This window comes from Pseudomonas sp. D5(2026) (assembly GCF_057766845.1).
Window position 1 is genome coordinate 803,037 of the sequence record NZ_CM173421.1, and the last position, 57,671, is coordinate 860,707.

Sequence of the window (57,671 nt, forward strand, 5' to 3'; positions counted from 1 at the left end):
GGGGCTTTTTACTGGGCAGATTATCGAGTAACGTGGCCGCCTGGTCAGATTAAACGTTTCAGCTGCCGATTTTTCTGCCTCGGCTGCCACCCGTGCAAGGCTGCTGAACTGGCCCTTTATGTGAATTTCACAACAATACTCCAGTACCCGAACGGGAACTGCAAAAGGAGAAGGTCATGCTCGAGCTCGCCAATGAGCAGATAGCCATGGGCCAGAAGGCCGCCGACAAGGACGAGGCATTGCGCCTTCTGGCGGATCGGCTGGTTGCGGACGGCCTGGTCGCCGAGGGTTACCTGCAAGGGCTGCAGGCCCGGGAGGCACAAGGCTCCACGTTCCTTGGCCAGGGCATCGCCATTCCCCATGGTACGCCGCAAACACGCGATCTGGTGTATGCCACCGGCGTGCGGCTGCTGCAGTTTCCCGAGGGGGTAGACTGGGGTGACGGGCAAATGGTCTACCTGGCCATTGGTATTGCCGCCCGCTCCGACGAACACCTGCGCCTGCTGCAGCTGTTGACCCGTGCGCTGGGCGAGACCGACCTGGCCGAAGCCTTGCGCCGGGCCAGCTCAGCCGAAGTGCTGCTCAAGCTGCTGCAGGGCGCGCCACAAGCGTTGGCGCTGGATGCGCAGCTGGTGGGGCTGAACTTGCCGGCTGAAGACTTCGACGAACTGGCCTGGCGCGGTGCCCGCCTGTTGCAACGTGCCGACTGTGTCGACAGTGGCTTTGCCGCCGTGCTCCAGCAGGCCGAACCGCTGCCGCTGGGCGAGGGCCTGTGGTGGCTGCACAGCGAGCGCCAGGTTCGTCAGCCGGGCCTCGCCTTCATCACCCCGCAGCAGCCGCTGCGTTACCGCGACCAGCCGCTCAACGGTCTGTTCTGCCTGGCCAGCCTTGGCGCCGCTCACGAGGCCCTGCTTGAGCGTCTTTGCGAAGTGCTGATCGAAGGCCGCGGGCAGATGCTCTACCAGGCCACCAACAGCCGTGCGGTACTGGAAGTACTGGGCGGCGAGGCGCCGGCGGACTGGCCCAGCGCACGTGTCGTGCTGGCCAATCCACATGGCTTGCATGCCCGACCGGCCAAGGTGCTTGCACAACTGGCCAAAGGCTTTGAAGGGGAAATTCGTGTGCGCCTGGTCGATAGCGCGCAGCCAGCGGTATCGGTGAAGAGCCTCAGCAAGCTGCTCAGCCTCGGCGCCCGCCGTGGTCAGGCACTGGAACTGGTCGCCGAGCCGAGTATCGCTGCCGATGCCTTGCCGGTGTTGCTGGCCGCTATCGAACAAGGCCTGGGTGAGGAGGTGGAACCGCTCCCGCAGAGCGTCACGCCCATTGCCGATGACCTACCCGAAGTGCTGCAAGCGCCTGCGGCCGGCAGTCGTATCCAGGGTGTGGGTGCCGCCCCCGGCATTGCCAGCGGCCCGGCGCATGTCTGTGTCGAGCGTGAGTTCGACTACCCCTTGCGGGGTGAATCGTGCGGCCAGGAGCGGCAGAAGCTGCGCGAAGCGTTGGCCATCGTCAATGGCGAACTGCAGGCTTTGGTCCTGCGCAGCGACAAGGCCATTGGCGAAATTTTCGTCACCCACCAGGAAATGCTTGCCGACCCGGCCCTGACCGACGATGTCGAGCAGCGCCTGGCCCAGGGCGAAAGCGCCGCGGCCGCGTGGATGGCCGTGATCGACGCCGCGGCCCGTCAGCAAGAGGCATTGCACGATGCGCTGCTTGCCGAGCGCGCTGCCGACCTGCGCGATATCGGCCGCCGCGTGCTGGCGCAGTTGTGTGGTGTGCAGGCGCAGGCTGAACCCGAGCAACCCTATGTGCTGGTGATGACCGAAGTCGGTCCATCCGATGTCGCCCGCCTGGACCCCACCCGGGTTGCCGGTATTGTCACCGCCCAGGGCGGCGCCACGGCCCACAGTGCCATCGTTGCCCGGGCTTTGGGCATACCGGCAGTGGTCGGCGCCGGTGCGTCGATACTGCTGTTGGACAGTGGCACGCCGCTGCTGCTCGATGGCCAGCGTGGTGTGGTTAGCGTCGCACCGCCTGCGGATGAACTGCAGCAGGCGCTGGCCGAGCGTGACCTGCGCGAGAAACGCCTGCAGGCCGCCTGGGCCAACCGCTTCGAGCCGGCCATCACCCAGGATGGGCATGCCGTCGAGGTGTTTGCCAACATCGGTGACAGCAACGGTATAGCCAAGGTGGTGGAGCAGGGCGCCGAAGGTGTGGGCCTGCTGCGCACCGAACTGATTTTCATGGCCCACCCTCAAGCGCCGGATGTGGCTACCCAGGAAGCCGAGTACCGCCGCGTGCTCGATGGCCTCGATGGGCGCCCGCTGGTGGTGCGTACCCTGGATGTCGGCGGCGACAAACCGCTGCCTTACTGGCCGATCGCTGCCGAGGAAAATCCCTTCCTCGGCGTGCGCGGCGTGCGTTTGACCCTGCAGCGCCCGCAAGTGATGGAAGACCAGTTGCGCGCATTGCTGCGGGCCGCCGACCAGCGCCCGTTGCGTATCATGTTCCCGATGGTTGGCCAGGTGCACGAGTGGCGTGAGGCTCGGGCCATGGTGGAACGCCTGCGCGCAGAAATCCCGGTAGCCGACCTGCAACTGGGCATTATGGTCGAGGTGCCTTCAGCGGCCCTGCTGGCAGCGCAATTGGCGCGCGAAGTGGACTTCTTCAGCATCGGCACCAACGACCTGACTCAATACACCTTGGCTATCGACCGTGGCCACCCCAGCCTCTCGGCACAGGCCGATGGCCTGCACCCGGCGGTATTGAGCCTGATCGACATGACCGTGCGCGCCGCCCATGCCCACGGCAAGTGGGTGGGCGTGTGTGGCGAGCTGGCGGCCGACCCGCAAGCGGTGGCCGTGCTGCTGGGGCTGGACGTGGACGAACTCAGCGTCTCCGCGCGCAGCATCGCCGAAGTCAAGGCACTGGTTCGCCAGGCCGATCATCAGACAGCCCGCGCCTTGGCGCGCGAGGCCCTGCAACAGGACAGCGCCGCAGCAGTTCGCGCGCTGGTGGAGCGTTACTGAATGGCCAAGATCCTCACTCTCACCCTGAACCCGGCGCTGGATATCACCATCGGCCTGGACGCTCTGCGCCCAGGCCAGGTCAACCGTAGCCAGGAGCAGCACAGTCACGCCGCGGGCAAGGGGCTGAACGTTGCACAGGTACTGGCCGATCTGGGGCACAGCGTAACCGTTGGCGGTTTCCTCGGGCGCGACAATCTGCAGCCCTTCGAGGCGCTGATCGACGGTCGCGGTTTTACCGACTGCTTTGTCCGTGTGCCGGGCGAAACCCGCAGCAATATCAAGCTGGTCGAGGCCGATGGCCGCGTCACCGATATCAACGGGCAGGGCCCGGAGGTCGACGAGGCGGCACGCAACGCCTTGCTGCACAGGCTGCAACAGATTGCCCCAGGTCACGATGCCGTGGTGGTGGCTGGTAGCCTGCCGCGCGGGATCAGTGCCGACTGGTTCCGCCAGTTGCTCGAACTGTTGAAGGCTCAAGGCCTCAAGGTTGTCCTGGACAGCAGTGGTGAAGCCCTGCGTGTCGGCTTGCAGAGCGCGCCCTGGCTGGTCAAGCCCAATACCGAAGAACTGGGCGAAGTGCTGGGTCTGCCTGTGGATAACCTGGCGCAACAGACGGCTGCCGCCAAGCGCCTGCTGGCCAGTGGCGTTGAACACGTGGTGGTGTCTGCGGGCGAGCAGGGCGTCAGTTGGTTCAGTCGTGACCTGGCCATGCACGCCCGCCCACCCAAGGTACGGGTTGCCAGCACGGTGGGGGCGGGGGATTCGCTGGTGGCCGGCATGGTCCACGGCCTGTTGCTGGCCGAGGCGCCTGCGCAGACGTTGACCCGAGCCACTGCCATCGCCGCCCAGGCCGTTACCCAGGTTGGCTTCGGTATACGTGACCGCGAGCACCTGGTGCAATTGGAAGCGGCCGTGCAACTGACAGAACAACAAGAGGGTTGCCGATGAACATTGCCATAGTCACCGCCTGCCCCAATGGCCAGGTGTCGAGTGTACTGAGCGCACGCTTGCTGTCCGCCGCTGCCCAGCGGCGCGGCTGGAGCACCAGCGTCGAAGTGCAGAATACTGAACATCCCGAGCGGCAACTGAGCGCCGCGCAGATCGCCGAGGCTGACTGGGTGCTTGTGGTCAGCACCGGGCCGGTGGACCTGGCCCGCTTCGTCGGCAAACGCCTGTACCAGAGCACGCCATCCCAGGCGCTGGCTGATCGCGAAGGCTTTCTCGACGAAGCGGCGGCCAACGCCGAGCTGCTGGTTGCAGTGACAGATGGCCCCGCCGCCGCTGGCAGTGCTGGCACCCGCATCGTAGCCGTCACTGCCTGTCCGACCGGCGTAGCCCATACCTTCATGGCCGCAGAAGCCCTGCAGCAAGCAGCACAACAACTGGGCTATCAGCTCACCGTCGAGACCCAGGGCTCGGTCGGTGCGCGCAACCCCTTGTCTGCTGAAGCCATCGCTGCGGCGGATGTGGTTTTGCTGGCCGCCGACATTGAAGTTCCCACTGCACGTTTCGCCGGCAAACGTATTTACCGTTGTGGTACCGGCATTGCCCTCAAGCAGGCCCGCGCGACTCTGGACAAAGCCTTGGCGCAGGCCACGGTGGAGAACAGCGCCGACGCCGCAGCGCCGACCACGCCGACGAAGGGCGAGAAAACCGGCGTGTACAAACACTTGCTTACCGGCGTGTCGTTCATGCTGCCGATGGTGGTGGCCGGTGGCCTGCTGATCGCTCTGTCGTTCGTGTTCGGTATCGAGGCCTACAAAGAGGCGGGCACCTTACCGGCGGCGTTGATGCAGATTGGCGGTGAAGCCGCCTTCAAACTGATGGTGCCGCTACTGGCGGGCTATATCGCCTGGTCCATCGCCGACCGCCCCGGGCTGGCCCCCGGCATGATCGGCGGCCTGCTGGCCAGCACCTTGGGGGCCGGCTTCATCGGTGGCATAGTCGCCGGTTTTCTTGCCGGTTACAGCGCCAAGGCCATTGCCCGATGGGCGCGCTTGCCCAGCAGCCTGGAGGCGCTCAAGCCAATCCTGATCATTCCATTGCTGGCCAGTCTGTTCACCGGCCTGGTGATGATCTACGTGGTCGGCCAGCCGGTAGCGGCGATGCTCGAAGGGTTGACGCACTTCCTCGACAGCATGGGCACCACCAATGCCATCCTGCTGGGGCTGTTGCTGGGCGGCATGATGTGCGTCGACCTTGGCGGGCCGATCAACAAGGCCGCCTATGCGTTCTCGGTGGGGCTGCTGGCCTCGTCGAGCTACGCGCCAATGGCCGCGACCATGGCCGCCGGCATGGTGCCGCCGATTGGCTTGGGTATTGCCACCTTCCTGGCCAGGCGCAAGTTCGCCCAGAGCGAGCGCGAGGCGGGCAAGGCAGCGCTGGCGCTGGGGCTGTGCTTCATCTCTGAGGGGGCGATTCCGTTTGCCGCCAAGGACCCATTGCGGGTGATCCCGGCCAGTATCGCCGGTGGTGCGTTGACCGGGGCATTGTCGATGTACTTTGGCTGCAAGCTGATGGCGCCGCATGGCGGCTTGTTCGTATTGCTTATCCCCAACGCGATCAACCATGCGCTGCTTTATTTGTTGGCGATCATGGCCGGTAGCTTGTTGACTGCGGTGGTGTATGCCGTGATCAAGAAGAGCGAGCGGGTGGAGCTGGCGGTGACGCCGGTTAAAAGTACCTGAGCTGACCCCACTTTGTGGGAGCGGCACAAGGTCGCTCTCACAAAGGCCGCGTTGACCTCTCAGCGCCCATGCTTCTGCCGCAACGGCACCAGCAGATCACCCAGCCCGTTGTGATCGATCTCATGCATCAACGCCAGCAACCCGCCCAGTTCCCCTGTCGGGAAGCCCTTGCGCGCAAACCACGCCAGGTAGTCTCCTGGCAGGTCGGCAATGATCCTCCCTTGGTACTTGCCGAACGGCATGCTGCGGGTCACCAGTAGTTCGAGGGTTTCCGGCTTCATCGTCGCGCACCTGGCTGTGGAAAGGCGCCGACCATACTGCAATCTGCACGAAGCCCCAAGCGGCAATCATGCAGAACGCCGTTATCAGCTGTCGTCTCTTTTGTATAACTCATTGAAAATAAAGTAATTTATTTTTGTGGTAAGCGTGGCACGAACACTGCAATTCCCTAGAGGACTATCACCTGCCAAGGAGTTCGACCATGAGCAACCCCAACAAAGACGTGATCGACGTACTCAACGACCTGATCGAGTACAGCAAGGATGGCGAGAAAGGTTTCAAGGCCTCGGCCGATGATGTGAAGAACCCCGAACTGAAAGCGTTCTTCGTCCAGCGCGCGGGTGAGTGCGCTAACGCTGCCAGTGAATTGCAGGGCGAGGTTCGCCGCTTGGGCGGCGACCCGGAAACCTCCACCAGCATCAGTGGCGACCTGCACCGCGGCTGGGTCAACCTCAAGTCGATGGTCACCGGCAAGGACGAAGAGGCGGTGCTGAACGAGGTGGAGCGTGGCGAGGACCACGCCCTCAAGGCCTACAAGGAAGCCCGCGAGAAGCTGGTGAAACTGGGCCGTACTGCCAGCGACATGACCTACAGCCTGGTGGAAAAGCAGCTGCAAGGCGTGCAGCGCAACCATGACCAGGTCAAGGCCCTGCGCAACGCTGCTCGCGCCCGCTCCTAGTCGAGCGGTCCCTCGACCCGGTTCCGGCCCTTGGCCTTGGCCCGGTAGAGCGCTTCGTCCGCAGCACCCAGCACCCTGCCAAGGTCGTGCTGGGTGTCGGACAAACCGATACCGATGCTCACGGTTACTGCGTGGGCATCATCCGCAAACGGCGCCAGCGCCTCGACGCTGGCGCGGATGCGTTCAGCCAGTAGCTGGGCCCCGGCCAGATCGGTTTCCGGCAGCACGACCTGAAACTCCTCCCCACCGTAACGCGCGGCCAGGTCCGCCGGGCGGCGAATGCATGCCTCGATGGCCTTGGCCACTTCGCGCAAGGCATGGTCGCCACCGGCGTGACCATGGCGCTGGTTGAATGCCTTGAAGTGGTCCACATCCACCATCAGTACCGCCAGTGGTTTACGGTTACGTTGGGCGCGGGCCCATTCCTGGCGCAGCACATGGTCCAGCCTGCGACGGTTGGCCAGGCCAGTCAGGCTATCGGTGGAGGCGAGCATAGCCAGGTCTTCTTCGGCCTCGTGGCGGCGGCGCAGTTCGCGGCCCAAGAGCAACGTCAGCCAGAGAATGCCCACGCACAGACCGCCGGTGGCGACGCTGACGACAATGGCGGTGCGGCGCCAGGACTCGAACACCTCGTCGGCCGAGTGCACCACCAGCACGATCAGGGGCAGTTGCGCGACCCGGGCGAAGGTGAACATGCGGAGCTTGCCGTTGATGTCGGAGCGGGCGGTGAAGGTACCGCTCTGTTCAGCGATGATGCGCTTGAAATTGGGCCTTTCGGTGTAGGAGGTTCCAATCAGCGGGTCCTGCGCGCGATAGGGCTGGCGGACGAGCAACTGCCCGTCGGTATTGAACAGGTTGATGCTGCTGTCGTGGCCAATGTCCAGGCGCTGGAACAACTCACTGAAGTACGACAGGCGCAGCGCACCCGCTGCCAACCCGGCGAACTCGCCATTGGGGCCGGAGATGCGTCGGCTGAAGCTGATACACCAGTCCAGGTCGCCAAGCTTGGCCTTGAAAGGGGGCCCTACCAGCAAGCCGAGGTTGGCATTCTGCTGGTGAGCCTTGAACACCCCGGTATGGCCGAAGTTGGCCTTGCGTGGCACGCTGCTGGTGGAGTCGCCGACGACATTGCCTTGCTTGTCCAGCCACAGCACGTCACCCCGCTTGCGGTCGACGAAGGCTTCATTGAACAGCAGGCGCTGGCGTATCGGGCCGGGGACTTCCGGCAGTTCCTTGCGCCCGACGGCCCAGATCAGGCCTTGCAGTGACTGATCGTAGAGTTCGACGTTGCGCAGGATGTCGCTTTCGATCAGCTGGACGATGTTGTTCGACGAGCGCAACGCCGACTGTTCGACACTTTCGCGCTCGCGGTCAAGCAGGTAGCTGACGATGGCCACGATGGCGAGCACGGCAAGGCAACTGCCCAGGTTGAGGATCAGCTCGGGGTGCGACCTGTAGACTGCGAAACGCGGGGATTGGGTGGGCATGCTCGCTACTGCGTGGGCAGGGCCATTCGCGGCGGCAACATTCTAGGGAAGCGGGCATTGTCGGACAAGATTTGTCCGACGGAAGCACGGTGTACTGTACTTTTCTATTTGCCGTGTACCTCTGTAGGAGCGGGTTTACCCGCGAACACCGGCGAAGCCTTCTTCGCGGGTGAACCCGCTCCTACACTGGCAGCAAAAGATCAGAACACGTTCAGTGGGTAATCGACGATGACCCGCAGTTCATCGTTGTCGCTGTTGCTGTCGATCGACGCATAACCCTGGCTGCCGCGGTGGGTGGCATAGCGCACCAGCACCGACAGGTCCTTGAGGTCGCCTTCCTGGAACACGTACTTCACGTCCAGGTCGCGTTCCCAGTGCATGGCGTTCTTGCCATCTTCACGGTAGTAATTGTAGTGAGTGGTGTCCTGAGTGGCCTTGGTCAGGTCGGCCTCACCGCGCGAATACGACAGCGAGGTGCTCAAACCAGGCACGCCGACACCGGCGAAGTCATAGCCGTACTGCAGTTTCCACGAGCGCTCGTTCGGCGCGTTGAAGTCCGAGTACATGCGCGAGTTGTCCAGGTACACGCTGTCGCCCAGGTTGATGTAGTCGAATGGCGTGTTGCCGTTCACTCGCTGGTAGGCGGCGGTGACGCTGTGGAAGCCTGCGTTGACGGTGAAGTGCACGCTGTAGGTGTTGTTGTCGATCTTGCCTAGCAGGGCCTGGCCGGTGTCCTGGGTGTGATAGAAGTGCACGCCCGGGTTCAGGCTGACCAGGTCATTGACCACATAGGTGTAGTCGAAGTCCGCGTAATACTGGTTCCAGATGTCCTTCAGCTCGGCGGCGTACAGGTTGGCGGTGATGTGCTCGGTACCGCTCCACGACGCGCCGGCCCAGTTCAGGTGCTTGCTCTTGTCGTGCTCGTCCAGTGACCCGTAGTAGGTGTCGATGCGGCGGTGGCCGCTCTGGTTGTACGGGTGGGTGAAGCTGACCTGGCCGCCTTCGAGCAACAGGCCGTCGATGCTGGTGTTGGTCAGGCTTACACCGCGGAAGGTTTGCGGCAGCATGCGCGTTTCGCCGCCGGCGATCACCGGGTTGGTGAGGAACAGGTCACCGGCTTTCAGCTCGGTGTCGAAGGCCTTGAGCTTGACCGCAGCACCGGCAGTGGAGAACGAATGCGGGGCAGCGCCCAGCTCGCTGTCGTCCTTGATGTGTTTGGGCAGGATGCTGGTGCCGGCATGGCCGCCGCCGCCGTCGAGCTTCAGGCCCAGCATGGCATGAGCATCCAGGCCAAAGCCGATCACACCTGGGGTGTAGCCCGACTCGAAACGCGCAACCGCGCCCTGGCCCCACTCGCGGGTGTCGCGCACGCCGGCGTTGTGGTTGTCGCGGTTGAAGTAGGCATTACGAAAATGCAGGTTGAAGGACGAACCTTCGATGAAGCCATCAGCCTTGTCTTCATCTGCCTGGGCGGCGAAAGGGATCGTTGCAGTCAACGCAATGAAAAGCGGGGTAAAACGAAACGCGGAAGGCACCGGTACTAGCTCCTTTGGTATGACGGTGGGGCAGTTTTTATATTTGAATGTGCGTCTTTTTATAGGTGGACGTTACAACCAGGCTGAGAGTTGAAGCACATAAAAAAAGCCGCTGATTGGCAGCGGCCTTTAAAAGGCTAACATATCGGCACTGGAGGTGCCCATGGCGTAGCCAAGGGAAAGCGGGAGCAGCGACAGCGCCTGATCAGCTGTCGGCATTGGCATCGACAGTAACTTTGGAAGCTGTCTGTTTAGCGCCTTTTGCGGTATCTGCCTTGTTTGCGGCTACAGCGTCACGGGCCTCTTGATGGACAGCCGCGAGTTCTGCACTGCGGGCGACGAAAGCCGGGGATTCTTCGGCCATGGCCAGGGGCGACAACAACAGGGAAGACAGGACGAAGACGCTGGCAATACCCATACTGCTGGACATTTGAAACTACCTTCTTGCGGTGCAAGTGCTAATGAGGACAGGGGTAAAGTTAGTCCTTTCAGTGCACTCGAAACAGAGCGAAGTGCGATAAGCACTGTTGCGCAAAAAGTAACGATCCTTGGGGGAGTCAATGGGACTTTTGGCGAAAGCCCCGTGCTAGAGCGCCTGCGTACTTTTTGTAATAGATGGGCTCGTCCCCCGAGGCGGTTCACAGCGCTACGGTGGTGTTCGAAGAAAGCCAACGGCAGCTTTGTAGCTGGCCGTCAGCCAGCTATCCGGTCGCTTTTTCGTGCGTGGCCTTGGGCAAGGTGATCAGGCTAAAAGCCGATAAAGGCGTAATACACCGGGGTTTCATTGGTCGTGCGCAAACCCAGTGCCTGCAAGCTCGCCGTCAGCGCTTCATCCTGCACATGCACGGTCCACTGCGTCCCTTCATTCCCCGGCACCTGCGCCAGCGCCGCAGCAAACGCCCCCATATCCGGCAAGTAAGCGGTAAACCCGTTACCTTTTAGCGCACTGGTAGTCATGCCCAATGCCTGACATACCGCGACCTTGGCGGCAATGTCATCGCGGTCGGCCTGGCGCGAAGCCTGGACCAGCGCCTGCAGTTCCACATCGACCAGTTGCGTGCCGTGAATCAGTTCCGGCCCCTGTTGCCAGGCCTCCGGCGGGCAGTCCTTGCTGTCTGGCCGCAATGGAATATGCGGGTTGATTTCTACCGGATAGATGCGACAGACCAGCGGGCGCTGCTCATAGATGGTGCAGAGGTCGTTGGCGTCGAGGTTACGACAACGTCCGGGGTTGAATGCAGCAAAGGTCACCGAGACGCGTACCTCGCCCTCGCCGCAATGCACCGGATGGGAGCGTCGCAGCACATGGTCACGCTGCTCCAGCGGCATGCCAGGGCCGTCCACGACGAAGGCTTCGATCAGTACCACCACCTGGCCGGCATCGTCCGCCCAGCGACGAGCTTCGGCCAGCGTCAGTGGCACATGGTGGCCGGTGCAGCATTTGCCGCAGCCGGTACAGCCGAAACGTAAGCGGTCGGTCACCTGGCTTCCGGGCTCCACTCGCTGACAAAGGCACGCTGGTGCTGGCGATCGTACAGACACAGCTCGGTGCCGGTGCGCTGCTGCATGTGCTTTTGTGGGTAGACGCCTTCGATCAGCAGGGCACTCATGCCTGCCTGGTCATCGAACTCGGCGGGCTTGCCGCGAGCGTGGGCGTTCTTGAACTGGCTTGCGGTCAGGCAGGCCTTGAGCATCTGCTGGCGCTGCTCGTTCCAGGCCTGACTACTGGAGGCCTGGGCAATACCGCTGAAGAGGGCACAGCTGATCAGGATAGAGCTGAGAAGCTTCATATGTGATTCCGGCAATTTTCTTGCGAGGGGCGCGAATTATGCCCGAGTCACCCCCGGCGGCCAGCCGGGGAGTTTGTCGCTGAATATATCAGTGCTCGGCGAACACCACGGTACGCGCGGCCACCACCAGACAATCGGTCAGCTCTGGCGAGGAGAACTTGGTAAGGATGGCATTGGCCCCGGCCTGGGTCGCCTTTTCACTGCTCATGGCACTGTCCAGCGAGGTATGCAACAGCACGTACAGGTGCTGGAAGTCAGGGGTTTCACGCAGCGTGCGGGTGAAGGCGTAGCCGTCCATCTCGCTCATTTCGATGTCGGAGACGATGATGTTGATCTCCTGCGCGGTGCCTTGCAGTTCCAGCAGCACGTTTATGGCGTCTTTGGCGCTGCGCGCGGTGTGGCATTCGATACCGAGGTTGCGCAGGGTGTGCACCGACTGTTGCAAGGCCACCTGGCTGTCGTCCACCACCAGGATATTGGCGGCGGCCAGCAGGCTGGCATCTTCTTCGTTCAAGGTGCCGTGCGCCGGCTCGGCGACGGGCGGGGCGATGGCGTGTATGACTTTTTCGATGTCCAGCACCTGCACCAGGGTGTTGTCGACGCGCGTCACGCCGGTGATGAACGAGCGGGTGCCTGAGGCGTAGGGTGGCGGTTTGATGTCGGTGCTCAGGCAATGCACGATGCGGCTGACTGCCTGTACATGCAGGCCTTGGCGCGAACGGCTGATCTCGGTAACGATCAGGCAGCCACCCTGTGGGTCGGCCAGCGGTTGTTCGCCAATGGCGCGGGACAGGTCGATGACCGACAGCGAGTGGCCGCGCAGGGTTGCCACGCCTTTTACATGGGGGTGCGACTCGGGCAGCTTGGTCAGCGGCGGGCAGGGTATGATCTCGCTGACCTTGAGCAGGTTGATTGCCATCAGCTTACCGCTGCGCAGGGTGAACAGCAGCAGGGATAGCGAATCCGCGCGGGCATTTTGCGTGGCCATGGTGACCTTCGGTGGGGAGCAGGGGATAACCGGTTATCGGCTCTTTGACGGCTGGCTTTAGGGTATTGATGGTAGTTGATGGGTTCGCCTTGGTCTTTTTTGTTGTCAGTGAGGTCGAGCGCCGCCCGCGCGGCGCATCGCGAGCTGCGCTCGCTCCTACGTTTGTTTCAGGCCAGTAAAGCCTGTTCCGGGCGCGCGGCCGCCATGTGTAGGAGCGAGCACAGCTCGCGATGCGCCGCGCGGGCGGCGCTCAATCTCACTGGCAACGCAAACCTCCCGTCACGCACTACCGTTCACGCAGGGCCTCCTTGGCCCGGTTCAGCGGCTTGATCAGGTAATCGAGGATGGTTTTCTCGCCCGTTCGGATATCCACTGTGGCAATCATCCCTGGCACGATCGCAAAACGCTTACCGGCCTTGTTCTGCAAGCTGTCCTGTTCGGTGCGGATGAACACGCGGTAGTAGTAGATTTCCGGTTTGACCTCGTCCTGCAGGGTGTCCGGCGAGATGCCCACCACCTTGCCGTCCAGCCCGCCGTACACCGAGTAGTCATAGGCACTGATCTTTACCTTGGCCGCCTGGTCGGGGTGAATGAAGGCGATGTCCCGTGGCGCGATGCGGGTTTCGATCAGCAGGCGTTCGTCCATCGGTACGATCTTCATCACCTGGCCACCGGGCTGCACCACGCCACCCAGGGTGTTGACCTCGATGTCCTTTACAATGCCGCGCACCGGCGAGCGCAGGGTCAGGCGGCTGAGCGAGTCGCTGCGCCCGCGGATCACTTCCGACAGGGCGTCCGCTTCGGCGCTGGCCTTGGCCAGTTCTTCCCGGGCACGCACCAGATAGTCCGAGCGCGCCTCGTTGGCCTTGAGTTCCAGCTCGGAACGCTGGCGGTTCAGGCGAATAACTTCGACCCGGCTGGAGGCACCCATCTTCGCCAGGTTCTCGGTGATCTTCAGCTCGCTGCGCACCAGTTGCAACGAGTCCTGAATACCCGCCAGGGTCTGTTCCAGGCCGCGGCGGCGGGTCTGGTACAGCGCGGTTTCGGCATCGATCAGGTCAGGAGAGTCGCGCAGGCTCGCCGGGAAGGTCAGTGGCTTGCCGGTCACCTCTGCCTGCAGGCGGGCCTGGCTGGCCCTGGCCGCGCGGTACTTGGCTTCGCTTTCACCAACGCTTGAGGCCGTCTTGGTCGGGTCGAGTTGGGCCAGCACTTGGCCGCGCTCGACCAGGTCGCCTTCGGCGACGCTCATCTGCGCGACGATACCACCCTCGAACGACTGGATTACCTGCTCTCGCGAACTGGGGATGACCTTGCCTGTGCCGGTGGACACCTCGGTCACCTCGAACCAGGCCGCCCAGGCCAGGAACGCCGCCAGCATCAGCGCGCAGAGGGTGATGAGGCGGCCGGCGCGGAATACCGCCTGGTCGTCCTGCCCGTCCAGGTAGGAAGCCGGGAGTTCGTGGTTGCTCATGCCTGGGCTCCTTGCAGCTTGGCCAGCGCGGCATCACGCGCGTCATCGATGACGATGCGCCCGGCGTCCAGCACCAGGATGCGGTCGACCCGCTGCAGAACACTCAGGCGATGGGTTGCGATCACCAGTGTACGGCCCTGACAGAAGCGCTCCAGGTTATCCAGCAGCTTGCGCTCGGTCATGTCGTCCAGCGACGCGGTCGGCTCGTCCAGCAGCAGCACCTGCGGCTGGCGTACCAGCAGGCGCGACAGCACCAGGGCTTGGCGCTGGCCGCCAGACAAGCCCAGGCCACCTTCTAGGATCAGATGGTCCATGCCCTTGGGCAGGCGGCGGACGAAGTCCAGCGCGCCAGTGGCGGCCAGTGCGGCCACCAGTTCCTGGTCGCTGGCCTGGCCGGCGCCGAGGGTGAGGTTTTCCCGCAGGGTGCCGTGGAACAGCCTCGCGTACTGCGGCAGCAGGCCGACGTCACGGCGCAGGTCAGCCGGGTCGAGGTGAGCCATGGCGATGCCGTCCAGGCTAATCTCGCCCTGTACCAGGTCCATGGCCCCGCCCAGCGCCTGCAGCAAGGTTGATTTGCCGGCGCCGTTGCGGCCCAGCACGGCAATGCGCTCGCCCGGCTGGATGTCCAGCCGGCCAATGTTCAGCACTGGCGGGTACTCTTCGCTGTAGCGGAAGCTGGCCTGGCGCAGGCGGTACTCGCCTTGAATGGCCGGCAGGTGAACGCGGGCTTCGCCTTCAGGGTGGTCGACCGGCGATTGCATCAGCTTGTCCAGGCCTTGCAGTGCGACCTTGGCCTGCTGCCAGCGGGTCAGCACATGGGTCAGCTGTGCCAGCGGCGCCATCATTCGCGACGAAAGCATGGATGCCGCCACCAGGCTACCTGTGGTGAGGTCGCCGGCGATGACCATGGGTGCGCCGATCACGATTACCACGGCAAACACTGCACCCTGCACGTTCTGCGTCCAGGTCACCAGGCCGTTGGTGAGGGTGCGCAGGCGCAGGTTGGTGTGCGCACAGGCCGCGTTGTACTGGTTCCATTGCCGTTCGAAGCGTGCCTCTGCCTGCAGTGCCTTGATCTCGTCCAGGCCCTGGATGCTTTCCACCAGCATGGCGTTGCGCAGCGCCGACTCACGCATCGAGGCATTGGCCAACCGTGCCAGGCGCCGTTGTGCAAGCAACCCTGGCAACACCATGGCCAGCAGCGCGACCAGCGGGATGAACACCAGCACGCCGCCGATCAGCCAGAACACGAACAGGAACAGCAGGAAGAACGGCAGGTCGGCCAGCACCGTGGCGGTGCTGGACGTGATCAGGTCGCGGATCGATTCCAGCTCGCGCAACTGCGAGATGAACGAGCCGGTGGACTTCGGCCGCACCGAGTTGCGCAGGCGCAGGGCATGGCCGTAGACCAGGTCGCTCACCCGCAGGTCGGCGCGCTTGCCGAGCAGGTCGGTCACCTTCAGCCGCAGCAGGCGCATGCTGAAGTCGAACACCAGTGCCAACACCACACCGCCAAACAGGACGTAGAGGGTGGGCAGGGATTCAGCCGGTATCACTCGGTCATACACCTGCATCGAGAACAGTACGCCGGCCAGCGCGAGCACGTTGGCCACCAGTGACGCGACCATCACCTGCCCATAGGGGCGCAGGTCGCGCAGTACGATGCGGGCGAACCAGTGGCGGTCGTAAGGGGCGGTGTAGTCGTCGGTGCGCACATCGCGCAGTGGCCGGGCCGGGCGCAGCAGGGCAACGCGGTTGATGCGGCCTTTCAGGGTGTCGCGGGGCAGGCGCGAAGTCAGGCCTTGGTCACCGGCAAACACTACCGCCAGGTCGTCCTCTTCGGTCACCGACTCGACCACCGCCAGTTGCCCGTCGTCCAGCTCCAGCACCAGCGGCGTGCGCCATTGCCGCAGGCCCTTGGCATCGAAGTGCACGAAGCGCAGTGCCAGCCCCGCCTGACGTGCCATGTGGCGGAGGATTTCATTCAACGGGCGGGCATCCTCCACTGCGGCCAGGCGAATACGCTGGGGTGATACGTCCAGGCGGTAGTGGTGCGCCACCTGCAATATCACCTCAAGCCAGGGGCCAAGGTCTGGCCGGTGCGCGGCGGCCTGCTCCGGCGCGGGTGCCTGGTTGGGCAGGGTCACATCGATCGAATCACTCATGGCTGGATCTCCACACCTTGCAGGTTGCGCCCCTCAAGGCCAAAGGCCGTGCGCAGGGCGCCGGTGTTGTACAGGCAGTCGACATCCAGGCGCAGCAGATCGGAGCGGGTGCCGGCAAGTTCGAAGCGTGACTGGTAGATCTCCTGCTCGGCGTTGAGCAGGTCGAGCAGTGGCCGTGTGCCCAGGTCCAGGTACTGACGCCCGTAGAGCATGCGTGCTTCCTGAATACTGGCCTGGCGCGCTTCCAGCGAGGTCAGCCGGCGGCTTAGCCCGGAGGTTTGCGCCATGGCTTCGGCCAGGCCCCGACGCGCCTGCAGGCGGGCGGCGTCCTCGGCGGAGTCGGCTGCGGTCAGCGCGTGGCTGGCCGCGCGGGTACGGGCGCTGATGGAGCCCCCTTGGTAGATGGGGACTTCGACGTTCAGGTAGATGCCTGCCTGGGTGCGGTCCAGTCGTGAGTTATCGCGGTTATAGTCGTCGTCCAGGTAATGATTGACCTGCGGTTGCAGCGATAGGGTGGGGTAGGCCTCCGCCTTGGCCTGGGCCAGTTCAGCTTGGCCCTGTGCGCGCTGGGCCAAGGCCATCAGCACGGCGGGCAGGCGGTCATCACCCTGTGCAGGGCGCTTGCAGGCCTGGTTCAGCTCAGCGGGTGAGCCCTCGGCCAGTGCCGGAGGGGTAACGCGGCCCATCAGCGCCGCCAGGGTCGAGCGCCAGCGCTCGTACTGCGACTGGTACTCCTCCAGGGTGGCACGGGCGCTTTCCACGCGGGACTCGGCCTGCACCACGTCGGAACGGGTGCTGGCGCCCATGTCGCTACGCTGGCGGGCCATGCCGGCAATGTCGCCCACGCCGCGAATCTGATCGCGGGCAATCGTCAGCAGTTGCTCGTATCGGCGGGTTTCGATCCAGGCATAGGCTGTGTCGCGGGCCAGATCGTCGACCACCAGCAGGATATTGGCCTGGGCGCGGGCGGCAGCCGCCTGGGCGGCATTGACGGCGCTGTCGACCTTGCCGAAGTCATAGAGCATTTGCTTGAGCGACAGGTTCAGGGCCTGGCTATTGCGGTCGCCGCCATAACCGGTGTCATAACCGGTGCGCAGACCGCCGGAAATCTGTGGGTAGTACCCCGCACGGGCGACGTTGATGCCTTCGCCCTGCTTGTAAAGGTTGCCGATGGCCTCAGCGATGCTCGGGTGCCATTGCGCTGCCTGCAGCACTGCGTCGGTAAGGCTCAGCCGTTCGCCACTGGCGACCGGGGCCATGCCGATGGGGGGGCGGGCGGGCACCGCTTCGGGCGCATCGCGTAACAACGATGGCCCGATCTGGCGCAGGTGGGGGTCTATATCATCGGCTGCCTGGGCAACCGGGTGGAAGTTCAGGGCCAGGAGCCCGAATGCTCCCAGCAACAGCGGTGACAGCGGACTGCTTCGCTTCACATAGTTCCCTTACTGCTGGTCGTCCATGCCGCCGGGCATTCACCCGGCGGGTTTGCAGCGGCCTCAAACCACATGGATACCGTTTTGTACCCACAGGTGATGGCTTGGATCCTCCTGGGCCGTGTATTGGTTATAGTCGACGCCGTCGGCAGTTTGGTTCCCGACCAGCGTCCAGTTGTCCGTCATGTGAACCGAGTCTTGGTCGTCCCCCTTGATAATCAGTGTGTCGGTACCGGTTTCGGTGATTGCCACCACGTCCCCCAGGTTGAGGGTGAGCGCCACCGAGCTGGTGTCGTTGAGGTCGAGGATTTCGATGTCGTGCACGCGCTCGGCCAGGTTGCCCAGGTCGATACTGGCGTCACCGCCGCCCCACAACAGGGTGTCGGTACCTGTACCACCATCGACGCTGGCGAAGTTCTGGTCGACTATCACCAGCGTGTCGTCACCCGCCCCCCCTTGCAGGGTGATGTGGCCACCCTGGCTGCCATTGAGGTGGTCGTCGCCGTCGGTGCCGGCGATCACATCGGTGGCCGCTGCCAGGCTGGCGAGTGCCGCTGATTCGTCGCCGCTATCAGCCATCAGCGATGTGGTCGTGGTGAGGCCGGCAGCATCGTCCACGTTGATGGTCAGGGTTGCGGTGTCGGTAGTGCCGTTCGGGTGGCTGAGCTCGTAGGTGAAGGTGTCTTGCTGGCCGACCACCGCCGAGGTGAGCCCCGCGTTGAGGGTGTAGGTGTAGCTGCCGTCGGCATGCACCAGCAACGTGCCGTAGGTGCCGGCCACGCTCACCCCGTTGTAGCCTGGGATGGTGTAGGTGTTGGCCGCTGTCAGCACGCTCAGCACGGTCAAGGCCGAACCGATGTTGTCGTCAGTCAGCAGGTTGCCGGTGGCTGCTGTCGCGCCACTGACCACGAACTCGGTCAGGTACGTTGTGGTGGTGTTCAGGCTGGTGGTGATGGAGCTGAGCAAGCCGATGCCGCCAGCGGTGACACGGACGTGGTAGGTACCGGCGCCCTGATTCTCGAAGGTATACCCGGCGCCGCCCCCCAGCACGCTGATCAGCGAACCACCCGGCACCGACTGCACCAGCACGTACTGGCCGGTGGCCGGGTTGAGCTTGAGCAGCTCGATGGTAGTGCCGTTGAGCAGGCTCAACAGGTTGGCGGAGTTGACCACCACTTGCAGGTCGGCCGTGGTGTCGGCGGCAACCGTGGTGGTGTAGGTGGCCTGGCGGGTACCGATCAATGGCAGGCTCAACGAGCCCAGCGTACTGCTGCTGGTGTCCACGCGGTTGTCCAGGGTGACTTGGCTGCTACCAACGTCGTTGACTGCGTCGACCACCGTGGCCGGTGCACCGTAGTTGGTGTCGCTCCAGATCTCCGTGGCTTGCGGGCTGTCGATGCGCACGTACAGGTTGGCGGTATCGGACAGGCCGTTAGGGTGCACCAGTTGGTAACTGAACACGTCTACTTTGCCGACACTGTTCGGGCTGCCGTTGGGCGTGTAGGTGTAGCTGCCGTCCGCACTGATCACCAAGGTGCCGTACTGGCCCTGAACCGTTGTGGCGGTCCCGGCCGAGACGTAGCTGCCGTTTTTTAGTACTTGCAGCACGGCGGCGCTGTCCGGGCCACTGGCATCCACCGCGCCATCGGTGCCCACGTCGGTAATGACGTTGCCGGAGGTGGCAATGCCGGTGCCGGTGAATTGGGTCAGGCTGGTGGAGACGATGTCCAACGTGGTGCTCACTTCGGTGACCAGGCCGATGCCGCCACTGCCCACGGTCAGTCGGTAATCACCTGCTTGCAGCACGCCGATGTCCACCTGCAAGCCGATTGGCAGCACGATCAGGTCGAGCAGGCCCTGAGTGTTGCCGGTGGCGATGGTCACCCAGGCGCCGCTGGCGTCTTTCACCTGCAGGGTGAAGCTGGTGTTGTTGAGTAGTGCCAGCACGCTGTTGGTGGTCAGTGTGAGGGTAGGGTCGGCCGTGCTGCCTGCTGTCACCGTCCAGGTGTAGGTCTTGGTAAAGCCGGACAGCAGCGTGGTGAAGCTGTCGGTGTAGGTCTTCGTGGCGCTGACCGCTTCCAGGTTGACCGTGGCTGTGGCCAGGTTGTCGCTGGCGATGACCGGCGCGTTGGCATCCACATCCGGTGCAGTGACGTTGACGTTGCCCGACACGTTACCGCGCGGGTCGCTGAGGGTCACAGACAGGATCTGGCCGTTGTCCTGAGGCGGGCTCAGGGTCACAGTGAAGGTGCCGTCCGCCTGCACCGTTGCGGTTTGCAGCACGGTACCACCGGCGCTGCGTACGGTTACGGTGGCACCCACTTCGCCCGTACCGGTGAGGGTACTGCCGTCAGCACTGAATTGCAGGTTGCCGGCAGCCGCAGGCGGTGTCAGGTCCGGTGCGGTCAGCGCAGTGCCTGTGGACACGTTACCGGCGCTGTCGGTGAGGGTGACGCTGAGCGCCTGGTTGTCGATCTGCGCCGCAGCCAGACTGACCACGAACAGGCCGTTGCTGCCCACCGTTGCGGTACCCAGTACGGTACCGGCGCTGTTGCGCACGGTGACCGTGCTGCCGATCTGGCCAGAACCACTGACCGAGGTGCCGTTGGCGTTGATGGTGGCCAGCGGGGCGGCTGGCGGTGTGGTATCCGGCGCAGTCAGGCTGGTGCTGGCGGACAAGTTGCCGGCAGCATCGGCCTGGCGTACCACCAGCAGTTGCCCGTCGTTCTGTGGCGAGGTCAAGGTAATGCTGAAGGTGCCGTTGGCTTGCACCACTCCGGTACCGACCTGGCCGTTCGGGCCTTGGACGGTAACGGTAGCGCCCACTTCACCGCTACCGGTAAGCACGCTACCCGTGCCATCGATGGCGATGTTGGTAGGGGCGGCAGGTGGCTGCAGGTCTGCGGCGGTGTAGCTTGTGCTGCCGGACGCATTGCCGGCAGCGTCAGCCTGGCTCACGCCCAGTACCTGGCCGTTGAGCTGCGCGGCGTTCAGGTTGACGGTGAAGACGCCACCGCCATTCACCACCGCCGTGCCGAGCACGTTGTTGCTGGCATCACGCACTGTCACCGTGGCACCGGCTTCACCCGTGCCGGTCAGCACCAGGCCATTGACAGAGAGGCTGGTCACCACCGGGTTGGCCGGTGGCGTGATGTCAGCTGCTTGCAGGAAGGTCGGCTGCGATTCGCCGCCGACCAGTGCCACCGCTGTCACCGAAATGTGCTCGCCGTTGAGCTGGGCTGCGTCCAGCGTCAGGGTGAAGGAGCCGCCCAGGGTTGCGCTGCCTGTACCGATCAGGTTGCCTGCGGCATCGTACACGCGAATGTCCACACCGCTTGGTGCACTGCCTGTCAGGGTCAGGCCGTCGCTGCCCAAGGTCACGTCGGTTGGCGGCACGGGTGGTGCGACCAAGGGTGTGACGTAGGTCGCGACCGCAGAAGTATTGATACCGTCAGACTGTGTCACTTCCAGGGTGGCGAGCGAGCCCGCCGCCGGCACCAGCGTTATCTGGAAGTTGCCAGCGGCATCCACCACGCCGGTGCCGATCACGCTTCCGTCGAGGCTGACGGTGACCGTGGCATTGGCTTCGCCTTTGCCGGTCAGCACGTTGAAGGTGTTGTTGATCGCCAGGTTGGTTACCAGGTCGGGTGGCGAGGTGTCGTTGGTCTGGTAAGGGACGGCCACCGAAGCGTTGCCGGCATCATCCGTGGACACCACCGTCAGCAACTGGCCATTGTTCTGTGCCGGGCTGATCGGCACAGTGAACTGGCCGTTCTCATCCACTTCCACCGTGCCCACGATATTGTTGTCCGGGCCGCGTACCGTGATGGTGCTGCCGGCTTCGGCGGTACCTGTCATCGACGTACCGGCTGCGTTGAGCAGCAGGTCGGTCGGCTGTACCGGTGGCGTCAGGTCTGGCGCAGTCACTGCCAGTGGTATCGACGGGTTGCCAGTGGCGTCCTGGGCGATGATGGTCAGCGTTTCGCCGTTGATTTGCGGGAGGTTCAGGTCAAGGACGAAGGTGCCGTCCGGATCTACCGTCACCTGGCCCAGCAGGTCACCGTTGTTGTTGACCACGGTGACGCGGGTGCCGGCTTCGGCGGTACCGGTCACCTGGGTACCGCTGTCGTTGATGACGGCGATCACGGTGGCAGGTGGTGTGGTGTCCGTCGCCGTGACCGAACTGATTGGCGAGATATTGCCGGCTGCATCGGTCAGTGTTACCTGCAGCACCTGGCCATCGAGTTGCGCCGCATCCAGCTCGACGATGAAGGTCCCGTCGGCGCCCACTGTGCCGGTTCCGACCTGCGTGGTACCGACGTACACGCGCACGATGGCGCCCACTTCGCCGATACCGCCCAGCTCGTCACCTGCCGCATTGAGCCGCAGCTCTGTTGCTGCCGCTGGCGGCGTGAGGTCCGGCGCTTGCACGTTGACCGGCAGGCTGACGTTGCCGGGTGGGTCGGCCTGCAGCACCGACAGTGTCTGGTTGTTGATCTGTGCAGGTGACAGTTCGACGCTGAAACTGCCATCAGCAAGCACGATACCAGTGCCCAATACGGTACCGGCTGCGTTACTGACGATTACTGTGGCGCCGGCCTCGCCCAGGCCGCTGACCACACTGCCGTCGGCGTTGATCACCACTAGGGTGAGCGGGGCGGGTGGGGTGAAGTCCGGGGTTTGCAGGGTTGCCACTGCCGACACGTTGCCCGCCGCATCGGCCTGGGTGAAGCTGAGCAGTTCGGCGTTACCCAGCGCCGGGCTCAGCGTGATGGTGAAGTGGCCACTGGCATCGACGGTGGCGCTGCCGATTTCCTCGCCTGCCGGGTTGGTCACGGTCACCTGCGCGCCCACTTCGCCGCGGCCGGTGAGGGTGACACCATCACCGGAAATCGCCAGTTCGCCTGGTGCCGTTGGCGGGGTGGTATCGGGGGCGGTGATGGCGCTGGCGGCAGACTGGTTGCCAGCCGCATCGCCCAGCACTACTTGCACCTGTTGGCCGTTGGCCTGAGGCGATGCGAGGTTGACCTGGAAGGTGCCGTCGGCGCGCACCGTGGCACTGCCCAGCACCGAACCATCGGCGGCGAGCACCCGCACGGCGGCACCCGCTTCGCCGGTACCGTTCAGCAAGCTGCCACCCCCGGCGAAAGCCAGGTTGTCGGCCGCATCCGGCGCGACGCGGTCAGGGGCTGTCAGGCTGACGCTGTTGGACTCGTTGCCGGCCACATCGGACTGGCTGGCGCTGAGCTGTTCGCCGTTAATTTGCGCGGCGCTCAGGTTGACGTTGAAGGTGCCATTGGCATCGACCACGGCAGTGCCCAAGTCGACACCGCCTTCGCCAAGCACGGTAACGGTGGCACCTGCTTCACCGCGGCCACTGAGTACCAGGCCGTCGCTGGACAACACCAGGTTGGTCAGTGGTTGCGGTGCCGTGGTGTCTGGTGCCTGCAGGGTTGCGGGCGATGATACGGTGCCATCGGTACCCGTTGCGCTGATCTGCAGCACTTCGCCATTGGCCTGTGCACTACCCAGATTGACAGTGAACGTGCCGTCGTTGGCGACCGGGCTGCTGCCCAGCAATACGCCGTTGGGGCCGTACACCTTGATTGTGCTGCCCGTCTCGGCGGTGCCGGTCACCGACAGGCCGTCGGCGGCCAGTACCAGGTTGTCCGGTGTTGCCGGTGCCAGTACGCCCGGTGCAGTCACGCTTTGTGCAGGGGAGACGTTCTGTGCGGCATCGGCCTGGACCACGTTCAGGCTCTCACCCGTGATCGCTGTCGGTGAAAGGGACACGGTGAAGTGACCGTCGGCCGTCACTGTGGCGCTACCCAGCACGGTACCGTCCGGTGCCCGTACGGTCACGGTTGCGCCTGCTTCGCCATCGCCTGTCAGGGTGGCGCCATCGGCGGAGACCGCCAAGTTGGTCACGGCGGCCGGCGGCGTGGTGTCGGCTGCGGTGTAAGGTGCGGCCGGCGACACGTTGCCAGCTGCGTCGGTGGCAGTCACCTGCAGCGTCTGGCCATTGGTCTGGGCACTGTTCAAGGCGACCTGGAAGGTGCCGTTGCTGCCGGCTACCGCTGTGCCCAGCACGTTGCCGCTGGCATCGCGCACGGTCACGGTGCTGCCGGCCTCGGCGGTACCGGTCAGTTGCAGCCCGGTACTGGACAGGGCGAGTGCTGTCGGTGCCGCAGGCGGGGTGAAGTCCGGCGCGGTGACCGCCACGGCGGTGGAAGTGTTGTTGCCCGCGTCGGTCTGCGTAACGCTCAGGTGCTGGGCGTTGAGCTGAGCGCTGTTCAAGGTGAGGGTAAAGCTGCCATTGGCCGCTACCAGGCCGGTGCCTATGATGGTCCCGTCCGGGCCGTGAACGGTGACCGTGGCACCGGCTTCGCCAAGGCCAGTCAGGGTCAGGCCGTTGTTGTTCAGCACCACGTTGGACAGCGGCGCGGGCGGGGTCAGGTCCGGGGTTGTCACATTGATTGCCGGCGAGGTGTTGCTGGCGGCATCCACTTGCGTCACGCCGATGACCTGGCCGTTGGTTTGCGGCGTGTCGAAGGTCACCGTGAAGCGACCGTCTGCGCTCACCGTGGCGGTGCCGAGCAAGGCACCTGAGGCGTTGCGTACCTGTACCGTCGCGCCTACTTCACCGCTGCCGGAAAGCTGCCGGCCGTCCTGGCTCAACACTGGGTTAGTGATGGCCGCTGGCGGCGTGTGGTCTGGCGTGGCCAGGCTGGCCGGGCCGGACACATTGCCCGCAGCATCACTGAGGGTGACCTGCAGTGGGCTACCGGTGACTTGCGCGCTGGGCAGGGTGATCTGGAATTGGCCGCTTTGGTTGACGGTGCCGGTGGCCAGGATGGCACCACTGGCATCGCGTACGGTGACGCTGGCACCGGCTTCGCCCTGGCCGCTGAGCACGGTGGCTGCGCTGTTGAGGCTGAGGTTACTGGCCGCCAGCGGTGCCTGCAGGTCAGGCGCTTGCAGGGTGGACGCGAGCGAAACGTTACCTGCGGCATCAGCCTGGGTGACGATCAGGTTCTGCCCATTGGCCACGGCCGGCGAAAAGATGACGCTGAACAGGCCATTGCTGCCGACGGTAGCAGTCCCCAGCACGGTGCCTTGTGAGTCAGTCACGCGCACGGTTGCACCGACTTCACCCTGGCCGGTCAGTGTACTGCCGGTTGCGTCGAGGTTTACCTGTGTCGGCGCGTCTGGTGCCGTGGTGTCACTGGCCACGACGGTGGCCGGCACCGAAGGCTGGCCATCGACGGTAGCCTTGGCACTGACCTGCAAGATCTGGGCGTTGAGCTGGGCGCTCTGGAAGAACACACGGAAGGTGCCGTCGCTGCCGACCGTGGCGCTACCCAGCGTGGTGCCCCCGGAGGTCACGGTAATCAGCGAGCCGACCGTACCCTGGCCGGTCAGCAAAAAGCCGTCGGCGCTGATGGCAAGGGCCGAAGGCGTGGCCACTTCGGCACCGGTCGGGCCAGCCAGTGGTACTTCAGGCGATTCGTTGCCGGCAGGGTCGATCACCGCCACATCAACCGTTTCGCCTGATGCCAGCGGTGGGTCGACCGGTATGACGAAGGTGCCGTCCGGCCCTACGGTTACAGTGCCGCGCACGCTGTCATCCGGGTTGCGGACTTCCACTGTGCTGCCAGGCTCGGCTGTGCCGCCGACCGTGCTGCCGTCCGGGCTTACGGTAAGGCCGGTGGCTGGTTCTGGGTTGGTCGTGTCCGGAGCGGTGACTGAGACCGGCGCCGAGTCGTTGCCGGCTGCGTCGGTCACTACCACGGTTACGGTTTGGCCGTTGTTCTGCGGGGTATCCAGCGGCACGTTGAAACTGCCATCCGGGTTGACCGCCACGGTGATCACATTGCCGGCCCCATCACTCACGGTCACCGAACTGGCGCCAGGTGCGTTACCGCTCACAGCCGTGCCATCGCTGCTGACTGCAACGTCGGTGGGCAGTGCCGGTGGCGTGATGTCAGGCGCAAGGATCTGGCTGGGCTGCGAAATGTTGCCGGCCGCATCGGTCAGCGTCACATCCAGGGCCTGGCCGTCCAACTGGGCGGGCGATAGTGGGACAGTGAAGCTACCGCCTGCGGGCACGACGATGGTGCCTACCAACGTGCCGTCGCCAAGCTTCACTTCCACCGTGGAGCCAGCTTCGCCTGTACCTTGGATGGCGTTGCCAGCCGGGGTGATCGTGAGGTCGGCAGGCGCAGCCGGCGCAGTGCTGTCGTCAGCGGTGAAAGTGGCCGACGGCGAGGCATTGCCGCCGCCATCGATCAGCACCACCGACAGTACTTCACCGTTGGTCTGGGCGGGGGAGAGTACCACTTCGAACGTACCGTCTGCATTTACCGGCATGGTGCCTAGCAGGTCACCCGCAGCATTGCGTACCTCTACGGTGCTGCCTGCCTCGCCCTGCCCGCTGAGCAGTGTGCCGGTAGGGTCAAGGCCGAGCCCCTGCGCCGGCAGCGGTGCCTCGAAGTCAGGTGCGGTCACGGTGCCTGCGGGCGAGCCGTTGCCGCTATTGTCCGCCTGAGTGACAGACAGCGTCTGGCCATTGAGCTGTGGCGGGTCGATTGCTACCTGGAAGGTGCCATCGGGCTGGACCGTTGCGGTGCCCAGTACCGCGCCGCCAGTGCCTGTCACGGTCACCTGCGCACCCGGCTCGCCGCTGCCGCTCAGGCTGCTGCCGTCGCCAGCCAGGACCAGAGCGGTGGGGCTCTCGGGTGCCTGGGTATCCGGTGCTGACAAGTCGACCGCCGCTGACAGGTTGCCGGCCACGTCGCGTTGCTCCACGGTCAGTGCCTGGCCGTTGGTCTGCGGGGTGTCGAGGGTGATTTCGAAAGCGCCGCCAGCGCCGACCACCATGCTGCCCAACACGCTGCCGTCCGGCCCGCGCACGGTAACGGTGGCGCCCGGTTCGCCGTTGCCGGTGATCGTGGTACCGGTGCCGTCGATGGCCGGGTTGGTGACCACTTGCGGTGGGGTGGAGTCGGGTGCAGTGAAGTCCACGGGCCCCGCGCTGTTACCCAGGTTGTCAGTGGCTTCGACGGTCAGGCTTTCGCCGTTGCGTTGTGGCGCGTTGAGGGTGACGTCGAAACGGCCGTCGCCACCCACAGTGGCGCTGCCCAGCACATTGCCGTCGGCGTCACGCACGGTGACGATGGAGCCGCTTTGGCCCTGGCCGGTAAGGTGAATGCCAGCGGTATCGATGGCCAGCCCGGAGGGCTGCAGCGGGCCGTCGATATCGGGCGCCACGATGGTTACGGTCGAGGTGTTGCCAGCTGGGTCGCGCAGTACCACGTCCAGCTCCTGGCCGTCGGTCTGCGGAGGGTTCAGGACCACGCTGATCACACCGCCGGCACCGACCTGGGCGCTGCCCAGCACAGTACCGTCGGCGCTGATGACCTGCGCGGTGGTGCCCGGTTCGCCGCGACCGGTGAGCAGCCCGCCATCGGCGCTCAATTGCAGTTCGCTGGCTTCGTTGGGCGGGGTGATATCGGGGGCGGTGATCTGTGTCGGTAGCGAGCTGTTGCCAGCGCCGTCAACCGCCACGACATCCAGTATCTCGCCGTTGGCCTGGGCTGGGGTCAGGCCGATGGTGAAGCTGCCATCCGGTTCGGCCTGGACGCTGCCCAGAACATTGCCCTGCGCGTCACGCACTTGCACCTGCGTTCCTGCCGGTGCGCTACCGGAAATACTGGTACCGTCGCCGGTCACCAGCACGCCGCTCGGGCTTTCGGGTAGCGGTGTATCGGCAACGGTCACACTGACCCCTGCCGAGGTATTGCCGGCGGCATCGGTCTGCACCAGCACGAGGTTCTCTCCGGCGGCCAGCGGTGCTTCAAGGTCGACCACGAAGGTGCCATTGGCCGCCACGGTGCCGGTGCCGATGACTGCACCTTGGGCATCACGCACTTCCACCGTGGCACCGGGCTCACCACGGCCAGACAAGGCCAGGCTGCCATCGCCTGCCACCACATCAGTGATGATCGCCGGAACGGTAATGTCCGGGGCCACGTAACTCAGCGGTACCGAGGTATTGCCTGCCGCATCGGTCACTGTGATGGACAGGGTTTCGCCATTGGCCTGTGGCGGGTCGAGGGTCAGGCTGAAGCTGCCATCCGGCTCGGCAATGGCGCTACCGATCAGGTTGCCCGAGGCATCTTTAACCTCCACCCGGGCGCCTCCTTCTGCAGTGCCGACCAGGCTGTCGCCATTGCTCAGTACCAGGTCGGTTGGTTGCAGCGGTGCTATCTGGTCCGGCGCCGTCAGCGGGACAGATGCAGAGATATTGCCGGCGGCATCGGTCAGGGTCACTTGCAGGGATGAGCCATCCACCACCGGGGTTGGCAGTTGCACATTGAAGCTGCCATCGGGCTGAACGGTACCGCTTACCAGCACCTGGCCCTCATCGTTGCGCACCTCCACGGTGGCGCCCGCTTCGCCGCGCCCGGAGACTGTGCGGCCATCGTTGCTGATGGCCAGATCGGTAGCGGGCTCCGGCGGGGTGGTGTCGCCGCCGTTGTCCACGTTCGGTGCAGTGACGCTGCCGGCCGTGGAGGCGTTGCCTGCGGTATCGGTGGCAGTCACCTGCAACTGCTCGCCTGCCAATTGTGGCGGGGTGAGGTCGATGCTGAAGGCACCGCTGGCCCCCACCACGACACTGCCCAGCACCGTGGTGCCGTCGGCGGCCAGCACACGGACGGTGCTGCCTGCTTCGGCGCGGCCGCTGACGACGGTACCATCGCCACTGATTGCCAGGTCGTTGGGCGCCGCAGGCGCGGTGATGTCTGGTGCGGTGATCTGCACCGGCAACGACGAGGTGCCGTTGTTGTCGATGGCCACTACGTCCAGCAACTCGCCATTGGCCTGGGCCGGCGTGAGCACCACGGTGAATGTGCCCTCGGCACCCACCACGATGCTACCGATCAGTGTGCCGTTGGCATCATGCACGTCCACGCGGCTGCCAGTCGGAGCAGAACCGCTGATGCTGCTGCCATCGGCGGCCACAACCAGTTCACTCGGGCTGGTCGGTGTGATCACCAGTGGCACTTCGTAGGTCAGCGCTTCAGAGACGTTGCCGCCCGGGTCGGTCTGTACCAGGGTCAGGCGCTCACCCGGCAGCGCAGCCGGATCGAGGTCGATCAGGAAAGTACCGTTCGCAGTTACCGTACTGGTACCCAGCAGCGTGCCATTGGCATCGCGCACCTCGACGGTAGCGCCGGCTTCGCCGCGACCACCCAAGGTCAGGCCGTCGGCGCCGACGACGATGTTGCTGACCACGGCAGGCACGGTAATGTCCGGGGCATCGAACTGCAGCGGTAAAGAGACATTGCCATCGGTATCGGTCAGGCGGATGTCCAGCACTTCGCCATTGGCCTGGGCAGGCGACAGGGTAATGCTGAAGCTGCCGGTATCATTGACCAGGCCAGTGCCGAGCAAGTTGCCCGAGGCATCGAAGGCCTGCACTGTCGCACCAGGCTCGCCGTTGCCACTCAGGGTCACACCGTCGGCCAAGGCCAGGTTGGTCGGCTGGGCCGGGGGCTGCAAGTCCGGGGTAACCACCGACGCTGGTGCAGAAGCATTGCCGGAGGCATCGATCAGCACCACTTGCAAGTTGCTGCCATCTTTCACCGGTGGGTCGAGGGTGATCTGGAAGGTGCCGTCGGGGTTGACTGAGCCGCTGGCCAGTACATTGCCCTGGGCATCGCGCACCTGCACGCTGGCACCGGCTTCGCCGCGGCCATTGAGCTGGGCGCCGGCCAGGCCGACTACCAGGTTGGTCGCGGCATCTGGTGGTGTGGTGTCGCCACCGTCGATGTCCGGCGCGGTGATGTCGCTGGCCGGGGAGGTGTTGCCGGCGGCGTCGGTGGCGGTGACTTGCAGCACCTCGCCGTTTACCTGTGGCGGGTCGAGGGTTACGGTGAAGCTGCCGTCGGGGCCAGCCACAACACTGCCAATCAGCGTGCCGTTGGCGTCATGCACCTCTACACGGCTACCGGCAGGTGCGCTACCGCTGATGCTGCTGCCGTCTTCGGCGAATACCAGGTCGCTTGGGCTGGCAGGCGCAGTGGTGACCGGGACCTCGTATTGCAATGCCGAGGAAGCGTTGCCGCTTGGGTCAGTCTGCACCAGGCTCAATTGCCCGCCCGGCTGTGCGGCCGGACTCAGGTCGATCAGGAAGGTGCCGTTGGCCCCTACGACACCCGTGCCGATCACGGTGCCATTGGCATCGCGTACTTCGACGGTGGCCCCCGGTTCGCCGCGTCCGCTCAGAGCCAGGCCGCCAGCGCCAACTGTAATGTTGTTGACGGCATCGGGCGGGGTAATGTCCGGAGCATCGAACTGCAGCGGCGCAGAGGCGTTGCCGGCAGCATCCACCAGGCGTACGTCCAGCGCTTCGCCGTTGGCCTGGGCAGGCGACAGGGTGAGGCTGAACAGGCCGTCGGCACCAACGACACCGGAGCCAATCAGGCTGCCGGCAGCATCGCGCACCTGCACGGTAGCGCCGGGCTCACCGCGACCGGTGAAGGTGACGCCATCGGCCAGAGCCAGATCGGTCGGCTGGGCAGGGGCTGTGGTGTCAGGGTTGTCGACGTCCGGTGCCGTGATGCTGGCAACGGGCGAGATATTGCCAGCCGCGTCTGCGGCGCTGACCTTCAGGGCCTGGCCGTCACTTTGTGGCGGTTGCAGGGTGATGCTGAACTGGCCGTCCGCACCGGCTACGGCAGTGCCCAGCAATGCACCACCAGCGCCTCGTACGGAAACCGTCGAGCCAGGCTCGGCAAGACCGGTGAGCGTCGTGCCCTGTTCATTGATAGCCAGGTTGGTCGGCGCCAGTGGTGCCGTTGCGTCTGGCGCAGTGACAGTGCCAGGCGCCGAGACATTGCCGGCGGCGTCGGTCAGGGTGACATCAAGGTTTTCGCTATTGATCTGCGGCGCATTCAACGTCACGTTGAAGTTGCCGTCGGGACCCACTGTGCCGCTGCCGATCAGGTTGCCGGCGGCGTCGCGGATGTTCACCGTGGTGCCTGCTTCGCCACGGCCGGTCAGGAGCAGGCCATCCGGTGAAACCAGCAGGTCGATCGGCGTGGCCGGTGCGCTGGTATCGGGGGCGGAACCGCCGCTGCTGCCCCCGCCGCCGTTGCCCGCCGCTGCCGCTGCGCCGCCCACACCGAGCAGGCTGAGCCCGGCAATCGCCCAAGTTGGCATGGCGCTACCGGCAGTGCCGATGCCAGCGACCAGTTCGTCCAGCGAGGCCACTTCTTCGAAGGTGAAACCGGTGAACGCTGCCGCATCGTACTGGGCATGCCACAGGGTGCCGTCTTCGCCGACGAAGACCATATCGCTGCCGACCCCGGCCTGGTCCGCAGCGAAGAAGTTACCGACGGTGACTTTTTCACCCGACTTCAGCGTAACGATCAGGTCTTGCCCACGTTGGGTGACGGTGGCCACTTTGTCGGGAGATACCGGTATCTGCACGACGCTTGGTGCTTTGAGATTGATATTGCCCCAGGCGCTCTGAGTGGCGACTTCGGATTGCTTATCGGCGACGACGATGTTGTCCATGGATGCTCCCTGCTGATATCCGGATCCCCTGGCCCGACTATTCGGGCGACAACCGGCGTAACAGAGCCCTGATAGGGGGTACGCGCAGCCTCGACCAGGCAGTCGACAAATGGGTCGTTAGGGAGATATAGCAGCCGGTGGGGAAGCAACCAGATGGCTTTCTGGGTTAATCCTTTGGTAGAGAAGCCTTAGCGAAGCCCTAGCCTGCGGGCTAAACGGCTCAGGTTTGCGCGGTCCAGGCCGAGTTCGCGGGCCGCTGCTGCCCAGTTGTCCTGGTGCCTTTGCAAGCAGGCTTCGATGATCTGACGCTGGTAAATGTCGACGGCCTCACGCAGGCCACCTTCAGGCGGGGTGGCCACTTGTAACGGTGCCGCAGGGGAGGGCAGCGAGCCTGGCGTCGTTGCCGACACGCGCAGGTCCAGGTCGATGGCGTCGAGAGTGAGGATACGTGGCCGGTCAGGGTGCTGGCCCAGCGCCTTGAGGGCCGAGCGGCCTATCAGGTGTTCCAGTTCGCGCACATTGCCTGGCCAGTCGTAGGCGATCAGCGCGGCTTGGGCCTCATGGCTCAGGCGCAGGCTGTTCAGGCCCAGCCGTGAACGGTTCTGTTCGAGGAAGTAGCCAGCCAGTAGCAGCACGTCTCGCCCACGTTCGCGCAATGGTGGCACGTGCAGCGGGTATACACTGAGGCGGTGGTAGAAGTCGGCGCGGAAGTTGCCCGTACGCACCTCGGCAGCCAGGTCGCGATTGGTCGCGGCGATCAGGCGCACGTCGACCCGGTGCTCGCGGTCCGAACCCAGGCGCTGCAGCTGGCCGCTTTGCAGCACGCGTAACAGCTTGGCCTGCACCGTCAGCGGCAGTTCGCCCACTTCGTCGAGGAACAGCGTGCCGCCGTTGGCCAGCTCGAACTTGCCGCGGCGCTCGCCATGCGCGCCGGTGAAGGCGCCGCGCACATGGCCGAACAGTTCGCTTTCCACCAAGGTGTCGGGCAGGGCGGCGCAGTTGAGGCTGACCAGCGGCTTGTCGGCGCGGCTACTGGCCTTGTGCAGGGCCTGGGCCACCAGCTCCTTGCCGACCCCGGTTTCGCCGGTGATCAGCACGGTCAGGTCGCTGCTGCCGACCAGACGAATTTCTTCCACCAGGCGTTTGTGCGCAGGGCTCTGGCCAATCAGCTCTCTATCCTGGCCGCTGGCCTGGCGGTAGAGCTCGGCGCGGTGGTGTTCGTCTTCGGCGCGCAGGGCCAGGTGCTCGATACGCTCGGCCACGGTAACGGTGGCGGCCGCCAGGCTGGCAAAGGCCTGCAGGGCATCCAGCTCCAGGCTCTGGAACTGCCCGGGGGTGAGGGCGTCAAGGGTGACCAGGCCCCATGGGCGCTCATCGACCATCAACGGGCAGCCCATGCAGTCGTGCACTTCAAGGTTGGCATCGGGGGCGTGGACCAAACCATCATAGGGGTCGGGCAGTTCGGAGTCGCTGGCGAAACGGGTGGGTTCCGGGCGGCTGAGCAGGACCTGGAAGCGCGGGTGCTCGCTGACCCTGAAGCGACGGCCGAGAGTGTCGGGGCTAAGGCCATCCACTGCCAGCGGCACCAGCCATTCACCATCCAGTCGCAGCAGTGCTGCGGCATCGCACGGCAGCAGGCCACGCATGGCTTGCAACAGCCGGCGGTAACGCTCCTGGTCGGGCAAATCGCGGGACAGGTCGCTGACCAGGGGCAGCAGGGCGGTGAGCAGCGGTTTCGTAGTCATATGGACTCCTGTAGGTCGATATGACTATACGCAGGAGTAGGTCTTTTTGACATGACCTGCATCAAGCCCCTGATTTTACGGGCGATAAAAGTTGGCACGATTGCTGTAATGGCAGTGGCAGTCATTTGAAGCCACAGGCTCAGGAGTTGTTGCAATGCTCAATGCCGAACAACGTGCAATCATCAAGGCCACTGTACCTCTGCTGGAAAGCGGCGGTGAAGCGCTGACCACCCACTTCTACAAGATGATGCTCAGCGAGTACCCCGAGGTACGGCCGCTGTTCAACCAGGCCCACCAGGCCAGCGGCGATCAGCCGCGTGCGCTGGCTAACGGCGTGTTGATGTATGCCCGCCATATCGACCAGTTGGAGCAACTGGGTGGCCTGGTCGGACAGATCATCAATAAGCATGTTGCCCTGCAGATTCTGCCGCAGCACTACCCGATTGTCGGAAGCTGCCTGCTGCGCGCCATCGAGGAAGTGCTTGGCAAGGACATTGCCACCCCAGCGGTGATCGACGCTTGGGGCGCGGCCTATGGCCAGCTGGCCGACATTCTGATTGGCGCTGAAGAAAACCTTTATAAAGAGAAGGAAGCGGCCGAGGGTGGCTGGCGCGGTACGCGTGAATTCCGCCTGGTACGCCGCGAGCAGGAAAGCAGCGAGATCGTTTCGTTCTATTTCGCCCCGGTGGATGGCATGCCGGTGCTCAAGGCAGAACCTGGCCAGTACATCGGCCTGAAGCTAGACATAGACGGTGCCGAGCAGCGCCGCAACTATTCCCTGTCGGCGCTGTGCGACGGCAAGGAATACCGCATTAGCGTCAAGCGTGAGGCGGGCGGCAAGGTCTCCAATTACCTGCACGATGACTTGGTGGTCGGCGATACCCTGCAACTGTTCCCGCCTGCGGGGGACTTCACCCTGGCAGCCAGCGACAAGCCGCTGGTGCTGATCAGCGGAGGGGTGGGCATTACCCCGACCCTGGCAATGCTGCAGGCAGCACTGCAAACCCGGCGCGAGGTGCATTTCATCCACTGTGCGCGTAACGGCGCGGTGCATGCCTTCCGGGACTGGATCGATGGTTTGGCGGCACGTCATCCACAGCTCAAGCGCTTCTACTGCTATGCCGAGCCGGAAGGTGGCGCTGCAGCCGATGCGGTGGGTTTGCTGAGTGAAGACCTGCTCGCCGAGTGGCTGCCGCAGGAGCGTGACGTGGATGCCTACTTCCTCGGGCCGAAAGGCTTCATGGCGGCGGTCAAACGCCAGCTGAAGGGCCTGGGGGTGCCGGAGCAGCAGAGCCGCTACGAGTTCTTCGGGCCGGCGGCAGCGCTGGAGTGATGTAGCGTCTGTGCCGGCCTCTTCGCGGGCAAGCCCGCTCCCACAGGTATTGCACCGATCTTGAATGTGGTGCCGTCTCTGTAGGAGCGGGTTTACCCGCGAAGGGGCCGGTACAGGCTTATAAAGTACTCGTCCCCCCGCTGCAGCACACCTTTCTGCCTATATATAAAGGAAAGATGAAACCGGGCGCTGCGCTTTCATCCTTAATCATCCTTTAATCACGGTATCCTTCACTCCCGGGTGTCGAGGGGCTTGCCCCTGCGCGGCACCTGGGCAGCCGTTTTTTTGCCGCCCGGCGTTGAACCGACGTCGTTGCGGCCGGTCTCAGCCACACTGGATAGCCCTGCGCAGTGCTTCCGCGACGCTCCCTCGGCATGCTCACAGGCCATGCCCAGCGTGTAGACTTGCGCCCAGGCAGGCGGATCACGCTGCCACTATCCATCGAAGGAACCGGCAATGAACGAACAAACATCGCGCCTGAATCGGGAACGGCGCTTTCTGGTGCTGTTGGGCCTGATCTGCCTCTCGCTGATCGGCGGCGCCCTCTACATGCAAGTGGTGCTGGGCGAGGCACCGTGCCCGCTGTGCATCCTGCAACGTTATGCATTGCTGTTCATTGCCGTGTTTGCCTTCATCGCTGCGGCGATGCCTGGGCGCCGCAGCCTGACCTTCTTCGAAGCGTTGGTGGTGCTCAGTGCTATTGGCGGAATCGTTGCGGCCGGCAACCATGTGTATATACTCGCCAACCCCATGGTCAGTTGCGGTATCGATACCCTGCAACCGATTGTGGATGACCTGCCACTGGCAAAGCTGTGGCCACTGGCGTTTCAGGTCGACGGCTTCTGCAGCACGCCGTACCCGCCGATCCTCGGCCTGTCGCTGGCGCAATGGGCGCTTGTGGCCTTCGTGCTGACCGCAGTCCTGGTTCCGCTCGGTATCTACCGCAACCGACGCCAGGTTTAGACAAAAGTCCCGAATTGCATGGGGTCTTTTGCACTCCATGCGAAGAGGGAAAAGTTGCGCACCGCTTGATCCAGATCAATCCCGAAGCCTTGTAGAATGCGGCTTTGAGGCCTGGCAAGCGGGGTGCGACAAACTGTCGCGAAGTTGAATTATTGAGCAGTATTGTTACGGATTCTGTAAAAGACTGTTGCTCAATAAGTCATAGTCAAGGGTTGGCGACCTATCTACAATCGCCCCCAATTTCCGTTCGGCACTGCTTGCGAGTCGCAGGATTGAAGGAAGCCTCAGCGCTCCTTTTTGCTGACTTCGTCAAGTTTCGCCCAACGGCGATACCGGGCGGACACCCCTCCGCGTTTTCCCGCACCAAATGGACTTGGTCTGAAGTACAGGCCTGTTGCCTACGAAACCATAAGCACCGCTAACCCGCTTGAAGCCAAGGTCCTGCAGTCGGACCCCAGGCAGGAGTGAGTACGGGCGCGAAATGCCTCACTTGGCAGGACGAAGTGCTGGCTACCAAAACACAAATTGCATTGAAGCAAGCTGATCTAGAGGTCGTGAGATGAGTAAAAAGCGTTACCCCAGACTGTTTGGCATATTGCCCTTTTTAGGCATGCTTTTACTCAGTGGGTGCAACTGGACCCTGCTCGACCCGAAGGGCCAGGTCGGCATTGAGCAAAAGAACCTGATCCTGATCGCTACCGGCCTGATGCTGCTGGTGGTAATCCCTGTGATCATCATGACCTTGGCGTTCGCCTGGAAGTACCGTGCTTCCAACAAGGCAGCCACCTACACCCCTGACTGGTCGCACTCGACCAAGATCGAGGCCGCGGTATGGATCATCCCGATCCTGATCATCATCGCCCTGGGTTATGTCACCTACCACTCCACCCACAAGCTGGACCCGTATCGTCCGCTGGATTCGGACGTTAAGCCGATTCAGATCGACGTGGTCGCGCTGGACTGGAAGTGGCTGTTCATCTACCCGGAGCAGGGCATTGCCACGGTCAACAAGATCGTCTTCCCGGCTAACACCCCGGTCAACTTCCGCGTCACTTCCGACGCTGTGATGAACTCGTTCTTCATCCCAGGCCTGGGCGGCCAGATCTACGCCATGGCCGGCATGACCACCAAGCTGCACCTGATCGCCAACGAAAATGGCGAGTTCGACGGTATCAGCGCCAACTACAGTGGTGCTGGCTTCACCGGCATGAAATTCAAGGCTACTGCCACCTCTCAGGAAGACTTCGACAAGTGGGTCGCTGAAGTCAAGCAGTCGCCGAAGAAGCTGGACAAGGCCGAATACGCCGCCTTGGCCAAACCAAGCGAAAACAACCCGGTCGCGCTGTATAGCGAGGCTTCGCCTGAGCAGTTCCAGCTGATCGTCGACAAGTACGAAGGCATGAACCGCGGTCGTAGCCACGAAGAAGCAGGCAGCACAGATCTGGCCACAACCAAGGGTGTGGAATCGAGTATGCAACCAGCTGCCGGTGCAGAGGAGTAAGAGATGTTCGGTAAATTAAGCCTGGAGGCGATACCCTATCACGAGCCGATAGTCATGGTGACGCTTGCCATGATCGCGCTCGGCGGTATCGCTGTCGTCGGTCTTATCACCTATTTCCGCAAGTGGACCTACTTGTGGAGCGAGTGGCTGACTACTGTCGACCACAAAAAGATCGGCGTGATGTACATCATCGTCGCGATGGTCATGCTGCTGCGCGGCTTTGCCGACGCCATCATGATGCGTACCCAGCTGGCTGCCGCAACCGGCGGCTCCGAAGGCTATCTGCCGCCTGAACACTATGACCAGATCTTCACTGCTCACGGTGTGATCATGATCATCTTCATGGCGATGCCGTTCTTCACCGGCCTGATGAACCTGGCGGTTCCTCTGCAGATCGGTGCACGTGACGTTGCCTTCCCGTTCCTGAACTCCCTGAGCTTCTACCTGCTGCTGGCAGGCGTGCTGCTGGTCAACATCTCGCTGGGCGTTGGTGAATTCGCCAAGACCGGCTGGGTTGCCTATCCGCCGCTCGCGGGCATTCAGTACAGCCCTGGGGTGGGTGTCGACTACTACATCTGGGCGCTACAGCTATCCGGATTGGGTACGACGCTTACCGGCGTGAACTTCCTCGTCACCGTGATGAAGATGCGCGCACCTGGCATGAAGCTGATGGACATGCCGATCTTCACCTGGACCTGCACCTGGGCCAACGTACTGATCGTCGCTTCGTTCCCGATCCTGACTGCTGCACTCGCTCTGCTGACTGTTGACCGTTATCTGGACTTCCACATCTTCACCAACGAGCTTGGTGGGAACCCGATGATGTACGTCAACCTGTTCTGGGCGTGGGGTCACCCTGAGGTTTACATCCTGATCCTGCCGGCCTTCGGCGTGTTCTCGGAAGTAACTTCGACGTTCTCTGGCAAACGCCTGTTCGGCCACCACTCGATGATTTACGCATCGGGCGCGATCGCCATCCTCGGCTTTGCTGTATGGCTGCACCACTTCTTCACCATGGGTGCCGGCGCCAGCGTCAACACCTTCTTCGGCCTGGCGACGATGCTGATCTCCATTCCGACCGGTGTGAAGCTGTTCAACTGGCTGTTCACCATGTACCAAGGCCGTGTGCGCTTCACCGCACCGATGCTCTGGACCCTGGGCTTCATGGTCACCTTCTCCATCGGTGGCATGACTGGCGTACTGCTGGCCGTTCCGGGTGCTGACTTCGTTCTGCACAACAGCCTGTTCGTAATTGCGCACTTCCACAACGTGATCATCGGTGGCGCGGTATTCGGCTACATCGCCGGTTTCGCCTTCTGGTTCCCGAAAGCCTTCGGCTTCACCCTGAACGAGAAGTGGGGCAAAGCTGCCTTCTGGTTCTGGCTGTCGGGCTTCTACGTTGCGTTCATGCCGCTGTACGCCCTGGGCTTCATGGGCATGACCCGTCGTCTGAACCACTCCGACAACCCACTGTGGGAACCCTACCTGTACGTAGCCGTTGTCGGCGCCGTGCTGATCCTGTTCGGTATCGCTTGCCAGCTGATCCAGATCTTCGTTTCGGTCCGCGACCGCAACCAGAACCTGGACGTGACCGGCGACCCATGGGGCGGCCGTACCCTGGAATGGTCGACTTCTTCGCCACCTCCGTTCTACAACTTCGCTCACATGCCTGAGAAAGTTGGCCTGGACTGCTGGCACGAAGCCAAGGAAGCAGGCGTTGCGTACAAGGCTCCGGCCAAGTACGAAGCCATTCACATGCCGAGCAACACCGCTACCGGTCTGTTCATGGGCCTGTTCCTGACCGTCTTCGGCTTCGCCTTCATCTGGCACATCTGGTGGCTGGTTGGCGCGAGCCTGGTTGCAACCATCGCTGTCTTCGTTCGCCACGCTGCACGTGACGACCAGGGCTACATGGTTCCGGCCGAAGAAGTGGCGCGCATCGAAGGCGAGCGTATGAAAGCGCTGGCCAAAGCAGGTGCTCTGCCTGCCGGCGCACGTGTCGAATCGTTTGAGCGGGTGTAATCAATGTCCAGTCAAGTAATGCACGGCGGCGCTGCTCATGGTCACGACCATGGGCATGACGACCACCACCACGACTCGGGCCAGATGACCGTACTGGGTTTCTGGCTGTACCTGATGACCGACTGCATCCTGTTTGCGTCGCTCTTCGCCACCTACGCGGTGCTGTCCGGCAGTTTTGCCGGCGGCCCGTCGGGTCACGACATCTTCCAGCTCGATTTCGTAGCTGTTGAAACGCTGTTCCTGCTGCTGTCCTCGATCACCTTCGGCTTCGCCATGCTGAAGATGTTCGATGGCAAGAAAGCAGGTGTACTGGGCTGGTTGGCCGTGACCTTCCTGTTCGGTGCAGGCTTCATCGCGATGGAAATCTATGAGTTCCATCACCTGATCAGCGAGGGCTTCGGCCCGCAGCGCAGTGGCTTCCTGTCGGGCTTCTTCGCCCTGGTAGGTACCCACGGTCTGCACGTGACTGCTGGTCTGATCTGGATGGCAATCATGATGTACCAGATCAACAAGCACGGCATCACGCCGACCGCCAAGACCCGCATGAGCTGCCTGAGCCTGTTCTGGCACTTCCTGGACGTGGTCTGGATCTGCGTATTCACCGTCGTTTACCTGCTGGGGGTTCTGTAATGGCTAACGCACACGACACTCATCACGAAGGTAATCACGGCAGCGTCAAGTCCTACATGATCGGTTTCGTACTGTCGATCATCCTGACTGCGATCCCGTTCGGCCTGGCCATGACCGCCAGCCTGCCGAAGAACCTGACCGTTCTGATCATTGTTGCCATGGCCGTGATCCAGGTAGTTGTTCACCTGGTTTACTTCCTGCACATGGACCGCTCGAAAGAGCAACGCAACAACGTTTCGACGTTCCTGTTCACCACCTTGGTGATCGCTCTGCTTGTCGGCCTGTCGCTGTGGATCATGTTCAGCATCCACTTCGAAATGTTGGCCAAGTGAGGTAAGACTGCATGTCCGTTAAGCACTTTATCCAAATCACCAAACCGGGGATCATTTTCGGTAACGTGCTTTCCGTGGCAGGCGGTTTCTTCCTTGCCTCGAAGGGCCATGTGGATTTCGCCCTGTTCCTGGCGGTGGTGATCGGTACTTCGCTGGTGGTTGCGTCCGGATGCGTGTTCAACAACTGCATCGACCGTGACATCGACCACAAGATGGAGCGCACCAAGAACCGCGTCATGGTTCAGGGCGGCATGTCGCTGCCCCTCGCGCTGATCTACGCCACCCTGCTCGGGGTGGCGGGTTTCAGCTTGCTGTATGTCCAGGCCAATCCGCTGTCTGCGTTCTGCGCACTGATTGGCTTTGTCGTCTACGTCGGTTTCTACAGCCTGTGGCTGAAGCGTAAATCGGTGCACGGCACCTTGGTCGGCAGCCTGTCCGGTGCCATGCCTCCGGTGATCGGCTACTGCGCCGTGAGCAACAGCTTCGACCTGGCTGCGGTAACCCTGCTGGTGATGTTCAGCCTTTGGCAAATGCCGCACAGCTTTGCCATCGCGATCTTCCGCTTCAAGGATTACAGCGCTGCCAACATTCCGGTTCTGCCGGTGGCACGTGGCATCCTCGCGGCGAAAAAGCAGATCGTGCTGTACGTGCTGGCCTTCGTGCTCGCCACCCTGATGCTTACCCTCGGCGGTTACGCCGGCCTCGGCTACCTGGCCGTGGCCGCTGCCATGGGCCTGTACTGGCTGTACATGGCCTGGGGTGGTTACAAGGCTGAAGACGATAGCAAGTGGGCCCGCAAGGTGTTCGGCTTCTCCATCCTCACCGTTACTGCCCTGAGCGTGATGATGGGTGTGGACAGCCAGACCGCTGCGGACGTGCTGATGACCTACGCTCGCTGAAACTGCTGCCTGTTTCACGAAAACCCCGGCCTCTGCGCCGGGGTTTTTTTATGGGTTTTTCTGTGCCGGCCTCTTCGCGGGCAAGCCCGCTCCCACAGGCATTTCGCAGGTTTTGCGTGTGGCGCGGTCCCGGTGGCAGAGGGCTTGCCCGCGCAGAGGCCGGCACAGGGAAATATAAATTTTATATTTTCAAATAATAGATCTGAAAAAATATAACAAAACAGGAAATTATCCTTTACGTGTATCATGTTTCGGGATTATCTTCTGATTCAGGCCGCCACATCGGCCAGCGTCGCTCGGACGGTTCCGGGCGCTTACGTACTCAGAGGAAGCCATGGCCAACCCAGGTTCGCCGCGCCGCTTTGCGCGCATCGATCGTCTCCCCCCTTACGTCTTCAACATCACTGCCGAGCTCAAGATGGCCGCCCGCCGCCGTGGCGAGGACATCATCGACCTGAGTATGGGCAACCCCGATGGCGCCACTCCGCCGCACATCGTCGAGAAGCTGGTACAGGTCGCCCAACGTGAAGACACCCACGGCTACTCCACCTCTCGCGGCATCCCGCGCCTGCGCCGGGCCATTTCCAACTGGTACAAGGATCGCTACGAGGTCGACATCGACCCGGAAAGCGAAGCCATCGTTACCATTGGTTCGAAGGAGGGCCTGGCCCATCTGATGCTGGCTACCCTGGACCAGGGCGACACGGTGCTGGTGCCCAACCCCAGCTACCCGATCCACATCTACGGCGCAGTGATCGCCGGTGCCCAGGTGCGTTCGGTGCCGCTGGTACCGGGTGTGGACTTCTTCAACGAGCTTGAGCGGGCCATCCGCGAGTCGATCCCCAAGCCTAAGATGATGATCCTCGGCTTCCCGTCCAACCCTACCGCCCAGTGCGTGGAGCTGGACTTCTTCGAGCGAGTGGTGGCCCTGGCCAAGCAGTACGACGTGCTGGTGGTGCATGACCTGGCCTATGCCGACATCGTCTACGACGGCTGGAAAGCCCCGTCGATCATGCAGGTCCCGGGGGCCAAGGACATTGCGGTGGAGTTCTTTACCCTGTCCAAGAGCTACAACATGGCCGGCTGGCGCATCGGCTTCATGGTCGGCAACCCTGAGCTGGTCAGCGCCCTGGCGCGGATCAAGAGCTACCACGACTACGGCACCTTCACCCCGCTACAGGTCGCGGCCATTGCGGCGCTGGAAGGCGACCAGCAGTGCGTCCGCGACATTGCCGAGCAGTATCGCCAGCGCCGCAACCTGCTGGTCAAAGGGCTGCACGAACTGGGCTGGATGGTCGAGAACCCCAAGGCGTCGATGTACGTGTGGGCGAAGATCCCGCCGGAGTATGCGCACCTGGGTTCGCTGGAGTTCTCCAAGAAGCTGCTGGCCGAGGCCAAGGTCTGTGTGTCGCCGGGGATCGGTTTTGGTGACTATGGGGACGACCATGTGCGCTTTGCTCTGATCGAGAACCAGGACCGTATTCGCCAGGCTATCCGCGGAATCCGGCAAATGTTCCGGGCTGACGGTTTGGCTCGCAAGTAAGCCTATCGGGGCTGCAAAGCAGCCCCAACTACCTCTTGGGTGAGCTTTCCGCCTGCCTTCTGGTTACCCGTACGCCTACCTTCAGCACTCATTTCTCACCAAAGAGATCCCCATGAGTGTCTTCACCGCCTACTTCTGCGGCACTGGTTCGCACCGTTTTGACGACGCCAATCCCAACTTCTGGAATGGCGAGCTGGTCTCGACCCTGGCCAGCAACGACCAGAGCCGGGAATTTGCCCACTGGATCGCCGTCGACGGCCCAGGCAGCGGCAACCTTCAGGATGACAACCTGTTCGTCGTACCCGGCGGCTATTTCAACTGGACTGGCCAGCTGTTTGGCCGCGGCTGGGAGGAGAACGTCAACCATGTGCTGCAGGTCATCAAAGGCGAAAGCAGTTGGCGGCGCACCAAACTCAGTGAGCAAGAATACGAGCGGCTGAAAGCTGCCGGCGTGCCGATTCCGGATGTTTCTTCCTCCGCCTCATGGTTCTGGCGAACCTACGACTACGGCGATCGCCACCCAACCCCGCAGGAACTGCAGGAGCGCATCATCAGCATGTTCCGCAAACCGCGCCTGCCAACCCAGGTCAACCTGGTGGGCTGGAGCAGGGGAGGAATCAGCTGCCACATGCTGGCCAATGCCATGGCGCAAGACCCTGTATTGCGGGGCATACCGGTGAACATATTTGCCATTGACCCGGTGCCTGGGGTCGGTAACGTGCAAGCCGAGCGCGTAACGTTGGCTGATAACGTCAAAGAGTACGTAGGCTTCTACTCGAGGGATGAGCGCTCCAAAGGTTTTGCCTGCGTGATCCCTTCGGTCGCCAGAGGGACACGGATATGCGTTTATCCTATGCCGGGCCGTCATGCCACACTGGTGGGCAACGCCTCGGCTGATGGCGCAGGCGATGGCAAGGTGCTGGTCGAACCTGGGCTGATCGTTCGCCACTTTGCCGAGGTTTGCCTGACCCGCTGGGGCGTGCGACTGGACAAACGTCTGGCCTTGAGCAGCAGCCAGTTGATGAAGTATCACCAGGTCATGGCGGCCGCCGACAGGCAGTATCAGGCCATGCGCAGTAAGTCTTACACGGTACTCACCGAGGGCGATGAGAACGATCGTCTGGTGCATTGTGGTGAGGTGCATACGCAGTTCAGCAAGGTACAGGGAGGCAACTACAAGCCGAGCGCAGGCCTGGGTTTACAACGCTGGGATGCTGAAGCCTACCAACCCATCTGCTAGCTGAAAGGGGGCGGCCGGTGAATGCACTGGTCGCCCTTGTTCAGTGGCCGGATCAGCGGCAACTTTTTTTGCATTCCCCCTCTATCCAGCGGCCCCTGGTTGGATTAAAAATGGCGCCGCGGGCCAGCCCCGATAACAACCACCTTCCCTCCGTGACATCATGTCTGAATATAACCCTTGCCTTGACTGCGGCGCCTGCTGCGGGTACTTCCGTGTGTCCTTCTTCTGGGGCGAATGCCAGTCTGCCGGGGGCTTAGTGCCGGACGACCTGGTGGTGCAGATCAACCCCACGCGCGTTGCCATGATCGGCACCGATGCCAAGCCTTGCCGCTGTGTCAGCCTTCAGGGCGAGATCGGTAAAGAGGTGGCTTGTACGATTTACGCCAACCGTTCCAGCCCGTGCCGCGAGTTTGATGCGTCGTGGGAGGGTGGGGTGCATAACCCGAGCTGTGATGATGCGCGGGCAGCGTATGGCCTGCCGCCGTTGACTCCGCCAGAGGCCAACGAGCCGCATTGGCCGGATGATGGGGCTGAGGTGGCCTGAGCGTTTTTCGTTAGCCTGTATTTCAGGCCAGTGATTCCTGTGAAGGACACGCGCGCCCCTTGGTGCATGGCGTGCTATCGCGTTGTACAAACAAGGCGGTTGCGCGCGGCTGTCACAGGCATAACTGACCCGAAACGAATGGTGCGCGTTGGTGCAGGCTGCACTGGCCCGAAACGAATGGCGCGCGTTGGTGCAGGCTGCACTGGCCCGAAACGAATGGCACGCGTTGGTGCAGGCTGCACTGGCCCGAAACGAATGGCACGCGTTGGTGCAGGCTGCACTGGCCCGAAACCAATGTAGGAGCGAGCTTGCTCGCGATGCGCCGCGCGGGCGGCGCTCGATTTGCGCACCACCACAAAAACCAAGGCATGCACACGGTGGCCCTGTCGCAATCTGCAATTGCAGGGGTTGAGAAATGGCCTGATGTACCTGTCGGGTGGGCCGGTAGCGGCTGGCAGGTGCATGCCTTGAGTTGTTCGTCGCCTATGAGATCGAGCGCCGCCCGCGCGGCGCATCGCGAGCAAGCTCGCTCCTACATTTGTTTCGGGCCAATTATTCCTGGGGGAGTTGCGCGCGACCCCTTGGCGCATGGCGTGATATTGCGTTTTTCAAACAAGGCGGTCGCGCGCGGCTGTCACGGGCATAACTGGCCCGAAACGAATGGCGCGCGTTGGTGCAGGCTGCACTGGCCCGAAACCAATGTAGGAGCGAGCTTGCTCGCGATGCGCCGCGCTGGCGGCGCTCGATTTGCGCACCACCACAAAAACCAAGGCATGCACACGGTGGCCCTGTCGCAATCTGCAATTGCAGGGGTTGAGTAATGGCCTGATGTACCTGTCGGGTGGGCCGGTAGCGGCTGGCAGGTGCATGCCTTGAGTTGTTCGTCGCCTATGAGATCGAGCGCCGCCCGCGCGGCGCATCGCGAGCAAGCTCGCTCCTACATTTGTTTCGGGCCAATTATTCCTGGGGGAGTTGCGCGCGACCCCTTGGCGCATGGCGTGATACTGCGTTTTTCAAACAAGGCGGTCGCGCGCGGCTGTCACAGGCATAACTGGCCCGAAACGAATGGCACGCGTTGGTGCAGGCTGCACTGGCCCGAAACGAATGGCACGCGTTGGTGCAGGCTGCACTGGCCCGAAACCAATGGCACGCGTTGGTGCAGGCTGCACTGGCCCGAAACGAATGGCACGCGTTGGTGCAGGCTGCACTGGCCCGAAACGAATGGCACGCGTTGGTGCAGGCTGCACTGGCCCGAAACGAATGGCGCGCGTTGGTGTAGGCTGCACTGGCCCGAAACCAATGTAGGAGCGAGCTTGCTCGCGATGCGCCGCGCGGGCGGCGCTCGATTTGCGCACCACCACAAAAACCAAGGCATGCACACGGTGGCCCTGTCGCAATCCCCGGTCATGTCTGCCCACTCACACTCTGTAACCGTAAACCTCATTGGGCCCGCCAGACATCGCTATCCTGCCCTGGACATGTCTTTCAAGGATGACCACATGCCCAAACCCCATGGCTGTCTACTACGTCGCGGAAGGTGTTCGGAGCCTGGCCGGCTGTACATGCTGACTTCGGTTACCTATCACCGCCGTCCATTGTTCCTGAACTTCCAATTTGCGCGCTTGGTAATTCAATTTCTTCGTAGAGCAGATCAGGAGCACCATTGCCGGTCATTGGCCTGGGTCGTGATGCCCGACCATGTACATTGGCTGCTTGAGTTGAAAGACGTGACACTCGGGACATTGATGCAGCGTTTCAAATCCCGAACCAGCCATGCTTTGCGCAAAGCTGGAGCAAGGATGGTGCCGGTCTGGCAGGCGGGTTATCACGACCGGGCTTTGCGTCATGATGATGATGTGGTGAAGGTCGCCAGATATATCATCGCCAATCCGCTAAGGGCAGGATTGGTCTCCAGGATTGGGGATTATCCACACTGGGATGCGGTCTGGCTCTGAGGGCATGCCTTAAGGGACAGGAATGACTGGCCCGAAACAAATGTAGGAGCGAGCTTCGCTCGCGATGCGCCGCGTGGGCGGCGCTCGATCTACGCGCCCCTGAAGATCCCAAGGCAAGTCTCCTCAAACACACTCCATAACCCAAGACCTGCCCCACCCCACCCACATGACGTTAAACTGTCATCTCCCCAGCAATGGACAGGAGATCCGGTGTGACCCCACCCCGCAGTTTCCCCAGCGACCTCTGCCTCGACAGCCCACGCCTGCAATTGCGCCCCATGCGCCATGCCGATGCCGCGCAGTGGCTGGCGATCATGGCCGACCCCGAGGTCATGCGCTATTGGCACCATGCACCCTGGCAAGACCTGGCCGAGGCCGAAAGCGCCCTGGCCGCCGACCGCGAAGCCTATGCCAATGGCGACCAACTCAAGCTCGGTATGTACCGCCGCGACAACGGCGAACTGATCGGTATGGTCCAGCTGTTCAATATCGATGACGTTTCCCGTCGCGGCGAGATCGGCTACTGCTTGGCCAGTTCGGTGCAGGGCAGGGGATATATGGATGAAGCCTTGACCTGCTTCATCGACTACATCGCCAATACGCTGCATATGCGTCGTCTCGAAGGCGAGATCGACCCGCGCAACCAGGGCTCGGCACGCACCCTGGAGCGCCAAGGTTTTGTGCTGGAAGGCACCTTGCGCGCGCGCTGGTGCGTGGCTGGCGAGCTGTCCGACTCGGGTATTTACGGCTTGCTGCTGGAGCCGCCAGTAGTCTGATCTCGTAACACCCGAGCGTGAATTTGGAAGCGGGGCAGGGCCTGGGTTAAGGTCGTAGGCTGTCCCGTTTCTCTCAGGAATCCCCTTTGCCCGTTTTCTACCTGAGTATCAGCTTGCTGCTGTATTTGCTCGCCCTGTTCTTTGATGGCGCACTGATGGGCGGCGAGCGTCACATGCCGGCCCTGCAGATGCTGCTGTACGGGCCATGGGGTATGCCATTCGGCTTGTACCAATGGTTCGCCAACCCACTGCTGGCCCTGGCCATCCTTGCCCATCGGCGGTTTCGCCGGCTGGCCTTGCTGGCCGGGCTTGCCGCGGCGTATCTGGCTGCCAGCAGTTTTGGCATCGACCGCTTGCCGGATAACCGCACCTACGAGTTTCATGACCTTACCGGCTTTGGTGCAGGCTTCTACCTGTGGCTGACAGCGATGGTGGTGTTTTGCCTTGGGCAAGCCTGGTTTTGCTGGAAGGCGCGAAGAGCTGACGACGTGCCAGGCTGGAACTGGCTTGATGTCGCCTTGATTGCCGCCCTGGGGGTAACGTTGTATGCAGCGACGCAAATGCCCTCGCTGCGCTTCGAACCAGGCAAGGTGCTGATGCCCCCGGAGCAGCCGCAGACGCTTTGATACCCACAAGGAGGGTTAGCATGACCAAGCATTACCTGGCAGGCCTGGTACTGGCTTGCGTGCTACCGGTAGCGATGGCGGACGACTACACGGCGGCCTACGGACAGTGCATGGACAAGGCCTCCAGCACCGTGGCCATGAATGCGTGCATCGGGGCCGAAACGCAAGTGCAGGACCAGCGGTTGAACCGGGTGTACAAGCAATTGATGGGCAAGCTGGATGCCGGTCAGCAGAAGAGCCTGCGGGATGTACAGCGCAAGTGGTTGGCCTACCGTGATGGCAATTGCCAGTTCCATGTACAGGCCAGTGGCGGGACCATGGCGCAGTTGGAAGGTGGCAGCTGCATCATGGACATGACCCGCGACCGCGCTGCGGAGCTGGAGCGGGTGCTTAGCCCGGGGCAGTAACGCCTGTTCAGGCATGATTGGCCTACATTTGCAGGCGCGGGTTCAGTCGCGAACATCGGCTTTGCCGGTGTCATGCACCGCGTTGCCTTCTTCGCGGGTAAACCCGCTCCTACAGGGTGCTGGTTCTATTTGCGCGGTTGGCGCAGCGCCCGGGCCTTGAGGTACTCGCGCACTTCCACGGCATCCCCGGCAAACTCGATGCGCTCGGCCTTGGCTTCGCGCTGGTAGGCATACATCGGGTCGTAGTATTCGTTCAGCAAGCCTTCGATCCAGCCCCGGTGCAGGTCTACTGCGCCGCTGCGCTGCTGCTCTTCCAAGGCTTCGCGCAGCATCTCGGACAAGCGCTGATGGCGCTCTCCACCCAAACGCTTGTAGATATTGGCCATGCTCTGCAGCATGCGCTCGGCAAACAACCGGGGACCGTCTTCCTCGCCATGCACGGCTATGAACTCGGCACTCAGGTTGACCACGTAGTCGCGCAGGATGCGCTCCACGCGGTTGGTGAAGCTGTCTTCAAGCCACACCAGCGGGTAATGCTGCATGCCTTGGTACAACTCCAGCGGCACCGTGCAACTGCCGACAATGCGGCCTTCATCTTCCAGCACGAACTGCCCGATACCGCGGTCGCGCTTTTTCAGCACGTCGATTGCCAGCTGGTTTTCAAAGTCGATCTGCGCCGGTTGCGCCGTGGCGCGCTTGCCGAAACTGGAGCCGCGATGATTGGCGTGGCCTTCAAGGTCGAGCACGTTGTCCAACTGGTGCAGCACATCGGTCTTGCCGGTACCGGTCAGTCCACCGACCAGCACGAAATCACATTGCTCTACCGCTTGCTGGGTAGTCTCCAGCAGGAAGGTACGCATGGCCTTGTAGCCGCCTTTGACACGCGGGTACTGAATGCCCGCCTCATCGCGCAGCCAGCCCTGCACGATCTGCGAACGCAGGCCGCCACGGAAGCAGTACAGGTAACCGTCAGGGTGTGCCTTGGCAAACGCTGCCCAGGCCTCCAGACGGGCCTGCTTGGTGGCGCCACTGACCAGCTGGTGGCCCAGGGCGATGGCGGCGGTCTGGCCCTGCTGCTTGTAGCAGGTGCCGACCTTCTGCCGCTCCTGGTCGTTCATCAGCGGCAGGTTTACCACGCCAGGGAAGGCGCCTTTGGCGAATTCGACGGGGGCGCGCATGTCCATCATCGGCACGTCGTCGAGGAACAGCTGACGGAAGTCGGTGCAGTCGGGGCGCATCAGATCACCTCGACCGCATGGCTCTGTCGCTCGACCAGCTTGCCGATCGGAGACAGTTTCAGGCCTAGTTCCGCAGCCTCGGCGAGGAACTCGGCTTCACCCTCCGGGGCAACAGCAACCAGCAAGCCACCGCTGGTTTGCGGGTCGCACAGCAGGTGCTTCTGGTCGTCGCTGAGGGCGCCGATCTTGTGCCCGTAGCTGTCGTAGTTGCGCAGGGTTCCACCGGGGATGCAGCCCTCGGCCAGGTAGTGGTCGACGCTAGGCAGGCGTGGCACGGCAGCATAGTCCAGGTGCGCGGTGAGGCCGCTGCCTTCGGCCAGCTCGACCAGGTGGCCGAGCAGGCCGAAGCCGGTGACGTCGGTCATGGCCTTGACCCCGTCCAGCTTGCCGAAGCGGCTGCCGGGCGTGTTGAGGGTGCACATCCAGTCGCGGGCCAGGCCCTGGTCCTGCGCGCGCAGCTTGGCCTTTTTCTCGGCAGTGGTGAGGATGCCGATGCCCAGGGGCTTGGTCAGATACAACTGGCAGCCTACGCTGGCGGTGTCGTTGCGCTTGAGGTGGCGTTTATTGACCACGCCTGTGACGGCCAGGCCAAAGATCGGCTCGGGCGCGTCGATCGAGTGGCCGCCGGCCAGCGGGATACCCGCTTCGGCGCACACCGCACGGCCGCCGCGGATGACTTCGCGGGCGACTTCCGGCGGCAGCACGTTGACCGGCCAGCCGAGGATGGCAATGGCCATCAGCGGGTCGCCGCCCATGGCATAGATGTCGCTGATGGCGTTGGTGGCGGCAATGCGGCCGAAGTCATAGGGGTCGTCGACGATCGGCATGAAAAAGTCGGTGGTTGAAACCACGCCGCGTTCGTCGTCCAGCGCGTACACTGCTGCATCGTCGCGTGACGCGTTGCCGACCCATAGTTTTGGGTCCAGGGCCTGGGTGCCGCTTTCGGCGAGGATCACGTCCAGCACCTTGGGGGAGATCTTGCATCCACAGCCGGCGCCATGGCTGTATTGGGTCAGGCGAATCGGCTCGCTCATACGCACCTCTGCAGGTCAAATTGTTGCGCGATTGTAGCAAAGCTGGCCTTTGGGCCCTTGCCTCTTATAATTCCCGGTGCCGGCAAATGTGTCGGCACTTCCCCGCTATTGAACCGGAGAACACCCATGCTCAAACGCCCCCTGGCGCTCGCCGCCGGCCTCGTGCTGTCTTGCTGTGCCGTTGTCGTTCAGGCCGCCGAAACCCTGCGGGTCAGCGCCATCCCCGACGAAGCGCCGACCGAACTGCAGCGCAAGTTCAAGCCTTTGGGTGAGTACCTGGCCAAGCAATTGGGCATGGACGTGAAGTTCGTACCCGTGGCCGACTACCCGGCGGTGGTCGAGTCGCTGGCCGCAGACCGCTTAGACCTGGCCTGGCTGGGGGGCTTCACGTTCGTTCAGGTGCACCTGAAGGACCCGACCGCCACGCCACTGGTACAGCGTGAGCAGGACGCACAGTTCACCTCCAAGTTCATCACCGCCAACCCCGACGTGAAAAGCCTGACCGACCTGAAGGGCAAGTCGTTTGCCTTCGGTTCCATTTCGTCCACCTCGGGCAGCCTGATGCCGCGTTACTTCATGCTCAAGCAGGACAATATCAAGCCTGAGGAGTACTTCGGCCGCGTGGCCTATTCCGGCGCCCACGATGCCACCGTGGCCTGGGTGCAGGCTGGCAAGGTCGATGGTGGCGTGCTGAACGCCAGCGTGTGGCAGAAGCTGGTGGATGCCGGCAAGGTCGATACCACCAAGGTGAAGGTGTTCGCCACCACCCCGACCTACTTCGACTACAACTGGACCGTGCGCGGCAACATGGACCCGGCATTGAAACAGAAAATCAAGAAAGCCTTCCTGGACCTCGACCCGAGCAACCCGGAGCACAAGGCCATCCTTGACCTGCAGGCCGCCAGCCGTTTCATCGAGACCAAGCCTGAGAACTACAAGGGCACCGAACAAGCTGCACGCGAGGCCGGCCTGCTCAAGTGACAGCTTCGAATGTGGCAATCCATCTGCACGGTGCCAGCCTGCGCCATGGCCAGGTACGCGCGCTTGATGCGGTGAGCCTGCGTATCGCGCAGGGCGAGCGTGTGGCCATCATCGGGCCGTCGGGAGCGGGCAAGTCCAGCTTGCTGCACCTGATGGCCACGGCCGTCCAGCCCAGCAGTGGGCGCCTGGAGTTGCTTGGCGAGCAGCCTTGGGCGTTGTCGGCAAGGGCACGCCAGCGCCTGCGCGCGAGGGTTGGCCTGGTACATCAATCGCCGCCTTTGCCACCGCGTCAGCGAGTGGTGACCGCGGTGCTGGCGGGGCGGCTGGGGCAGTGGGGTACGCTGCGCGGTTTGCTCAACCTGCTGTGTCCCAGCGATGTGCCGGGGGCGCGCCAGGCGTTGGCGGAACTGGGCCTGGCCGACAAGCTGTTCGTGCAGTGTGGGCAGTTGTCCGGTGGCCAGTTGCAGCGGGTGGGCATTGCTCGGGCGTTGTACCAGCGGCCGCAGGTGCTGCTGACCGATGAACCGGTGTCAGCCATGGACCCGGTGTTGGCCGACCACAGCCTCGCCTTGCTCAGTCGCCATGCCCAAGCCACTGGCGTGACGTTGGTGGCGAGCCTGCACGCCGTAGAGCTGGCGCTGGCGCATTTTCCGAGGATTATTGGTATTCGTGAAGGGCAGGTTGTGTTCGACTGCCCGGCGGAAGCCGTGACCGAACAGCTGCTGGAAGCGCTATACGCCAACGAGCAACTGGCTCCGCCGCCAACCCAGGAGCCGACCCTGACCGTGCAGATTCCGCGATGCTGAAGGCTGACGTCCGCGACCCGGCGCTGCTGCCGCGGTTGTTGCTGGCCCTGTTGGCGGTGGCAGTACTCTGGCCGGCTATCCAGTCAAGCGAACTGAACCCTTGGGTGCTGCTGCAGGCGGACAACCGTCAGCAGATTGCCAGCTTCACCAGCGCCTTCTGGCCGCCGGCACATGATGCCGATTTTCTTGCGCTACTGTATGAGGCCACCTTGCAGACCCTGGCCGTGGCGACTGCCGGCATGGCGCTGGCGTTATTGTTGGCGATCCCGGCTGGCTTGCTGGCCAGCCGTGCCTTGTCCTTGCGCGCCGCTTCACGCGGCGGGCGGGCCGGGTTCTGTTCGCGAATGTTGCGCCTGCCGGTGCGCGGGCTGCTGATTTTCCTGCGTAGCGTGCCGGAGATCGTCTGGGCGTTGCTGTTCGTGCGCGCCGTGGGGCTGGGGCCGACGGCGGGCGTACTGGCTATCGCCATCACCTACAGTGGCATGCTCGGCAAGGTTTACGCCGAAATCTTCGAGTCAGTCGACCAGCGCCCTGCGCATGCCTTGTTGCAGGCGGGCAGTGGCCGGCTGGCGGCGTTTTTCTACGGCATCCTGCCCAATGCTGCCTCCGAAGTGGTGTCGTACACCGTGTACCGCTGGGAGTGCGCGGTACGGGCTTCGGTGGTGATGGGCTTTGTCGGTGCTGGCGGGCTGGGCCAGCAGATCGACCTGTCGATGCGCATGTTTGCGGGTGCGCAAGTGGCGAGCATGCTGTTGACGTTCTTGTTGCTGGTGATCCTAGCCGACCTGCTCAGCCGCCTGCTGCGCTGGAGGCTGGCATGAACCGGGTGATCAACTGGGTGCTGTTGGGTGCCATCGTGTCAGCGGTGGTGGCCTCGTTCGCATACCTGGAGCTGGACCTGCACGCGCTGGTCGGCAATGGCGGGCTGGGGCAGATGGGCGAGTACGCCGGGCGCTTCCTGCAGCCGGATCTGTCTGCGGGGCACCTCAAGGCGGTGTGGCGCGGGGCGCTGGAAACCCTGGCCATGTCTGGCATGGGCACCTTGTTGGCAATGGTATTGGGGATGTTGCTGGCACTGCCGGCGGCGGGGCGCTTCGGTTGGCCGTTGCAAGGGGCCGCGCGTTTGCTGCTCAATGCCTTGCGCGCCATTCCTGAGCTGGTGTGGGCAGCGCTGACTGTGCTGGCGGCTGGGCTGGGGCCGAATGCCGGTACCCTGGCTTTGGCGTTGCACACCGCTGGCGTGCTGGGGCGGCTGTTTGCCGAGGCGCTTGAGAACGCCCCGCCCGAGCCGGCGGCGGCGATCCGTTTGCAGGGTGGCAGCCAGGTGGCCGCGTTCTGCTTTGGCACCCTGCCCAACCTGTGGCCGCAGTTACTGGCCTACAGCTTGTACCGCTGGGAGAACAACATCCGCATGGCCAGCGTGCTCGGGTTCGTCGGGGCGGGTGGGTTGGGGCAGATGCTGTACACCACCTTGAGCCTGTTCCAGGAGGCCCAGGCCAGCACGGTGATCATGGGTATGCTGTTGCTGGTGTTGTTCGTGGATCTGTTGAGTGATGTATTGCGCCAGCGTTATGTACGGGCCTGATGGATAGGCGATGTTTCAAAGCAACCCCAAGATCTGTCAGGTGCCGACAGCCTCGGCACACTGCGCCTCCCGCTGCATCGACTCCAGGTTACGCTCGATCGTCTCGCAGATGGTATCCATCTGGATCTGATGCTCGCTGAACCTGAACGGGCTCTGCAAATCCGTGCCGATGCGCTCGATAGCCAGCAACATGAACCCTACCACCGTCGACGCCAGCGGCGTGAACCAGCCCAGCGACTCCACCAGCCCCACCGGCACGATCAGGCAGAACAGCGTGATGAACAGCCGTGGGAAATACACATAGGGGTAGGGCAGTGGCGTATTGGCAATCCGCTCCATGCCACCCTGGGCGTTAGACAGGTCTACCAGCGTCGACTCCAGTCGCGCCAGGCGAATGCTGTCCAGCCGCCCGGCCTGGTACTCCCGCGCGAGCAAGGCCGCAGAGCCACTGAGGATGTCATTGGCGAAATTGTTCGAACGGTTGCGCCGTTCGAACTCCGCCGGGGGGATGAAGGCCATCAGTTCCTCTGGGCAGCTTTCGCCTTTCAAGTGCGCCGCCAGACAGTTCACATAGGCGATATGCCGGCGCAGCAGGGTGGCCTTGACCGGGTTCAGGCCGTCATCCGGGTCATCGATCAGCGTCAGCGTCTGCCGGGCGAAGCTGCGCGAACTGTTCACCAGCGCCCCCCACAGGGTGCGAGCCTCCCACCAGCGGTTGTAGGCGCTGCTGTTGCGAAAGCTCACCAGTACCACCAGCGCTGAGCCCAGCAAGGTCAACGGGATCAGTGGCAGGGTGAACTTGCTGTTCAAGAACAGCATGAAATCGAGGGTGACCAGCACATCCCAGATCAGCAGCCAGAACAGCGACCAGCCAATATAGCCGATGGTCTTCACCACCAGGCGGTACTTGCGGGCGATGACGTCTTTCACGCGGGAGTACCTCGGAACGCGGGGGATGCAGGATGGGACGCCGAGGCTCGTCGAAGGTTCGAGGGTTGAATGTTGCAAGGGATTTTGTAGCTGAAACGAAGGGAAAACTCCGACCAGCCTATCAGATGTGCCTGAATTCCTGATTCAGCTCGAAAACGACAGAGTGGGTCACTTCAATCCTTGAAAGGGTGTATCCATAAGGATACGGCTGGGTGACCACTTGATGTTTCTCGTTGAACAGAGGAAAGCTTTGCCGCTTGGCTACTGCCACCCAGGCCGCCGACATCCTCAAAGCCAGAAAGCTGCTGAAGGTGATGAAATGAGCGAAAAATTGATCCCGTTTGATATGACCGCCTTGTTGAGCAGCGATGAGGCAATCAGTGAATACCTTAGCCAGGTGCTATCAGGTGGCGATACCGAGGAAATCATTCGAGCACTTGGCCATATCGCTCGTGCACGGGGCATGACACATATTGCTACGGAGAGTGGGCTGGGTAGAGAAAGCCTGTACAAGGCGCTGAGCCCTGGCGCGAAGCCTCGTTTTGACACTGTATTGAGGGTCATTCGTGCGCTGGGGGTTGACCTTCTCGTTCAGCCACATGCAGTGACCCGCTGATCCAGCTCGGTCAAGTCAGTATTTGCTTCATCTGCACCAACGCTACCCGCGTGCCGTCCCACGCCTGCCGCTCCTCGATGCCGAACGGTGTGAAGCCCAGCTGTGGATAAAGCAGCAGGCCGGCGGTGTTGTGATTGAAGCATGACACCCAGACCTCCCGGGCGCTGTACTGCTGGCGGGCGAGGTCGATCATGGCCGTTACCAGATAACGCGCTACACCACGGCCGCGGGCGCTGGGGGCCACCACTACGTTGCCCAGGGCACATACGCCGCCATGTTCGGCTTTGTAGAAATTGGCGAAGGCCAGGACAGCGCCGTTACCTTCCACTACCGTGGAGCCGCTGCGTTGGGCGATGGCGTCGCTCAGCTGGTTGGGGGTGAGGGGGGCGGTGGCTTTGGGGAACATGTAGAACAGTTCGTCCGGGCTCTGCGGAAAGCTGCAGATAACGGGGATGTCTTCTGGCCGGATGGGGCGGTGGGTCAGGTGCATGGCAGGTCCTTCTCGCGTTGGCTGGCAGGGCCTCTTCGCGGGTAAACCCGCTCCCTCAGGTACTGCACAAGGCTCAAATCCTGTGCAGGCCCTGTGGGAGCGGGTTTACCCGCGAAGAGGCCATCAGCCTCACATCATAGGCCGCTTTCCATCCAACACCGCGCCCCGATTCATGGCTTGGCGGCCACCGCCACGTAGCCTTTGACCGCAGCCGGCGCCCTCGGCTTGGCCTTGTGCGCCAACAGGTACTGATAGCGCCGCCATTCCTTGTCGATCTCGTTGAATGACATGAACACGCTGATGCGATCCTTGCCCGCCAGGTCAGGGCGCTTGCCAGCGTCGATCTCGCGGGTGGGAATGATCGCGACGTTGATACCTACGACCTTGCCGTCATCGGCAAACACAGGCCCGCCCGACATACCCTTGGTAATCGGGCCGTCATGCACCGAGTAGAAGACGCTGCCCGGCGTACCTTCAAGCCGTACCAGCGACGACAGGGCATGGCCCTTGCCCTGCATCGGCATCATGAAACTGTTGAAGCCCACCGCCGTCACGGCTTCCCCTGGCACGTACTGGCGCCAGTGCGGCACGTTGCTGGCCTTGTGCTTGAAGAACACCACGTCACCCAGGCCCTCGTGGACCACGTTGCGCAGGAACGGGGTGTGTTTGGCGGTGACTGCGTAATCCTCGTTCCACTGGATGGCGCTGGCCATCAGCAACATGGGGAGCGGGGCACCTGATGTGACCACGAACGCCTGGCTGTAGACGGGATCTGAAACGTAAGACGTTGGCACTCCATTGCACCCACTGAGCAGCATCATTGCCGCCATGCAGGGCGCGACTGTTTTCATGGGACACACATTGCGTGGAGAAAAGGGAGCGCTACTATGGCTAAGTGCCATTACTCTAACAATACTTTCGGAATATATGTGACGAATGACAGCTTAAGCGCCAGTGCCAAGCGCGGCCAATAGAATGCAGGCATGTGGGAAGGCGCGGGAGTCAGGAGGGCGGCGCCAATGTCTGGCGTGAATCGCAGGCACAAAAAAACCGACCATAAGGTCGGTTTTTTCCGGATTTGGTGCCCCGAGGGAGACTCGAACTCCCACTCCTTTCGAAAACGGATTTTGAATCCGCCGCGTCTACCAATTCCGCCATCAGGGCGTGGCGCGCAGTATAAAGAGGTGCCGCTGGTCGGTCAATCGGCTTTCATGGTCAATTTTCACACATTGGGCTAAACTTCCCGGCCCTGCCGAACCGAACATCATCATGCGCGTCGCCGATTTCTCCTTCGAACTCCCTGATTCCCTGATCGCCCGCCACCCGTTGGCAGAGCGCCATGGCAGCCGTCTGCTGGTGCTCGATGGGCCTACCGGCGCGCTGGCGCACCGGCAATTCCCCGACTTGCTCGACTATCTGCGCCCCGGCGACCTGATGGTGTTCAACAACACCCGGGTGATTCCGGCGCGGTTGTTCGGCCAGAAAGCCTCCGGCGGCAAGCTGGAGGTACTGGTCGAGCGTGTGCTCGACAGCCACCGGGTGCTGGCCCATGTGCGTGCCAGCAAGGCGCCCAAGGTAGGCGCGGTCATCCTCATCGATGGCGGTGGCGAGGCCGAAATGGTCGCGCGTCATGACACGCTGTTCGAGCTTCGCTTCACCGAAGAGGTGCTGCCGTTGCTCGACCGTGTCGGCCATATGCCGCTGCCGCCCTATATCGACCGCCCGGACGAGGGCGCTGACCGTGAGCGCTACCAGACCGTGTACGCCCAGCGCGCCGGTGCGGTCGCCGCGCCTACTGCAGGCCTGCACTTTGACGAGGCGCTGCTGGAAAAGATCGCAGCCAAGGGTGTCGAACGCGCCTTCGTCACCCTGCATGTGGGCGCTGGCACCTTCCAGCCGGTGCGGGTCGACAAGATCGAAGACCACCACATGCATAAAGAGTGGCTCGAAGTGGGCCAGGATGTGGTCGATGCCATCGAGGCCTGCCGTGCCCGTGGTGGTCGGGTGATCGCGGTTGGCACCACCAGTGTGCGTTCGCTGGAGAGCGCCGCGCGTGATGGCGTGCTCAAGGCCTTCAGTGGCGACACCGACATCTTCATCTACCCGGGCCGCCCGTTCCATGTGGTCGATGCCCTGGTCACCAACTTCCATCTGCCGGAGTCCACGCTGCTGATGCTGGTCTCGGCTTTCGCCGGCTACCCCGAGACCATGGCTGCCTACGCAGCGGCGGTCGAGCACGGGTACCGCTTCTTCAGTTACGGTGATGCCATGTTCATCACCCGCAATCCGGCGCCACGCGGGCCCGAGGATCAAGCATGAGTCGCACCTGTCGAATGTCCTTCGAACTG

The 57,671-nt window shown here is 63.0% G+C and carries 43 protein-coding genes and 1 tRNA gene (1 of these 44 only partly in view); 26 read left to right on the forward strand and 18 right to left on the reverse strand.

The genetic code is table 11. The features are described 5' to 3' along the window. The first annotated feature begins 176 nt into the window (after positions 1–176). From ptsP to AC3B5Q_RS03795, 3 genes are read left to right on the forward strand one after another with little or no spacing between them, the layout of a single operon-like run. The gene (gene ptsP / locus AC3B5Q_RS03785) at positions 177–3,029 is read left to right on the forward strand and encodes a phosphoenolpyruvate--protein phosphotransferase (protein WP_488392835.1); all 2,853 of its coding nucleotides are present in this window, start codon (positions 177–179) and stop codon (positions 3,027–3,029) included. Continuing rightward, positions 3,030–3,977 carry a 1-phosphofructokinase gene (gene pfkB, locus AC3B5Q_RS03790; protein WP_021781728.1) on the forward strand — a complete coding sequence of 316 codons (948 nt, stop codon included), beginning with the start codon at positions 3,030–3,032 and terminating at the stop codon, positions 3,975–3,977. Beyond that, positions 3,974–5,716 carry a PTS fructose-like transporter subunit IIB gene (locus AC3B5Q_RS03795; RefSeq protein ID WP_103443503.1) on the forward strand — a complete coding sequence of 581 codons (1,743 nt, stop codon included), beginning with the start codon at positions 3,974–3,976 and terminating at the stop codon, positions 5,714–5,716. Before pfkB ends, AC3B5Q_RS03795 begins: the two co-directional genes overlap by 4 nt. A 59-nt stretch (positions 5,717–5,775) precedes the next feature. On the opposite strand, the gene AC3B5Q_RS03800 is transcribed toward AC3B5Q_RS03795, so the two are convergent. Then, the gene (locus AC3B5Q_RS03800) at positions 5,776–5,997 is read right to left on the reverse strand and encodes a DUF3820 family protein (protein ID WP_021781730.1); all 222 of its coding nucleotides are present in this window, start codon (positions 5,995–5,997) and stop codon (positions 5,776–5,778) included. A 200-nt stretch (positions 5,998–6,197) separates the two neighbouring features. On the opposite strand from AC3B5Q_RS03800, the gene AC3B5Q_RS03805 reads away from it, so the two are divergent. Next, complete coding sequence (locus AC3B5Q_RS03805; protein ID WP_003247307.1) at positions 6,198–6,674, forward strand: ferritin-like domain-containing protein; 477 nt, start codon at positions 6,198–6,200, stop codon at positions 6,672–6,674. Here AC3B5Q_RS03805 and AC3B5Q_RS03810 read toward each other — a convergent pair. The 11 genes from AC3B5Q_RS03810 to norR form a co-directional block, all read right to left on the reverse strand. Beyond that, positions 6,671–8,161 (reverse strand): sensor domain-containing diguanylate cyclase, encoded by a 1,491-nt coding sequence (locus AC3B5Q_RS03810; RefSeq protein WP_392504107.1) that lies wholly within the window; start codon positions 8,159–8,161, stop codon positions 6,671–6,673. The two genes, AC3B5Q_RS03805 and AC3B5Q_RS03810, sit on opposite strands and share 4 nt — an antisense overlap. Before the next feature lie 200 nt (positions 8,162–8,361). Further along, positions 8,362–9,696, reverse strand: coding sequence for an OprD family porin (locus AC3B5Q_RS03815; RefSeq protein ID WP_392504108.1), 1,335 nt, complete (start codon positions 9,694–9,696; stop codon positions 8,362–8,364). Between the two features lie 205 nt (positions 9,697–9,901). Beyond that, positions 9,902–10,126 carry a hypothetical protein gene (locus tag AC3B5Q_RS03820; protein ID WP_488392836.1) on the reverse strand — a complete coding sequence of 75 codons (225 nt, stop codon included), beginning with the start codon at positions 10,124–10,126 and terminating at the stop codon, positions 9,902–9,904. Between the two features lie 317 nt (positions 10,127–10,443). Then, positions 10,444–11,178, reverse strand: coding sequence for a YkgJ family cysteine cluster protein (locus AC3B5Q_RS03825; protein WP_103443506.1), 735 nt, complete (start codon positions 11,176–11,178; stop codon positions 10,444–10,446). Then, the gene (locus AC3B5Q_RS03830) at positions 11,175–11,486 is read right to left on the reverse strand and encodes a hypothetical protein (RefSeq protein WP_392504111.1); all 312 of its coding nucleotides are present in this window, start codon (positions 11,484–11,486) and stop codon (positions 11,175–11,177) included. The genes AC3B5Q_RS03825 and AC3B5Q_RS03830 overlap by 4 nt, the downstream gene beginning before the upstream one ends. Positions 11,487–11,574: 88 nt before the next feature. Continuing rightward, positions 11,575–12,474 carry a chemotaxis protein gene (locus AC3B5Q_RS03835; RefSeq protein ID WP_021781736.1) on the reverse strand — a complete coding sequence of 300 codons (900 nt, stop codon included), beginning with the start codon at positions 12,472–12,474 and terminating at the stop codon, positions 11,575–11,577. Between the two features lie 286 nt (positions 12,475–12,760). Continuing rightward, positions 12,761–13,945, reverse strand: a complete 1,185-nt coding sequence (locus AC3B5Q_RS03840) for an HlyD family type I secretion periplasmic adaptor subunit (RefSeq protein WP_021781737.1) — start codon at positions 13,943–13,945, stop codon at positions 12,761–12,763. Then, positions 13,942–16,110: a type I secretion system permease/ATPase gene (locus AC3B5Q_RS03845; protein ID WP_488392837.1), complete on the reverse strand. Its 2,169-nt coding sequence runs from the start codon at positions 16,108–16,110 to the stop codon at positions 13,942–13,944. The genes AC3B5Q_RS03840 and AC3B5Q_RS03845 overlap by 4 nt, the downstream gene beginning before the upstream one ends. After that, a complete protein-coding gene (locus tag AC3B5Q_RS03850; RefSeq protein WP_021781739.1) occupies positions 16,107–17,543 on the reverse strand; it encodes a TolC family outer membrane protein in 1,437 nt (478 codons plus the stop codon). Before AC3B5Q_RS03850 ends, AC3B5Q_RS03845 begins: the two co-directional genes overlap by 4 nt. A 63-nt stretch (positions 17,544–17,606) precedes the next feature. Beyond that, positions 17,607–31,127 (reverse strand): BapA/Bap/LapF family large adhesin, encoded by a 13,521-nt coding sequence (locus AC3B5Q_RS03855; RefSeq protein ID WP_488392838.1) that lies wholly within the window; start codon positions 31,125–31,127, stop codon positions 17,607–17,609. 188 nt (positions 31,128–31,315) lie between these two features. Then, positions 31,316–32,872: a nitric oxide reductase transcriptional regulator NorR gene (norR, locus tag AC3B5Q_RS03860; protein WP_103470136.1), complete on the reverse strand. Its 1,557-nt coding sequence runs from the start codon at positions 32,870–32,872 to the stop codon at positions 31,316–31,318. A 154-nt stretch (positions 32,873–33,026) separates the two neighbouring features. Here norR and hmpA point away from each other — a divergent pair, with 154 nt between their 5' ends. The 15 genes from hmpA (at position 33,027) to AC3B5Q_RS03935 (ending at position 47,643) form a co-directional block, all read left to right on the forward strand. Continuing rightward, complete coding sequence (hmpA, locus tag AC3B5Q_RS03865; protein ID WP_021781742.1) at positions 33,027–34,205, forward strand: NO-inducible flavohemoprotein; 1,179 nt, start codon at positions 33,027–33,029, stop codon at positions 34,203–34,205. 456 nt (positions 34,206–34,661) lie between these two features. After that, on the forward strand, positions 34,662–35,168 hold the full coding sequence (locus AC3B5Q_RS03870; RefSeq protein ID WP_021781743.1) for a disulfide bond formation protein B: 507 nt from the start codon (positions 34,662–34,664) through the stop codon (positions 35,166–35,168). A 559-nt stretch (positions 35,169–35,727) separates the two neighbouring features. Beyond that, positions 35,728–36,669 (forward strand): ubiquinol oxidase subunit II, encoded by a 942-nt coding sequence (gene cyoA / locus AC3B5Q_RS03875; RefSeq protein WP_021781744.1) that lies wholly within the window; start codon positions 35,728–35,730, stop codon positions 36,667–36,669. 3 nt (positions 36,670–36,672) lie between these two features. Beyond that, positions 36,673–38,691, forward strand: a complete 2,019-nt coding sequence (cyoB, locus tag AC3B5Q_RS03880; RefSeq protein WP_003248603.1) for a cytochrome o ubiquinol oxidase subunit I — start codon at positions 36,673–36,675, stop codon at positions 38,689–38,691. A 3-nt stretch (positions 38,692–38,694) separates the two neighbouring features. After that, a complete protein-coding gene (cyoC, locus tag AC3B5Q_RS03885; protein WP_012051225.1) occupies positions 38,695–39,321 on the forward strand; it encodes a cytochrome o ubiquinol oxidase subunit III in 627 nt (208 codons plus the stop codon). Next, positions 39,321–39,653, forward strand: coding sequence for a cytochrome o ubiquinol oxidase subunit IV (gene cyoD, locus AC3B5Q_RS03890; RefSeq protein ID WP_003248599.1), 333 nt, complete (start codon positions 39,321–39,323; stop codon positions 39,651–39,653). The genes cyoC and cyoD overlap by 1 nt, the downstream gene beginning before the upstream one ends. A gap of 11 nt (positions 39,654–39,664) precedes the next feature. Continuing rightward, complete coding sequence (cyoE, locus tag AC3B5Q_RS03895; protein WP_003248596.1) at positions 39,665–40,552, forward strand: heme o synthase; 888 nt, start codon at positions 39,665–39,667, stop codon at positions 40,550–40,552. Between the two features lie 334 nt (positions 40,553–40,886). Beyond that, entirely contained in the window at positions 40,887–42,095 is a 1,209-nt protein-coding gene (gene alaC, locus AC3B5Q_RS03900; protein WP_021781745.1) for an alanine transaminase, read from the forward strand. Positions 42,096–42,207: 112 nt separating this feature from the next. Next, positions 42,208–43,335 (forward strand): hypothetical protein, encoded by a 1,128-nt coding sequence (locus AC3B5Q_RS03905; RefSeq protein WP_021781746.1) that lies wholly within the window; start codon positions 42,208–42,210, stop codon positions 43,333–43,335. A gap of 160 nt (positions 43,336–43,495) precedes the next feature. After that, entirely contained in the window at positions 43,496–43,879 is a 384-nt protein-coding gene (locus AC3B5Q_RS03910) for a YkgJ family cysteine cluster protein (protein ID WP_028697385.1), read from the forward strand. A gap of 308 nt (positions 43,880–44,187) precedes the next feature. After that, the gene (locus AC3B5Q_RS03915) at positions 44,188–44,700 is read left to right on the forward strand and encodes a hypothetical protein (protein ID WP_321141807.1); all 513 of its coding nucleotides are present in this window, start codon (positions 44,188–44,190) and stop codon (positions 44,698–44,700) included. 678 nt (positions 44,701–45,378) lie between these two features. Next, positions 45,379–45,834: an REP-associated tyrosine transposase gene (locus AC3B5Q_RS03920; RefSeq protein ID WP_021781749.1), complete on the forward strand. Its 456-nt coding sequence runs from the start codon at positions 45,379–45,381 to the stop codon at positions 45,832–45,834. 212 nt (positions 45,835–46,046) lie between these two features. Further along, a complete protein-coding gene (locus AC3B5Q_RS03925) occupies positions 46,047–46,610 on the forward strand; it encodes a GNAT family N-acetyltransferase (RefSeq protein WP_021781750.1) in 564 nt (187 codons plus the stop codon). A gap of 86 nt (positions 46,611–46,696) precedes the next feature. Then, a complete protein-coding gene (locus tag AC3B5Q_RS03930; RefSeq protein ID WP_103443511.1) occupies positions 46,697–47,236 on the forward strand; it encodes a hypothetical protein in 540 nt (179 codons plus the stop codon). A 20-nt stretch (positions 47,237–47,256) separates the two neighbouring features. After that, positions 47,257–47,643: a lysozyme inhibitor LprI family protein gene (locus AC3B5Q_RS03935; RefSeq protein WP_338444609.1), complete on the forward strand. Its 387-nt coding sequence runs from the start codon at positions 47,257–47,259 to the stop codon at positions 47,641–47,643. Positions 47,644–47,768: 125 nt separating this feature from the next. Here the strand turns inward: AC3B5Q_RS03935 and mnmH are convergent, their stop codons facing one another. Both mnmH and selD read right to left on the reverse strand, forming a co-directional pair. Then, entirely contained in the window at positions 47,769–48,881 is a 1,113-nt protein-coding gene (gene mnmH / locus AC3B5Q_RS03940) for a tRNA 2-selenouridine(34) synthase MnmH (RefSeq protein ID WP_103443513.1), read from the reverse strand. Further along, a complete protein-coding gene (gene selD / locus AC3B5Q_RS03945; protein ID WP_021781754.1) occupies positions 48,881–49,915 on the reverse strand; it encodes a selenide, water dikinase SelD in 1,035 nt (344 codons plus the stop codon). Before selD ends, mnmH begins: the two co-directional genes overlap by 1 nt. 126 nt (positions 49,916–50,041) lie before the next feature. On the opposite strand from selD, the gene AC3B5Q_RS03950 reads away from it, so the two are divergent. The 4 genes from AC3B5Q_RS03950 to phnE are packed head-to-tail and all read left to right on the forward strand — an operon-like array spanning position 50,042 to position 53,287. Next, complete coding sequence (locus tag AC3B5Q_RS03950; protein WP_021781755.1) at positions 50,042–50,896, forward strand: putative selenate ABC transporter substrate-binding protein; 855 nt, start codon at positions 50,042–50,044, stop codon at positions 50,894–50,896. Further along, a complete protein-coding gene (locus AC3B5Q_RS03955) occupies positions 50,893–51,702 on the forward strand; it encodes a phosphonate ABC transporter ATP-binding protein (protein WP_028697388.1) in 810 nt (269 codons plus the stop codon). Before AC3B5Q_RS03950 ends, AC3B5Q_RS03955 begins: the two co-directional genes overlap by 4 nt. Further along, positions 51,696–52,523, forward strand: coding sequence for a PhnE/PtxC family ABC transporter permease (locus AC3B5Q_RS03960; protein WP_488392839.1), 828 nt, complete (start codon positions 51,696–51,698; stop codon positions 52,521–52,523). Before AC3B5Q_RS03955 ends, AC3B5Q_RS03960 begins: the two co-directional genes overlap by 7 nt. Then, a complete protein-coding gene (phnE, locus tag AC3B5Q_RS03965; protein WP_274149793.1) occupies positions 52,520–53,287 on the forward strand; it encodes a phosphonate ABC transporter, permease protein PhnE in 768 nt (255 codons plus the stop codon). The genes AC3B5Q_RS03960 and phnE overlap by 4 nt, the downstream gene beginning before the upstream one ends. A 36-nt stretch (positions 53,288–53,323) precedes the next feature. Here the strand turns inward: phnE and AC3B5Q_RS03970 are convergent, their stop codons facing one another. Continuing rightward, positions 53,324–54,217 (reverse strand): bestrophin family protein, encoded by an 894-nt coding sequence (locus AC3B5Q_RS03970; RefSeq protein WP_103463239.1) that lies wholly within the window; start codon positions 54,215–54,217, stop codon positions 53,324–53,326. Positions 54,218–54,536: 319 nt separating this feature from the next. On the opposite strand from AC3B5Q_RS03970, the gene AC3B5Q_RS03975 reads away from it, so the two are divergent. After that, the gene (locus AC3B5Q_RS03975; protein WP_103463238.1) at positions 54,537–54,833 is read left to right on the forward strand and encodes an addiction module antidote protein; all 297 of its coding nucleotides are present in this window, start codon (positions 54,537–54,539) and stop codon (positions 54,831–54,833) included. A gap of 10 nt (positions 54,834–54,843) precedes the next feature. On the opposite strand, the gene AC3B5Q_RS03980 is transcribed toward AC3B5Q_RS03975, so the two are convergent. The 3 genes from AC3B5Q_RS03980 to AC3B5Q_RS03990 all read right to left on the reverse strand — a co-directional run bounded on the left by AC3B5Q_RS03980 (position 54,844) and on the right by AC3B5Q_RS03990 (position 56,487). Next, positions 54,844–55,323 (reverse strand): GNAT family N-acetyltransferase, encoded by a 480-nt coding sequence (locus AC3B5Q_RS03980; RefSeq protein WP_103463237.1) that lies wholly within the window; start codon positions 55,321–55,323, stop codon positions 54,844–54,846. A gap of 170 nt (positions 55,324–55,493) precedes the next feature. Further along, complete coding sequence (locus AC3B5Q_RS03985; RefSeq protein WP_028697390.1) at positions 55,494–56,141, reverse strand: trypsin-like peptidase domain-containing protein; 648 nt, start codon at positions 56,139–56,141, stop codon at positions 55,494–55,496. Positions 56,142–56,402: 261 nt separating this feature from the next. After that, positions 56,403–56,487, reverse strand: a tRNA-Leu gene (locus AC3B5Q_RS03990). A 105-nt stretch (positions 56,488–56,592) separates the two neighbouring features. On the opposite strand from AC3B5Q_RS03990, the gene queA reads away from it, so the two are divergent. Next, on the forward strand, positions 56,593–57,642 hold the full coding sequence (queA, locus tag AC3B5Q_RS03995; RefSeq protein ID WP_021781763.1) for a tRNA preQ1(34) S-adenosylmethionine ribosyltransferase-isomerase QueA: 1,050 nt from the start codon (positions 56,593–56,595) through the stop codon (positions 57,640–57,642). A gap of 14 nt (positions 57,643–57,656) precedes the next feature. Next, positions 57,657–57,671, forward strand: partial view of a tRNA guanosine(34) transglycosylase Tgt gene (gene tgt / locus AC3B5Q_RS04000; protein WP_014589748.1) — the start only. The gene runs 1,101 nt beyond the window's last position; only the first 15 of its 1,116 coding nucleotides appear in the window; it begins with the start codon at positions 57,657–57,659; its stop codon lies off the right edge, out of view.

What these genes read in the sequence shown, in the direction of transcription:
- ptsP (WP_488392835.1), top strand. Translation starts at nt 177, where the DNA reads ATGCTCGAGCTCGCCAATGAGCAGATAGCCATGGGCCAGAAGGCCGCC.
- pfkB (WP_021781728.1), top strand. Translation starts at nt 3,030, where the DNA reads ATGGCCAAGATCCTCACTCTCACCCTGAACCCGGCGCTGGATATCACC.
- AC3B5Q_RS03795 (WP_103443503.1), top strand. Translation starts at nt 3,974, where the DNA reads ATGAACATTGCCATAGTCACCGCCTGCCCCAATGGCCAGGTGTCGAGT.
- AC3B5Q_RS03800 (WP_021781730.1), bottom strand. Translation starts at nt 5,997, where the DNA reads ATGAAGCCGGAAACCCTCGAACTACTGGTGACCCGCAGCATGCCGTTC.
- AC3B5Q_RS03805 (WP_003247307.1), top strand. Translation starts at nt 6,198, where the DNA reads ATGAGCAACCCCAACAAAGACGTGATCGACGTACTCAACGACCTGATC.
- AC3B5Q_RS03810 (WP_392504107.1), bottom strand. Translation starts at nt 8,161, where the DNA reads ATGCCCACCCAATCCCCGCGTTTCGCAGTCTACAGGTCGCACCCCGAG.
- AC3B5Q_RS03820 (WP_488392836.1), bottom strand. Translation starts at nt 10,126, where the DNA reads ATGTCCAGCAGTATGGGTATTGCCAGCGTCTTCGTCCTGTCTTCCCTG.
- AC3B5Q_RS03830 (WP_392504111.1), bottom strand. Translation starts at nt 11,486, where the DNA reads ATGAAGCTTCTCAGCTCTATCCTGATCAGCTGTGCCCTCTTCAGCGGT.
- AC3B5Q_RS03835 (WP_021781736.1), bottom strand. Translation starts at nt 12,474, where the DNA reads ATGGCCACGCAAAATGCCCGCGCGGATTCGCTATCCCTGCTGCTGTTC.
- AC3B5Q_RS03840 (WP_021781737.1), bottom strand. Translation starts at nt 13,945, where the DNA reads ATGAGCAACCACGAACTCCCGGCTTCCTACCTGGACGGGCAGGACGAC.
- AC3B5Q_RS03845 (WP_488392837.1), bottom strand. Translation starts at nt 16,110, where the DNA reads ATGAGTGATTCGATCGATGTGACCCTGCCCAACCAGGCACCCGCGCCG.
- AC3B5Q_RS03855 (WP_488392838.1), bottom strand. Translation starts at nt 31,127, where the DNA reads ATGGACAACATCGTCGTCGCCGATAAGCAATCCGAAGTCGCCACTCAG.
- norR (WP_103470136.1), bottom strand. Translation starts at nt 32,872, where the DNA reads ATGACTACGAAACCGCTGCTCACCGCCCTGCTGCCCCTGGTCAGCGAC.
- hmpA (WP_021781742.1), top strand. Translation starts at nt 33,027, where the DNA reads ATGCTCAATGCCGAACAACGTGCAATCATCAAGGCCACTGTACCTCTG.
- AC3B5Q_RS03870 (WP_021781743.1), top strand. Translation starts at nt 34,662, where the DNA reads ATGAACGAACAAACATCGCGCCTGAATCGGGAACGGCGCTTTCTGGTG.
- cyoA (WP_021781744.1), top strand. Translation starts at nt 35,728, where the DNA reads ATGAGTAAAAAGCGTTACCCCAGACTGTTTGGCATATTGCCCTTTTTA.
- cyoB (WP_003248603.1), top strand. Translation starts at nt 36,673, where the DNA reads ATGTTCGGTAAATTAAGCCTGGAGGCGATACCCTATCACGAGCCGATA.
- cyoC (WP_012051225.1), top strand. Translation starts at nt 38,695, where the DNA reads ATGTCCAGTCAAGTAATGCACGGCGGCGCTGCTCATGGTCACGACCAT.
- cyoD (WP_003248599.1), top strand. Translation starts at nt 39,321, where the DNA reads ATGGCTAACGCACACGACACTCATCACGAAGGTAATCACGGCAGCGTC.
- cyoE (WP_003248596.1), top strand. Translation starts at nt 39,665, where the DNA reads ATGTCCGTTAAGCACTTTATCCAAATCACCAAACCGGGGATCATTTTC.
- alaC (WP_021781745.1), top strand. Translation starts at nt 40,887, where the DNA reads ATGGCCAACCCAGGTTCGCCGCGCCGCTTTGCGCGCATCGATCGTCTC.
- AC3B5Q_RS03905 (WP_021781746.1), top strand. Translation starts at nt 42,208, where the DNA reads ATGAGTGTCTTCACCGCCTACTTCTGCGGCACTGGTTCGCACCGTTTT.
- AC3B5Q_RS03910 (WP_028697385.1), top strand. Translation starts at nt 43,496, where the DNA reads ATGTCTGAATATAACCCTTGCCTTGACTGCGGCGCCTGCTGCGGGTAC.
- AC3B5Q_RS03920 (WP_021781749.1), top strand. Translation starts at nt 45,379, where the DNA reads ATGCCCAAACCCCATGGCTGTCTACTACGTCGCGGAAGGTGTTCGGAG.
- AC3B5Q_RS03935 (WP_338444609.1), top strand. Translation starts at nt 47,257, where the DNA reads ATGACCAAGCATTACCTGGCAGGCCTGGTACTGGCTTGCGTGCTACCG.
- mnmH (WP_103443513.1), bottom strand. Translation starts at nt 48,881, where the DNA reads ATGCGCCCCGACTGCACCGACTTCCGTCAGCTGTTCCTCGACGACGTG.
- selD (WP_021781754.1), bottom strand. Translation starts at nt 49,915, where the DNA reads ATGAGCGAGCCGATTCGCCTGACCCAATACAGCCATGGCGCCGGCTGT.
- AC3B5Q_RS03950 (WP_021781755.1), top strand. Translation starts at nt 50,042, where the DNA reads ATGCTCAAACGCCCCCTGGCGCTCGCCGCCGGCCTCGTGCTGTCTTGC.
- AC3B5Q_RS03960 (WP_488392839.1), top strand. Translation starts at nt 51,696, where the DNA reads ATGCTGAAGGCTGACGTCCGCGACCCGGCGCTGCTGCCGCGGTTGTTG.
- phnE (WP_274149793.1), top strand. Translation starts at nt 52,520, where the DNA reads ATGAACCGGGTGATCAACTGGGTGCTGTTGGGTGCCATCGTGTCAGCG.
- AC3B5Q_RS03975 (WP_103463238.1), top strand. Translation starts at nt 54,537, where the DNA reads ATGAGCGAAAAATTGATCCCGTTTGATATGACCGCCTTGTTGAGCAGC.
- AC3B5Q_RS03980 (WP_103463237.1), bottom strand. Translation starts at nt 55,323, where the DNA reads ATGCACCTGACCCACCGCCCCATCCGGCCAGAAGACATCCCCGTTATC.
- AC3B5Q_RS03985 (WP_028697390.1), bottom strand. Translation starts at nt 56,141, where the DNA reads ATGCTGCTCAGTGGGTGCAATGGAGTGCCAACGTCTTACGTTTCAGAT.
- queA (WP_021781763.1), top strand. Translation starts at nt 56,593, where the DNA reads ATGCGCGTCGCCGATTTCTCCTTCGAACTCCCTGATTCCCTGATCGCC.